The organism is Aeromonas sp. 2MA4 (assembly GCF_029237305.1).
Taxonomy (GTDB): Bacteria; Pseudomonadota; Gammaproteobacteria; order Enterobacterales; family Aeromonadaceae; genus Aeromonas; species Aeromonas salmonicida.
On record NZ_JAACFY010000011.1, the window covers coordinates 1 to 55,624 of the forward strand.

Here is a 55,624-nt window from a genome sequence, read left to right on the forward strand (position 1 = left end):
ACCAAGAGAACGGGGCGAGCCTCGATAGCGGTGTTATGGGAGGGCTGGTTTAGGTTACAGACCCTCCTTGAAGGCTATGAACTGGCACTGTCTCTTGAGCATCAACAGATGTGATCAAGAGACAGCCGATGGGTGCCCTTGTTGTTTCCGCCATCCTCTCGTGTCTCCCCTGCTCACTGCCCCACATACAAGCAAAGGCCCGGACTTCGGCCGAACAATCTGGTGCTGCTGCACCACAACAACGCAGCAGCCACACCTTGGCCCCAGACCATAAAACAGCTGTAACCATATGAATAAAAATGACTAAATAGCCATATAACTGGATGGCATATCCCTTGCAATTTGCCTCTTCAGAGACTTTCACCATTGAACGTCATATTGGAGAAGCGTATGCAGCAACAGGATTGTGCGAAACCGGAACTGAAACGAACCCTGGGGGCTTTTCACCTGTGGGGGATCGCCGTGGGACTGGTCATTTCGGGGGAATACTTTGGCTGGAGCTACGGCTGGGCACAAGCAGGTACCATGGGCTTTCTGGTCACCTCCCTGCTGGTGGCCACCATGTACACCGCCTTTATCTTCAGTTTTACCGAGCTGACCACCTCAATTCCCCATGCAGGAGGCCCCTTTGCCTATGCCTACCGTGCCTTTGGTCCGGTCGGAGGATATATCGCAGGCTTTGCCACCCTGGTGGAATTTGTGTTCGCGCCGCCCGCCATCGCCATGGCGATCGGGGCCTACCTCAACGTCCAGTTTCCGGCCATAGACCCCAAGTGGGTGGCGGTGAGCGCCTATCTCATCTTCATGACCCTCAATCTGGTCGGAGTCGGTATCGCCGCTACCTTCGAGTTGCTGGTCACCCTGCTCGCCATTTTCGAGCTGCTGGTCTTCATGGGAGTAGTAAGCCCGGGTTTCAGCGCCAGCAACTTCATGCTCAACGGCTGGGCAGGCCAGCAGGAATTCAGCCTCGGCGCTCTCCCCGGTATCTTTGCCGCCATCCCGTTCGCCATCTGGTTCTTCCTCGCCATTGAAGGCGCCGCCATGGCGGCCGAAGAGGCCAAGGAGCCGAAGAAGACAATTCCGAAAGCCTTCATCGGTGGCATCCTGACCCTGGTCATGCTGGCCATGGGGGTCATGGTGTTCGCAGGCGGCGTCGGAGACTGGCGCCAGCTTGCCAACATCAATGATCCCCTGCCCCAGGCGATGAAGATGATAGTGGGCGAGAGCAGCGGCTGGCTGCACATGCTGGTCTGGCTGGGGCTGTTCGGCCTAATCGCCTCCTTCCACGGCATCATAATGGGCTACTCACGCCAGATCTTTGCCCTGGCCCGGGCCGGTTATCTGCCCGGAGCCCTGGCCTCGGTCAACCGCCGCTTCCAGACCCCCCACTGGGCCATTCTGGCCGGTGGCGTTGTGGGGATCCTGGCGATCTTCTCCGACTCGCTGATCGTCATAGGCGGGCTATCCCTCACCGCCAACATAGTCACAATGGCGGTGTTTGGCGCCATTGTGATGTACATCATCTCGATGGCGGCCCTGTTCAAGCTGCGCCGCAGCGAACCGGCACTGGAGCGTCCATTCAGAGCCCCTCTCTATCCTTTTGCTCCGGCTCTCGCCTTGGGACTGGCAGTACTCTGTCTGGTCGCTATGGTCTATTACAACGGCTTGCTGGCGCTGATCTTTGGCGCCCTTATGCTGGCGGGCTATGCCTACTTCCGTCTGACCCATGATGAAGGGATTGCCGCCAGTGACGGTGAGCTGGTCAAGGCAAGCTGAACCAGGTCCTCTGTGCCCATCAGGAGCAAGGCCACGCGCTGGCCTTGTTTCCCCACCCTGCATCGACGAGAGAGCCCTATGTATCGCACCCAACTGTCACACCACGTCTATCAGTTTCCCGACCTTCGCACCCTGATGGCCAAGGCGACCCCTGCCCGCTCCGGTGACTATCTGGCCGGCGTGGCCGCCCACAGCGCCGAGGAACGTATGGCGGCCAGGATGGCGCTGGCAGACCTTCCGCTCAAAACCTTCCTCAATGAAGCGCTGATCCCTTACGAACAGGATGAGGTAACCCGCCTCATCATGGACAACCACGATCACGCCGCCTTCGCCCCCATCAGCCACTTGACGGTAGGGGATTTTCGCAACTGGCTGCTGTCTGAGACGGCCAACAGCCAGACCCTGGCACGCATAGCCCCCGGCATCACACCCGAGATGGCAGCCGCGGTCAGCAAGCTGATGCGCAATCAGGATCTGATCCTGGCCGCCAAGAAGTGCCGGGTCGTCACTGCCTTTCGCAACACCATAGGGTTGCCCGGCCACCTCAGCGTGCGGCTGCAACCCAACCATCCCACCGATGATCCTCAAGGGATAGCGGCAGCCATGCTGGACGGTCTGCTGTACGGCGCGGGAGATGCGGTGGTCGGCATCAATCCCGCCAGTGACAACTTGCCCGTACTGGCCAGCCTGAACCAGATGCTCGACGAAGTGATCCAGCGTTTCGCCATTCCGACCCAATCCTGCATCTTGACCCATGTCACCAACACCTTGCAGCTCATAGAGCGCAATGTGCCGGTAGACTTGGTGTTCCAGTCCATCGCAGGTACAGAGGCTGCCAACCGAGGATTTGGTATCGATCTGGCCCTATTGCAAGAGGCGTATGACGCTGCCCTCAGCCTGGGGCGTGGCACCCTTGGCAACAACGTCATGTATTTCGAGACGGGCCAGGGCAGTTGCCTCTCGGCCAATGCCCACCACGGACTGGATCAGCAGACCTGCGAGGCCAGAGCCTACGGGGTAGCTCGCCACTTCAAGCCGTTGCTGTGCAATACCGTGGTCGGTTTCATCGGACCGGAATACCTCTATGACGGCAAGCAGATCATCCGCGCCGGACTGGAAGATCACTTCTGCGGCAAACTGCTGGGGGTGCCGCTCGGCTGTGACGTCTGCTACACCAACCACGCAGAAGCGGATCAGGATGACATGGACACCCTGCTCACCTTGCTGGGCAACGCTGGCCTCACCTTCCTCATCGGCGTTCCCGGGGCGGACGACATCATGCTCAACTACCAGAGCACCTCGTTTCATGACGCTCTCTATATTCGCGAGCTGCTCGGCCTCAAGCACGCACCGGAATTTGCAGACTGGCTGGTGCGGATGCAACTCACCAACCCTGGCGGCCAACTGCTCGATGCCAGCCTGCGCCACCCTCTGTTAACGGCTTTTGGCCAAAGCGGCAAGGTGGCCTGATGAGCAAGGATCCCCATGACATGAGTGACATAGTTCACCTCAATCCCTGGCTGGAACTCAAACGCTACACCTCGGCCCGCATAGCGCTGGGGCGCACCGGGGTCAGCCTGCCCACAGAGGCACTGCTGGCGTTTGGTCTGGCCCATGCACAGGCTAGAGATGCGGTGCACCAGCCCCTGGAAGTGGCCGCCCTGACCAAAGCGCTGCACGCCACAGGACACAAAGTCCTGACGGTGCACAGCGCCGCCACCAGCCGGAAAGAGTATTTGCGTCGCCCGGATCTGGGCCGACGGCTGAACGATGCCAGCCGCCTCCTGCTGAGCCAGCTCCCGCAAACAGAGGCCGAGCTCGCCCCCCTGGAGTATCAGACCCGGCAGGCTGAAGCCGATCTCGTCATCATGCTGGGTGATGGACTCTCCTCCACCGCCCTGCATCAGAATGCCCTGCCCTTTATCGAGGCACTGCAACCCCATCTCAGGCGCCTTGGGTTGGCCTGTGCCCCTCTGGTGATCGCCAGCCAGGCCAGAGTGGCACTGGGAGATGAGGTAGGGGAACTGCTAAGGGCCCGGGCCGTACTGGTGATGATTGGCGAGCGCCCCGGCCTCTCCTCCCCCGACAGTCTGGGGCTCTACCTGACCTGGCAACCCAGAGTCGGATGCATGGATTCACAGCGCAACTGCATCTCCAACGTACGTCCCGCCGGGCTCGATTTCCCCCAGGCGGCTCACAAGCTGGCCTGGTTGCTGGAGCAGGCCTTCAACCGCCGCTTGACCGGGGTTGCCCTCAAGGATGAGAGCGGCGAGCTGGCCAGCCTGATCGAACACGACTCCCCGCTTCCCCCTTGCCGTCCAGCATGACAACGGGGCGGCCAGCCCGGTCCGCCCCATCACCAATTCCAAACTGAACCACTTGAATCTGCAATGAAAACTGGGCATCGTCTCGCCTGCCCCCGCCAAGAAGCCAAGGGGCGCGCCTCTCCCCCTCAGGACAATTGCTTGATACACAAGAGGAACGGATGAAGATTGCCATTCTGGATGACTATCAGGATCAGGTTCGTCACCTGCCCTGCTTTGCCTTGCTGGCGGGTCATGACGTTACCATCCTCAACCAGAGCGAACCCGGTACAGCGCGCCTCGCCGCCATGTTGGAGGGAGTAGAAGCACTGGTGCTGATCCGCGAGCGTACTCGTATCGATGAACAGCTGCTGATGCGGCTTCCCACCCTCAAACTCATCAGCCAGACCGGCAAAATCAGCCAGCATATCGACCCGGCACTGTGCCAGCGGTATGGAGTCGCAGTTGCCGAAGGGGTAGGCAGCCCTATTGCTCCCGCCGAACTCTGCTGGGCACTTATAATGGCAGCCTCCCGCCATATTCCGGCTTACACTCGCGAGTTGACCAAGGGCCAGTGGCAGCAATCGGGCTCACTCGGCCTGGGACGCACCCTGTACGGTCTGACGCTCGGTATCTGGGGCTACGGCAAGATAGGTCAGCGCATTGCCCGTTACGGCAATGCATTCGGTATGTCTGTGCTGGTATGGGGTAGCGAATCTTCTCGTCAGCGGGCGACACAGGATGGATTCGACGCCGCCCCCAACAAGACAGCGTTTTTCCAACGTGCCGATGTCTTGTCCCTGCATCTGCGGCTCAACGAGCTCACTCGAGCCTGCGTCACCCGTGCCGACCTGGCTCGAATGAAGGCAGACTCTTTGCTGGTCAATACCAGCCGGGCCGAGCTCATTGAATCTGGCGCACTCCATGCGGTGCTCAGTGCAAATCCCACCCAGCGAGCGGCACTGGATGTGTTCGATAGCGAGCCCGCCAACCTGGATAACGAACCTCTCCTGGCTTTGCCCAACGTGCTGGCCACACCGCATCTGGGCTATGTGGAGCAAAACAGCTATGAGCTCTACTTTCGCAAGGCATTTGAAAACGTGCTGGCCTTTGCCGAGGGCAGGCCACAACACCTGGTGATGCCGGCTCTGGGCTGAGGCTCACTCTTATCCCGCTGACAAAGCAGTAATATATGCCTCTGTCAGTGCGCTTGCTGCAGGTGGACAGGTCTGCACTGGAGGTGCTGCGCTTGCCACCCAAATCGCCTCATGCCAACCATAGAGCAGGAATCCCCATGACCGAATATCAGAAGATGATCAGTAGCCAGCCCTATAACTGCATGGCGCCGGAGCTGGATGTCCTGCGCCGTGAGACGGCGCGCCGCTATCGCGGCTTCAATCGGGCGGAAGAGGAGGATGAACAGCTGGCGCTGTTGCAGGAGATAATCGGCGAGCTGGCGGAGAACGCCTTTATCTGCCCGCCGTTTTACTGCACCTATGGCCGTCATATCAGCCTGGGGGCGGGATCATACGTCAACATGGGGGCCACGTTTCTGGACAACGCACCGATCCGCATCGGCGCCAACGTCATGATAGGGCCGAACGTGCAGATCTACACAGCTGCCCACGCGCTGGCCGCCGATGAGCGCATCCAGGGGGTGGAGACGGCGCTGCCGGTGACCATAGAAGACAAAGTCTGGATTGGCGGCGGCGCCATACTGCTGCCCGGTGTCACCATCGGGCGGGAAGCCATCGTCGGCGCGGGGGCCGTCGTCACCAAAGACGTGCCTGCCGGCGCCCGGGTAGTGGGCAACCCGGCGCGGATCCTGCCTGGCAAAGCGGGGCGCTGACCCATTCCCGCCGCAGGGACCGTCGAGCGGGGCCCACTTCACCTACCAGCAGTGCAGCAACGGCAGGCGTGCTGCAGTCAAAAGGATCCCATAAAAATAAAGCCCAATGTCATGAAGACGTTGGGCTGTAAAAAGGTGCTACGGAATTGCGACTCTCATCGCAGAAAATTAGAAGGGGTCACCTTCTAAACTGGCACAGGGATATTAACGAGGCGCAAACGTTTTACATAGCGTAATCAACCAGGATTGAGAACAGCCTCTCACTATTTAAAAAATTCCCTGCCAAGCCCCGTCACCCTCTTGGCAAGTATTTATTTCTCAGTACAGCCTCAGGCTCGTGAACGCACGAGATAAAAAAGCCCTGAAAAGTCAGGGCTTTGGCTGAAATTCAAGCAGCTTAGAAGCGGCGAACAAACTCGCCTGGCGGCAGTTCGCGCAACTTGCGCGCCTCCAGCATGGGGGTGCCGAGGTAGAGAAAGCCCACCAGTTGATCCTCCGGTGCCAGTGCCAGCCCCTTGTTGATCAACTCATCGAAGATGAACCAGCCGGATCGCCAGATGCCGTTGAAGCCCTGGGCTTGCGCCGCCATCTGCATCGCCATCAGGGCGCAACCGGCGGAGAGCTCCTGCTCCAGTTTCGGCACCTTGGGGTGACGCTGATAACGAGTAGCGACCGCGACCACCAGCGGCGCACGCAGCGGCGCCTCCTGGCACTTTTTGATGCTCTCTTCATCTTCGCCACGGGCATGGGCCGCCTCGGCCAGCAGAGCCCCCAGCCGCTCACGCCCCTCCCCTTCAAACAGGATGAACTGCCAGGGAGTCAGGGTACCGTGATCCGGCGCGCGCAAGCCCGCCTTGAGGATATTGTCGAGCACCTCACCGCTGGGGGCGGGTGTGGTCAGGCGGCCACAGGAGTGGCGGTTGAGCAGCAAAGTGAGGGCATCCATGGGCAAATCCTTGTCAGGGGCTGTGATGGCGCTACCTTAGCACAGCGCACAATGAAGAAAACCCCTGAGCCTCAGGGGTTTATCGCAATATCAGACCGATAGCTGGCCAGGGCGGAGCAACTAGATAACGGCGGCCAGCTCGGCCCCCTGGCGGATCGCCCGCTTGGCATCCAGCTCGGCGGCCACGTCGGCGCCACCTATGATGTGTACCGGCTTGCCTGCCGCCTGCAAACCAGCCTGCAGCTCCTTGAGGGGCTCCTGGCCAGCACAGATGATCACCTGATCCACCGGCAGGCACTGTTTGGCTTCACCTATCTGGATATGCAAGCCTTCATCGTCGATGCCAAGGTACTGGACGCCGGAAAGCATCTGTACCTTGCGGTTCTTGAGCACGGTTCTGTGGATCCAGCCGGTGGTCTTGCCCAGACCGTCACCCACCTTGCTCTCCTTGCGCTGGAGCAGCCAGATCTGGCGTTCGGGGGCGTCGATCTCCGGCGTGATCAGGCCACCGCGCTCGCCAAGCTGCTTGTCGATGCCCCACTCCTTGAGCCAGTGATCGCGATGTCCGTCTGTACCGCTATCAGCCTTCTTCTCCACAAGGTATTCGGCCACATCGAAGCCGATGCCACCGGCACCGATCACCGCCACCTTCTGGCCGACCGGTTTGTGATCCCGCAGCACGTCGATGTAATTGAGCACCTTGGGATGCTCTATGCCTGGTATGTTCGGGGTACGCGGGCGTATGCCGGTGGCGAGGATCACTTCGTCAAAGCCGCCGCCGAGCAAACTCTCGGCGCTCTGGCGCTGGCCGAGGTAGAGCTCGACGCCGCACTTCTCCAGCCGTCTGGCAAAATAACGAAGAGTCTCGTGAAACTCCTCCTTGCCCGGGATCTGCTTGGCAAAGTTGAACTGACCACCAATCTCGCTCGCCTGATCGAACAGGCTCACCTGATGGCCGCGCTCGGCGGCGTAACAGGCGAACGCCAGCCCGGCCGGACCCGCCCCCACCACCGCCAGCTTCTTGGGCTGGGGCACGCGGCCAAACGTCAGCTCGGTCTCGAAACAGGCGCGGGGATTGACCAGGCAGGAGGCGCGTTTTTGCTTGAACACGTGATCCAGGCAGGCCTGGTTGCAGGCGATGCAGGTGTTGATCTCGTCCGCCCGGTTCTCGGCGGCCTTGATGACAAATTCAGGGTCAGCCAGGAAGGGACGCGCCATGGAGACCATATCCGCTTCTCCCTGGGCTAATATGCGCTCGGCCACTTCCGGGGTATTGATCCGGTTGGTGGTGATGAGCGGCACTGTGAGGTGCTTTTTCAGCTCGGCGGTCACCCAGCTGAAGGCACCGCGCGGCACGCTGGTGGCTATGGTGGGAATGCGCGCCTCGTGCCAGCCGATGCCGGTGTTGATCAGGGTCACGCCGACCTGCTCCAGCGCCTTGCCAAGGGCTACCACCTCCTCCAGCGTCGAACCCTGCTCCACCAGATCCAGCATGGAGAGGCGGAAGATGATGATGAAATCCGTGCCGACCCGCTCGCGGATGGCCCGCACTATCTCCACCGGAAAACGCATCCGGTTTTCATTGCTGCCACCCCAGCCATCGGTGCGTTTGTTGGTGCGCTCGCAGATGAACTGGTTGATGAGATAGCCTTCCGACCCCATCACTTCGACGCCGTCGTAACCGGCCGCCCTGGCCAGCTGTGCGGTGGAGGCAAAGTCACGAATGGTACCGCGGATTTGCCGCTCGCTCATGGCGCGCGGCTTGAAGGGGGATATCGGCGCCTTGAGGGCGCTCGGCGCCAGACTGAAGGGATGGTAGGCATAGCGGCCGGCATGGAGGATCTGCAGCGCTATCTTGCCCCCCTCCTGATGCACCGCCTGAGTCACCTTCTTGTGCTTGGCGACTTGCCAGGGGAAGCTCAGCTGTGAGCCGTGGGGCACCAGCCGCCCACGCAGATTGGGGGCTATGCCACCAGTGACGATGAGGCCGACACCGCCACGGGCGCGCTCGGCATAGAAGGCGGCCAGCTTGTCAAAGCCACCCTTCTCCTCTTCAAGGCCGGTATGCATGGAACCCATCAGTACCCGGTTCTTCAACTGGGTAAACCCGAGGTCAAGGGGCGTCAGCAACGTAGGATAAAGGCTCACAATGCCTCCAGTTAATTTTTTGTTATCAAATTGCAGCTAGAGTAAAGAATCAAAAATGCTTTTTCAAACAAATGTTTGGACATTTTTTCGGCGAACAGGCGTATCCCGAAGCAAGAGAAGGCGTTCGCACCATGATCGGACCGAAGCGGAAATGGCAATTCACCGGCCAACTGGTTAATAATGACCCTTCTCTACCCATTAACAGGGCGATAACGCGACTATGTCTATTTTCAAAGGTCTGGGTTGGCTGTTTCGCAGTCTCTGGCGCCTGCTCAACTTCACCCGGCTGATGCTGGTCAATCTGCTGTTTCTCATTCTGGTGCTGGTCATCATCTTTAGCTTCAGCCAAAAAGAGGCACCACAGGCGCCCATCGAAGGGGCCCTGACTCTCAATCTCAACGGCGTGCTGGTGGAACAGCGCTCCCAGACAGATCCCACAGTGCAGTTGCTGCGACAGATGGATAACAGCGACGACCAACCGAGCGAGATCGTCCTCTCCGATCTGCTTTGGGCCATTCGCAGCGCAAAAGATGACGATCGCATCAAGGCGCTGGTGATCAAGCCACAAGGGCTGCAGGGCACCAGCTTGTCCAAGCTGCAGGAAGTGGCTGGCGCCATCGACTCCTTCCGGGAGAGTGGCAAACCTGTCATCGCCATGGCCGACTACTACAACCAGGGTCAGTATCTGCTGGCCGCTCACGCCGATCATGTGCTGCTCAACCAGAGCGGCGCCGTGCTGATCGAGGGGCTCGGCGTCTACCAGACCTACTTCAAGTCGGCGCTGGAGAAGCTCAACATCACCCCTCACGTGTTCAAGGTCGGTACCTACAAATCCTTCGTCGAACCCTACACCCGGGACGAGATGTCCCCGGAGAGCAAGGAGGCGAACCAGCGCTGGCTGGATCAGCTGTGGCAATCCTATGTAGCGGACGTGGCCGAGCAGCGGGAGATAGAGCCCGAGGCAGTGGCTCCGGGCAAAGATCGTTTCCTCGAGCTGCTGCGCAAGGCCGGCGGCAACGCTGCCAGCTACGCCCTCGACAACGGTCTGGTGGATCAGCTCGCCACCCGTGACGAGATGACCCAGGCAGTCATCAAGGAAGTGGGTGAAAGCAAGGATCACGGCTGGAAAGGGGTTGGCCTGAAAGAGTACCTGGCGGCGGCACCCGAGCAATATCCCCAGAGTGGCAAGGATGAGGTGGGCCTCATTGTCGCCAGCGGCGCCATCATGGATGGCGTGCAGTCGGCCGGTACCATAGGTGGCGACAGCCTGTCGGAGCTGCTGGCCGATGCCCGCCGTGACGACAAGGTGAAAGCCGTGGTGCTGCGGGTCGACAGCCCAGGTGGCAGCGCCTTCGCCGCCGAGCAGATCCGCGCCGAACTGCTGGCGCTGAAACAGTCCGGCAAACCGGTGGTGATCTCCATGGGGAGCTACGCTGCCTCGGGTGGCTACTGGATCTCCGCCGATGCGGACAAGATCTTCGCCTCCCCTACCACCCTCACCGGCTCCATAGGGGTGTTCGGCATGTTCGCCACCATCGACAAGGCGCTCTCCCAATACGGGGTGCACACGGATGGGGTGGGCACCACGGATTACGTTGGAGTCGGCCTGACCCGCGCCCTGCCTGATCACGTCGGGCAAGCCATTCAGCTGAGTGTGGAAGATACCTATCAGCGCTTCGTCGGTCTGGTGAGCAAGGGCCGTGGCCTGAGCCCGCAAGAGGCGGAAAAAGCCGCCGAAGGCCGGGTCTGGACCGGCCAGGATGCCAAGGCGCTGGGTCTGGTGGATGAATTCGGTAATCAGGAGGACGCCATCAAGGCGGCGGCCACCCTTGCCAACCTCAAGGAGTGGCAGGTCACTCCCATAGAAAAAGAGGAGTCAGCCAAAGACAAGTTCCTGCGCCAGCTGTTCGACAGCAGCGCCCAGGCGCTGGCCCCGCACCTGCAAAGCTGGTTGCCGGCCGGATTTGGCAAGGCGTTGGTGGAGGTGAACCGCGGCCTGGATCCGCTGACCCGCTTCAACGACCCCCAAGGCACCTATGCCTTCTGCCCTGTATGTGTGCAGTAATCGGACACTCGCAATAAAAAAAACGCCTTCGGGCGTTTTTTTTGCATCTGGCTCAAGGGACCTGATTCACACCAGCAGGCCGGACTCGCGCCAATGATGCAACTCGGCTAGTACCCGGGTCTCCCGCGCCGTCCACTGGGGACAAGGACCCGCCAGCTGGGTCTTGTTGGTTTGCAGCGCATCATCCAGCTCGAACCAGCCAGGGGTGAAACCTAGCCGTACCTCGTAGGGCTGGGGGCGAGGTTCACTCCACCCTTCACCGACCCGACACAGGTAATAGAAAGAGCGGATGCAATAGGCGTCATAGTCGGCATCCCGGGCGGCGCGGTACTCCCGCGTCTGGCCGAGCAGGGCGCCGACCTCCACCAGCTCGGCACCACACTCTTCCCGCAGCTCACGAGCCAGGGCAGTGCCGTGGCACTCCCCTTCTTCAATGCCGCCACCGGGAAACATGAGATCGCCGTTGACCCGGGAGTGCACCAACAACAGCCGGTCGCCACGCAGGACTATGGCCCTGACTGTCACGCGCTCCAGCCGGCGGCCATCAATGGCCACCTGGCCGTGCTTCAGCTGGATGTCGAAGGGATGAGGCCAGTCACTGGCCAGTTGTTTTATCTGGTTCATCAGGGATCAGGGACGATAAGTCCCGCTTTTTAGCTGCTCGACTATGGTGGCGGCCTGACTGTCCCAGGCCTCCTGATCTGCCTTGCTCAACGCATGATAAAGGCCCAAACGCTTGGCCGAAACGTCGGGCGTATCCTGAAATGACTCGCTCACCTTGCCCCACAGATACGCCAGACCATACTCCTTCTGGCCCATGTAGAGGGTGCTCAGAGAGGTGAGGATCCGGCTGTTGACCTTGTCCCCTTCTCCATAGAGGGAGAGGGCATGGTGCATGAGAGTGATGGCTTTCTGTGGGGCACTCTTGGCATACATGCCCCCCAGTGCCAGCTGCAGCTCGGGCTCTTTGAGTACTGGCTGCCCCTCCAGCGCCATGAATTGCTCACGGGCCTGCTCGTTGGTGTTGTTGGTCCAGTGCCAGAGCAGCAGGTAGGGATCCTGCGAGTTGCGGGTCGCCGCATCGAGCTCGGTAAGCTGATCACCGGCCGCCAGCATGCCTTCCACTCTGGGGCTCTTCTGCTCCCTCGCCGTCTTGTACTCTATGTTGGTCGACCGCTCCGCACACTTGAGATAACGCTCCAGATTGCGCATCAGCTCGTACTTGCGCCTGTCCGTCCCCTCTTCTTGCAGATAGAAGCGGCTGCGGATGATGTCGGTCCGCTCGTAGCGGCACCAGCCATCGTCCACCAGGTCCTGACACAGCTCGGGATGATTGGCACAGATGTTGTGGATCCTGTCATCGTTGCAGGCCATCAGAGTCAGGCCGCAGGAGAGGCCGAGCAGTACGGAACGCAGTGGAAAAGGGGTCATAGTTCACATCTGATTGGTAACAATGGGAGCCTTGTGCAGCCACCTCTGGCTAGCAAACCGGCTACATATCCATTACAATGCGCGCGCCGTATAAGGCCGCGATTGCAGAATGATATAACGAAATATACACCCCTACACTGATCTGCATTCGACGAATTTCTATTTGCCCCAACAACGTGAAATAAAGGATCTGGTTAATGACCCACGAGCACTACTTGCAGGCGTGGCAGGAGAGCCAGGAGCTCGCCGAAGCCATGCAACCCTTGATAGGTCGCCTCTACCGACAACAAGGGATCGAGATCACCCTCTACGGCCGCCCGCTGCAAAACGCCTCCACCATCGACATCCTCAAAGCCCACAGGGTCGTCCGCCGTCATCAAGGCACCCCGCTTCCGATCCAGCAAAGCTTCCCCCTGCTCCAGGCCATCCTGGCCTTGAACCCCACCGCCGCCGAGATCGATCTTGGCAAGCTGGCCGTCGGCTACTGGCAGGATCACCAGGACGAAGCAGGCATTGACGATTACCTGCGTGCCAAGTTGGCCCCAGCACTGGGGCGGTGTGACATCCCGCAACCGACGGACGTGGTGCTCTACGGTTTTGGTCGTATCGGCCGCCTGCTGGCCCGCCTGCTCATAGAGCGTACCGGCGCCGCCAACTCACTGCGTCTGCGAGCCATAGTGGTGCGTGGTGGCCGTGAGGGAGATCTGGAGAAACGCGCCAGTCTGCTGCGCCGTGACTCGGTACATGGCCCCTTCAACGGTTCCATCGAGGTGGACAGTGATCGCAGTGCCATCATCGCCAACGGCACCTTCATTCAGGTGATCTACGCCAACAGCCCGAGCGACATCGACTACACGGCATACGACATTCACAATGCACTCATCGTCGACAACACGGGTGTCTGGCGCGACGAAGCCGGTTTGAGCGAACACTTGAAGGCGCGCGGTGCCGCCCGTGTGCTACTGACGGCACCGGGCAAGGGCGACATGAAGAACGTGGTATTCGGGGTCAACCATGAAGTGATCGGGCCGGATGACAAGATCATCTCTGCCGCCTCTTGTACCACCAACGCCATCACACCTGTGCTCAAGGTGATGCAGGACAAGTACGGCATCCGCCACGGCCACGTGGAGACGGTCCACTCCTACACCAACGATCAGAACCTGATAGACAACTATCACAAGGGCGAGCGCCGCGGTCGCAGCGCAGCCCTCAACATGGTAATGACCAGCACGGGGGCAGCCAAGGCGGTGGCCAAGGCACTGCCGGAGCTCAAAGGCAAGCTGACCGGCAACGCCATTCGAGTGCCAACCCCCAACGTGTCGCTGGCCATCATCAACCTCTCCCTGGAGCAAAGCACAGACAGAGAGAGCCTCAATGCCTATCTGCAGCAGATGGCGCTAAGCTCGGCCCTGCATCGCCAGATCGATTTTAGCGCCAGTACAGAGCTGGTCTCCTCCGACATGGTGGGTTCACGCTTCGCAGGCATAGTGGATTCCCAGGCCACCATCGCCGAGGGGGATCACTGCGTCCTCTACGTATGGTATGACAACGAGTTCGGGTACAGTTGTCAGGTAGTGCGGGTGATGGAGCAGATGGCTGGCGTAGTCCGCCAGGATCTGCCTGCATAGACCGATAGGGTCTACCTGCATAGCCCGCCAGGATCTGCCCGTCTAAGAACCTGGGTTCATGGCTCAATTTTCAAGGAGAAGCCGGATGTCGTTTCAACAGGGTGAGTTTCAACAGGCCATCAGACAGATGCCCAAAGAAGTGTACGAGCGGCTCAAGACAGCGGTCGAGCTGGGCAAATGGCCCGATGGCAACCCCCTGAGCGACGAGCAGAAGGCCACCTCCCTGCAGGCCGTGATGGCCTGGCAGGCGATGCACCTCGACAATCCCGAGCACATGAACATAGGCCGGGACGGCGAGATAGTGATGAAGAGCAAGAGCGAGCTCAAGCGTCAGTATCGTGACGAGGAAGAGATAGTGCGGATCGAGATCAGTCACTGAGCCTTGCCGCCAGTCGCGAGCCTGTTCGCATGACATAGCAAAGAGGGGAGCCATAGTGGCTCCCCTCTTTTTTCCTCTCCCCCCTCATGATGAGGAGGCCAGAAGCTGTTCACGACCTGTCGCGAGAAGGCGTCAGCAAGGTGAAGAGCAGCGCAGGAACCGGAGTGTATAGGCATACATGAGCCCTCTTGTTCACAAACAAGCGAGCAGCACATGAGCCTTGATCACGGCTTCGCAGCAAGATCGTAGACAGTTTCTCAGGGCGTCAGCTCGCCGCGCAGGGACTGTTGCATCAGCTCGCGGATGCGGGGTGCAGGCAAGTCTAGGCTCAGCAGGAAGTGCAGCTTGGTGAGCGCCGCCTCGGCAGTCATGTCAAACCCCGAGATAACCCCGGCACGGGAGAGCGCATTGCCGGTGGCATAGCCCCCCATGTTGACCTTGCCGTGCAGGCACTGACTCAAGTTGACTATGATGACGCCGCGGGCAGATGCCTCGGAGAGCAGCGCCAGCATGGCCGGATTCTGCGGCGCATTGCCCACGCCAAACGAGAGCAGGATCAGCGCCTTCACCGGCTGCTGCAATATGTTGGCGATCACCTCGCTGGAGATGCCCGGATAAAGGGTCACCACGCCGATGGGCTGCGGGGTAATGTCGTGCAGCACCAGCGGACGATCGGACGGCTCCCCCAGCTCACCCGCTTCCAGCGAGATGGCGATACCGGCATTGAGCAGTGGCGGATAGTTGGGGGAGTCGAAGGCGTGGAAGCCATCAGCGTGCACCTTCTTGCTGCGGTTGCCACGATAGAGCTGGTTGTTGAAAAACAGCGTCACCTCGTGGATCGGGTAGTTGGCAGCGATATAGAGGGCATTGAGCAGGTTCTGCTGACCATCGGAGCGCAGCTCGGCGAGCGGGATCTGGGAGCCGGTGATGATGACCGGCTTGTGCAGATCTTCGAGCATGAAGGAGAGCGCCGAGGCGGTGAACGACATAGTGTCTGTGCCGTGCAGGATCACGAAACCGTCGTATTTCTCATAATTGTCTTTAATATCCTCAGCGATCCGCTGCCAGTCCGCAGGCGTCATGTCGGAGGAGTCGATAAGGGGGTCATATTCGTGGATATGGTAATCCGGCATCTCGGGTCGATGAAACTCGGGCATCCGCGCCAGACAGTCTTCCATAAAGCCCGCCATCGGCACATAACCGTGGTCGGAACGCTGCATCCCTATGGTACCGCCTGTGTAGGCAATGTAGATGGACTTCTTCACACCCTCTCCTCTTGATGGACCGGAAACTGGCAAATTAATAAAGGAATAAACCGACGACGTCACACCTGACCGGTTTCCTCTTGTGGGCTGGAAACCGGCGAATTATAGAGACTGGCGCCCCAAATGACAGCCGCGAAATAGCAGATCCCGCCCATAATATGACGCCCATCCCAACAGTGTTAAATGTTGCAACAAACACACACCAAGGCTACTTATATGACAAATATGGATTTAAGTGGTGTTTTTTGCTACTATCCGGCGGATTTTTCGTAAATCTCATCTGGATGCCTGATCAATTCAGGCCCGCATCGATCCCATTTCTGCATGGGACCGGGGCTTGCAGCCCCTTCTTTGTTGGCACCTGAGCCACCCTGATTTTTATCCCGGCTGAATCTCTGAGTCTTCATCAGCGAAAGACACAGCCAATCAACATGGGAGTACTGAATGTTACAACTTGATTCCTACGCCACCCTGGTCGCAGCCACTCTGGTGTTGCTGTTCGGCCGTGTGCTGGTGACCCGCGTCGGGTTGCTGCGCACCTTCAACATCCCCAAACCGGTTGCCGGCGGCCTGGTGGTCGCCCTGGTGTTGTTGTTGCTGCGCTCCACCCTGCAGGTGGAACTGCAATTTGATACCAGCCTGCAAACTCCGCTGATGCTGGCCTTCTTCGCCTCCATCGGTCTCTCCGCCGATCTTGCCAGCCTCAAGCGCGGCGGCAAGGCGGTGATCACCTTCCTGATGGTGGTGACCGGCCTGCTGCTGGTGCAAAACAGCCTGGGGGTGGGTCTGGCGACCCTGCTCGGTCTGGACCCGCACATGGGACTGCTGGCCGGTTCCATTACCCTCTCCGGCGGCCACGGTACCGGTGCGGCCTGGAGCGCCACCTTCTCCGAGAAGTACGGGGTGCAATCCGCCGCCGAGCTTGCCATCGCCTGTGCCACCTTCGGCCTGGTACTGGGGGGCCTGATCGGTGGCCCGGTAGCACGCTATCTGGTGAAAAAAGTGCAGGTGCCCGGCGAGGAGCACAACAAGGACGATGCACCACGGGGCTTCGAGATGCCCGACATGGAACGCCCGCTCACCACCTTCAGCCTGATCGAGACCCTGGCACTGATCGCCATCAGCCTGAAAGGGGGCGAAATGCTCTCCGCCTACCTCAAGGGCGGCGCCTTCGAGCTGCCGGTCTTCGTCTGCGTGCTGTTTGTCGGCGTGCTGCTGCGCAACCTGCTGACCCTGCTGAACTGGCACGAAGTGAGCGATCGGGAAGTCTCTTTGCTCGGCAACGTCAGCCTGTCGCTGTTCCTGGCCATGGCGCTGATGAGCCTGAAGCTGTGGGATCTGGCGAGTCTGGCTCTGCCCATCTTCATTTTGCTGGTCGCCCAGACGCTGGCGATGGCACTCTACGCCATCTTCGTCACCTTCAGGGTCATGGGCAGCAACTATGACGCGGCCGTGCTGGCGGCAGGCCACTGCGGCTTCGGCCTGGGGGCCACCCCGACCGCCATTGCCAACATGCAGGCCATTACCCAGCGCTTCGGCCCGTCCCACCTGGCGTTTCTGGTGGTGCCCATGGTGGGTGCCTTCTTCATCGACATCATCAACGCCATGGTGATCAAGTTGTTTATGGCCATGCCTTTCCTGTAAGCACGCCACAACCTGTCTAGTCCTGAAATAGGTTTACACATTTTCGGCTAGCATTTCTCCACTCAGAACCCCCGATGTACTGCATCGGGGGTTCTGTATTTCAACGCATGATGCGGTCGCTCCACGTTGTAGATATCCACCGCCTCACGCACCATCTCCCGCGCTTGCGCCAGGTCCTGTGGGCTTTGCAACAACAACTCTCCTTTCAAAATCCCGTTCACCCGCTCCGCCAACGCATTCTGGTAGCAGTCATACCCATCGGTCATCGAACATCTCACCCCGTACCGTTCATGCAATGACTGATACAAGCCCGAGCAATACTGCACGCCGCGGTCCGAGTGATGGATAAGCCCCTCGCCGCCACGCCGTTGCTTCAGTGCTTTCTTGAACGCCATCGCCACCGACTCTGCGTGCATCCCTTCGTGCACGTGATGGCCCACTATCTTGCGTGAGTAAGCATCCGTCACCAGGCTCAGGTACAGCGGCCCACTCCTGGCTGGCAGATAGGTGATGTCGGCGACCCAGACTTGCTCCGGGGCCACCGGTGTGATCTGCTCCGGCCCCGCCTTGAGCAAGTTGGGATGACGGTAGAAACGGTGAAAACTGTGGGTGGTCTTGTGATACGCCCGCCTGGGCGGCACCAGCAGGCGGTGCTCGGCCAATATCCGAAACAGCCTGTCCCGCCCGACCTTGAGCCACACATCATCCTGACCCTGGAGCAGATAATGCAGCTTGCGGGTGCCGACCCGCGGTTGTCGCAGCCGTACCTGACGCACGAAGCGCACCACCTGCAGCCCCTGAGCATGGCGCACGTCGGCAACCCGATTGCGCTTGTAGTAAGCCTGACGGCTTATTCCCAGAAACAGGCAAGCCCTGACGATGGTCAGCCTCTCGACTTGCCGCTGCGAGAGGACTTGCCGGGTCGCTTTTTTACGATGGAGACACCGTAGTCATGCTTCAGTACATCGACGACGGCCTCAAAGAACTGGGCCTTCTGGCTCATCAGCGCCAACTGCTGCTCGAGCTCTTTGATACGCTGTTCGGGCGTCTGGTTGTCGGGGTCAGGCATGGTGATGCTCCTGCCGGCGCGCACAGAAGCCCCCTGGCTCCAATCTTGCCGACCATGTTTACGCAACCATACCAGAACGGTGGAGCGGCCCTGAACGCCATAACGCGCCTGAGCCTGTTTGTAGGTGAGCTCGCCTTTTTCAATCTGCTCGACCAGCGCCAGTTTAAAAGTCAGCGAGTAATCACGCTGTGTCCGTTTCACACCTTGTCCCATCGGGCTCTCCGTTTATGTGGGGGAAAGGTGTAAACCATATTCAGGACGGGACAACCACAAAATAAAAGCCCCGCACTCGGCCGAGTGCGGGGCTTTTTCATTTCAGTCCGGACAGGCTGCAACCCTGAGTCTTACAGGATAAAGGTCGACACCTGCTGGTTCAGGTCGGTAGCACGACCCTTGAGGCGATGGGCCTGATCCAGATCGCGCATGGCGGCGGCAGTGATCTCGTCACTCACATCCTTGATGGCGGTGGTGTTCTGGGTGATCTCGCCAGTCACCTGGGTCTGCTCCTCGGCGGCGGTGGCGATCTGACCCGCCATGTCGGAGATAAGCGAGACGGCCTGGGTGATCTCTTCCAGCGCGGCAGCGGCGGCATCGGCGTCTTTCACGCTGTTGTCGGCCAGGCCCTGGCTGGTCTGCATCAGGCTGACCGCACGGGCAGTGGTCTGTTGCAGCGTCTCGATAGTGGACTGGATCTCCTGGGTGGAATCCTGGGTACGACGGGACAGCACCCTTACTTCGTCCGCCACCACGGCGAAACCACGACCCTGTTCACCGGCACGAGCCGCTTCGATGGCCGCGTTCAACGCCAGCAGGTTGGTCTGCTCGGCAATGCCCTGAATGGTGGAGAGGATGCCGGAAATGGCCTGGGCGTGACGGCTCAACTCGCCGATCACTGCGGTCGCCTGCCCCACCTCTTCGGCCAGACCGTTGATGGACTGGCGGGTCTGGTTCACCAGCATCTTGCCCTGTTCACTGCTCTGGGCGGATTGCTGGGCAGCAGCGGCCGTGTTCTCGGCGTTGCCGGCGATCTCCATGGTGGCGCTCGCCATCTCGGTGACGGCAGTGGCAACCATGGTCACTTCCTGTTGCTGGCGCTGCAGCTCGTCCACCGAGGCCTGGTTGGTCACCAGACTGCGCTCGGCATCGGCGTTCAGCTCGTTGGCCAGCTTGCGGATGTTGGCGATCAGCTGATGCTGACTGCCGACGAAACGGTTGAAGCTGTTGGCCAGCTGGCCCACTTCGTCGTTGGCGTCGATCTTGATGCGCTGGGTCAAATCACCGTTACCGTCGGCGATGCGGGCCAGGGCCTGGGAGACTTTGGTGAGCGGGCCGAGCAACAGGCTGACCAGCCAGGAGATGGCGAGAATGCTGCCCACCAGCACCAGCAGGGCCAGACCAAGCTGGGTCATCAGCAAGGAGGAGAGCGGCGCCTCCAGGGTAGCCTTGTCCAGCACCAGCACCAATTCCCAGTCGGTATCCGGGATGTCTACTGCCATCAGCAGCTTGTCACGGCCTTCGCTGTCAAAGTAGGCAGGGATCAGGGTATTGCCAGCCTTGCTCTGATCGATGAGGGCATTGGTCAGATCGTTGTCGATCTCGGTGGCCGGCTTCATCGCCTTGGCCGCGTCCTTGTACGCGATGACGGTACCATCCTTGTGCATCATGATGGCAAAACCGTCGGCGGGCAGCTTCATCTTGGTGATGTCTTCTACCAGGGATGCGATGGAGAGGTCACCACCGACCACGCCGCCCTGAGCGGGTTGGGCCAGCGTCACCACCATGATGTTGTAGGCGACGTCCAGATAGGGCTTGGTCACAATGAGGCCGCCCTTGCTCATGGCTTCCTGATACCAGCCACGGGAGCGCGGATCATAACCGCTACGGTTGATGGAAGGATCCGAGTCGTTCATCTTGCCATTGCCCTCACCGAAGTAGGTGAGCTGGAAGCGACCCGACACTTGCGCCTGTTGCAGGGCATTGAGGGGGTCTGCACTGGCCTTGTTACCAAGGGCCTGGATCACGTCGCGACGGGCAGAGAGCCAGTCACTGACGCTGGCTGCCTGCTGGCTGCCCAATCGTTGCACCTGTTCCTGACTGCCTTGCAGCAACAGGGACTTCTGGCTGGTATAGCTCTGCCAGGAGAGCAGCAGGATCACCAATGACAAGGCGATCACCACCGACAAGAGTATCTTCTGCTTGAGTGATAGGTTTTTCATCATGATTTCTTCTTATGAGGTCAGGAACCGGATTTCCCAAAAGAGTGCACAGCACTGCGTAGTTATTAGCGACCCGGCAGGCGAAAACTGAACCTGCAAATGAGTCTGCGGACGATATTTTCCACCGAGTTGGGGAAAACTGCACCAGAAATTGACTACCGGATGCGCACAAGAAGAGGCGACCCTGTTTATTCCTTCCACAATTGGCTAGAATATCCCGTTTTTAAATCACATCGACCCCGAGAGTTTTCACGATGTTTGAAGTCAATCCTGTATTAAACAAACTTAAGGAGCTGTCTGAGAGGACAGAGCTTCTTAGGGGGTACCTTTGACTATGACGCCAAGAAAGAGCGTCTAGAAGAGGTCAACGCCGAGCTGGAACAGCCGGACGTATGGAATGAGCCCGAGCGCGCACAGGCGCTGGGCAAGGAGCGCGTCTCCCTGGAGAACGTGGTCGGCACCATTGACACCCTGACCCAGGGTGCCGAAGACGTCGAGATGCTGGTGAGCCTGGCGGTGGAAGGGGAAGACGAAGATACCTTCAACGAAGCCGTGGCCGAAGCCGATGTACTTGAAACCAAGCTGGTGGATCTGGAATTCCGTCGCATGTTCTCCGGTCAGCACGACGGCTCCGATTGCTACATCGACATCCAGTCCGGCTCAGGTGGTACCGAAGCCCAGGATTGGGCCAACATGGTGCTGCGCATGTACCTGCGCTGGGGCGATGCCCACGGTTACAAGCCGGAACTTATCGAGCTCTCTGACGGCGACGTGGCCGGCATCAAGTCCGCCACCGTCAAGTTCACCGGCGAGTATGCCTTCGGCTGGTTGCGTACCGAAACCGGCGTCCACCGTCTGGTTCGCAAGTCACCGTTCGACTCGGGTGGCCGTCGCCACACCTCATTCTGTTCCGTATTCGTCTATCCCGAGATCGATGATGACATCGACATCGAGATCAACCCGGCCGACCTGCGGATCGACGTCTACCGCGCTTCCGGCGCCGGTGGTCAGCACGTCAACCGGACCGAGTCCGCGGTACGTATCACCCACATCCCGACCGGTGTCGTGGTACAGTGCCAGAACGATCGTTCCCAGCACAAAAACAAAGATCAGTGTATGAAGCAGCTGAAAGCCAAGCTCTACGAGCTGGAAATTCAGAAGCAGAACGCTGAGAAGCAAGCCCTCGAAGAGACCAAGTCCGATATCGGCTGGGGCAGCCAGATCCGTTCCTATGTGCTGGATGATGCACGCATCAAGGATCTGCGCACTGGCGTCGAAACCCGCAATACCCAAGCGGTACTCGACGGCGACCTGGACAAGTTTATCGAAGCTAGCCTGAAATCAGGCCTGTAAAAACAGAACAGCAGGAATCACCATGTCTGAACAAACCACAACTCCGGAAGTCGACCACACTCTCGAACTGAACAACGAGATGACGGAGCGTCGTTCCAAGCTGGCCGCCTTGCGCGCCCAGGGCAACCCCTTCCCCAACGACTTCCGTCGTGACAGCCTCTCTGGCGATCTGCATGCCGAATTTGGCGACAAGAGCGCCGAAGAGCTGGTGGCCTTGGGTAAACAGGTGAAGATTGCCGGTCGCATCATGACCCGCCGGATCATGGGCAAGGCGTCTTTCGCCACCCTGCAGGACATGGCTGGCAAGATCCAGATCTACGTGACCCGTGACGATCTGCCGGAAGGCTTCTACAACGAGCAGTTCAAGAAGTGGGATCTGGGTGACATAGTCGGCGTGGAAGGGACCCTGTTCCGTACCAACACAGGCGAACTCTCGGTACACGTCTCCACCATCCGCCTGCTGACCAAGGCACTGCGTCCGCTGCCCGAGAAGCACAAGGGCCTGACCGACCAGGAAGCACGCTGCCGCCAGCGTTACCTGGATCTGATCGCCAACGAAGAGTCCCGCAAGACCTTCATGATCCGCACCAAAGTGGTTGCCGGCATCCGCAAGTTCTTCAACGACAAGCGCTTCATGGAAGTGGAAACCCCCATGATGCAGGTCATCCCGGGTGGTGCCTCCGCGCGTCCGTTCGTCACTCACCACAATGCGCTGGACATCGACATGTACCTGCGTATCGCCCCCGAGCTTTACCTGAAGCGTCTGGTGGTCGGTGGTTTCGAGCGCGTGTACGAGATCAACCGCAACTTCCGTAACGAAGGTATCTCGGTGCGTCACAACCCCGAGTTCACCATGATCGAGTTCTACATGGCCTATGCCGACTACATCGATCTGATGGACCTGACCGAGGAGCTGCTGCGCACCCTGGCCCAGGACATTCTGGGTGACACCAAGATCCGTTACGCCAAAGAGGGCGAAGAGGGTCTGACCATCGATTTCGGTCAGCCGTTCCAGCGCCTCACCATGGTGGACTCCATCCTGAAGTTCAACCCGGATGTGACCCCGGCGGATCTGGCTACCCTGGAGAGCGCCAAGGCGGTTGCCAAGCGTCTGCACATCGAGCTGATGAAGGGCTGGGAGCTGGGCCACGTGATCACCGCCATCTTCGAAGAGACGGTAGAGCACATGCTGCTGCAACCCACCTTTATCACCGAGTACCCGGCCGCCGTTTCTCCGCTGGCGCGCCGCAACGACGTGAACCCGGACGTGACAGACCGCTTCGAATTCTTCATCGGTGGCCGCGAGCTGGCCAACGGCTTCTCCGAGCTGAACGATGCGGAAGACCAGGCCAAGCGCTTCCAGGATCAGGTGAACCAGAAAGAAGCCGGTGACGACGAAGCCATGTTCTACGACGCCGACTTCGTGACCGCGCTGGAACACGGCCTGCCGCCCACTGCCGGTCAGGGCATTGGTATCGACCGTCTGGTGATGCTGTTCACCAACAGCCACACTATCCGTGACGTCATCCTGTTCCCGGCCCTGCGCCCGCAACAGAAATAAGCTCAGAGTGCAGGCCAGGCCTGTGACTCGATGGCAACGAAACGCCCCGCAACTGCGGGGCGTTTTTTATGGCGAACATTATGGCGACCATAGAGGGGCACACGCTTGTACCTTACAGGGTGGATGGCAGCAGCCACTCCCCCTGCCAGAGGGTCAACGCCTGACCCGACATCAACACGCGATCCCCCTGCAGGACAAGCTTAAGCTCCCCACAGCGCGCCGAGATCTGGCGAGCCCGCAGCTCTCCCTTGCCCAGTCCCTCGGCCCAGAAGGGCACCAGAGCGCAGTGGTTGGAACCGGTGACGGGATCCTCATCCACCCCGACCCAGGGAGCGAAATAGCGGGAGACGAAGTCATCGCCCGCACGGCTGGACGGGGCCGTCACCATCAGCCCCCGCCCAGGCAGGGCACGCAGGGCATGAAAATCCGGTACTAGCCCCCTCACCTCCTCTTCGCTTTCAAGCTCCAGCAGGAACTTGGCCGTGACCACAGAGATCCACCTCGACCTGAGGGGTAAACCAGCGTAGCTGATAGCACGCCGCCCCTGCCGGTGTGAGAAAGGCGGTCTCCGACAGGTTGAACTCGGCCGCCATGGCCTGCAGTCGCGCATCTGGCTGGGCCGGCCCCAGCACCACTACGGCCGGGTTGCCGCCAAAGGGCTGCTGGCTGAAGGCATTGACATGAAACAGTCTGATAGTCGGCATTCGTTTTTCCTGTGACGTCACGACGGGGCTCATTCTTCGCCGTTTATACCATGAAACAGGGCGCAGCCCGAGCAGGCTCAAGACAGGATCCCTTGGGGTTTTAATGCATTAATAGAATAAAAAAGACATTTTTATTCTTTGTTGTTATCCATCACACCCCTTAACCTGACCAAAAATCAGACCATGGAAGACGCGTGTGATGCAATTGAAGGACTCCCTGACCAATCTGGCCCCCCTCTCTGATGAACAACAACGTCAGCTGAACCAGGCATTATCAACCCTCAATACCCAACAACTGGTCTGGGTGAGCGGCTATCTCTACGGTCTCTCCCAATCCGCCAGCCAGCCAGTGGCGGCAACGGGTGCAGTGACAGCACCCGGCGGCAGCCTGACCATTCTCTACGGATCCCAGACCGGCAATGCCAAAGGCGTGGCCAGTGCCATCCAGGCGCAAGCCCAAGCCCGCGGCTTGCCGGTGACCCTCACCTCCATGGCAGATTACAAACCCAAACAGCTAAAGAAAGAGACCCACCTGCTGGTGGTAGTGAGCACTTACGGGGAGGGTGAACCACCGGAGAGCGCGGTCGATCTGTTCGAGCAGCTCAAGAAGGGCAAGGTTGGCAAACTCGAGGGGCTCAAGTTCGCCGTGCTGGGGCTGGGTGACAGCTCATACGAATTTTTCTGCCAGACAGGTCAGGACTTTGACAGCCTGCTGACCAAGGCGGGCGCCGATCGCATTCATGAGCTTGCCAGCCTGGATGTGGACTATCAGGAAGCAGCCAAGGCCTGGGGTGAGCAGGCGGTCAATGCCATTGCTGCCACGCTTTCTGCCGGGGTTGCCACCAGTAGCGTGGCGGGGGCGGTACAAGCGGCTGTCGGTCACAGTCAGTACGACAAGGCTAATCCCTTCCCGGCCCGCCTGTCGGTGAATCAGAAGATCACCGGCCGCGATTCCACCAAGGATATCCGCCATATCGAGATCAGCCTCGAAGAGTCAGGGCTGACCTATCAGCCTGGGGATGCCCTCGGGGTCTGGTTCGACAACGACGCCGACCTGGTGGGGGAAGTACTGGCCCTGGCCGGACGCAGTGGTGACGAAGCCACCGCCCACGGCAGCCTGCGCGAGGTGCTCACCCGCAATCTGGAACTGACCCGGTTGCACGGCGGCTTTATCACGGGGTTGGCAGAGATCTCGGATAACGCAGCGCTCAAAGACCTGGCCGGTGACAAGGCCCAGGTCAATGCCCTGGTCGCCTGTGCCCAGGTGGTGGATGTGCTCAAACGCTTCCCGACCGAACTCAGCCCGGAGCAGTTGACTGGCCTGCTGCGCCCCCTCACCCCTCGCCTCTACTCCATCGCCTCCGCCCAGAGCGAAGTGGAAGAGGAGGTGCATCTCACCGTTGGCGTGGTGCGCTACCCGCAAGAAGATGGCACTGTGCGCAGTGGCGCCGCCTCCTCCTATCTGGCGGACAGGCTGGCCGAAGATGCCGAGGTACGGGTGTTTGTGGAGCACAACGACAACTTCCGCCTGCCGGCCAATCCCGATACCCCCGTCATCATGGTGGGACCGGGCACCGGCATAGCCCCGTTCCGCGCCTTTATGCAGGAGCGCGAGACTCAAGGGGCCGAGGGCAAGAACTGGCTCTTCTTCGGCAATCCCCACTTCACCCAGGACTTTCTCTATCAGCTGGAGTGGCAGCGCTATGTGAAATCGGGCCTGCTGTCGAAGATCTCGCTGGCCTTCAGCCGGGATCAGGCCAACAAGATTTATGTGCAGGACAGACTGCGTGAAGCGGGTCTTGAGCTCTACCAGTGGCTGGAAGCAGGTGCTCACTTCTATGTGTGCGGCGATGCCAACCACATGGCGAAAGATGTGCAGGAAGCCCTGCTGGATGTGATTGCAGAACACGGTCACAAGAGCCGTGAGGAAGCAGAAGAGTATTTGAGCGAATTGCGTCGTGCCAAACGTTATCAAAGGGATGTCTATTGATGAGCAAACAAGTGATTCCGGGACCGGTCGAAGGACCGCTGGCCGACAACGAGCGCCTCAAGCGCGAGAGCAACTTTCTGCGCGGCACCATAGAGCAGGATCTGCAAGACCCGCTCACCGGCGGCTTCAACGGCGACAACTTCCAGCTGATCCGCTTCCACGGCATGTATCAGCAGGATGACAGAGACATACGCCCGGAGCGTACTGCCCAGAAGCTGGAGCCCCTGCACAACGTCATGCTGCGCGCCCGTCTGCCGGGCGGCATCATCACCCCGGCCCAATGGCAGGTGATCGACAAGTTCGCCGAGGAGCACAGCCTGTATGGCAGCATCCGCCTGACCACCCGTCAGACCTTCCAGTTCCACGGAGTATTGAAGCGCGACATCAAGCTGATGCACCAGACCCTCAACAGCACCGGCATAGATTCCATCGCCACCGCAGGCGACGTTAACCGCAACGTGCTCTGCACCAGCAATCCGGTGGAGTCCGAGCTGCATCAGGAAGCCTACGAGTGGGCCACAAAAATCTCCGAGCACCTGCTGCCCAAGACCCGAGCCTATGTCGAGATCTGGCTGGATGGCGAGAAGCTGGGTGGGGACGAGGAGCCGATCCTGGGTTCCAACTACCTGCCGCGCAAATTCAAGACCACAGTGGTGATCCCGCCCCACAACGACGTGGATATCCACGCCAACGATCTCAACTTCGTGGCGATTGCCGAAGGCGGCAAGCTGGTGGGCTTCAACGTGCTGGTGGGCGGGGGGCTCGCCATGACTCACGGCGACACCAGCACCTACCCGCGCAAGGCGAGTGATTTTGGCTTTATTCCCCTCTCCCACGTATTGGAGGTGGCGGCCGCCGTGGTCAGCACCCAGCGTGACTGGGGCAACCGGGTCAACCGCAAGAACGCCAAGACCAAGTACACACTCGAACGTGTTGGAGTCGAGGCCTTCAAGGCCGAGGTGGAGAACCGCGCAGGTATCCCCTTCGCCGAGAGTCGCCCCTATGAATTCACCAGCCGTGGCGATCGCTTCGGCTGGGTCGAAGGGATCGATGGCAAGCACCACCTGACCCTCTTTATCGAGAATGGCCGTTTGCTGGACTTACCCAATAAGCCGCTCAAGACCGGCATGCTGGAAATCGCCAAGATCCACCAGGGGGATTTCCGCCTGACCGCCAACCAGAACCTCATCATCGCCGGCGTCCCTGCTGGCGAGAAGGCGCGCATTGAAGCCCTGGCGCGTCAATACGGCCTGCTGGATGACGGCGTGAGCGAGCAGCGCAAGCAATCCATGGCCTGCGTGGCCCTGCCCACCTGCCCGCTGGCGATGGCCGAGGCCGAGCGTATGCTGCCGGCGTTTGTCACCGACATCGAAGGCTTGCTCACCAAACACGGGCTGGCGGATGACGCCATCATCTTCCGGGTCACCGGCTGCCCCAATGGCTGCGGCCGCGCCATGCTGGCGGAAGTGGGTCTGGTGGGCAAGGCACCGGGCCGCTACAACCTGCACCTGGGTGGCAATCTGGAAGGGACACGCATCCCGCGCCTCTATCAGGAGAACATCACTGAGCCGCAGATCCTGGCCGAGCTGGATCGACTGATCGGCCGCTGGGCTGCCGAACGCACTGCGGCGGAGTGCTTCGGTGACTTCGTGATCCGCACTGGTGTGGTGGCCCCCGTTATCGATTCCGCGAGGGACTTCTATGCCGCTTGATGTCACTGAAAATGGCCGTCTTGACCTGCAAGCCCTGCTGACCCTCGGCCGTGAAGAGCAGACCGAGGCGCTGGCCCCCCTCAACCGGGAGCTGGACACCATGAGCGCCCCCGAGCGGGTGCGCTGGGCGCTGGCGAACCTGCCGGGGGAACATGTGCTGTCATCCAGCTTCGGCATCCAGGCCGCGCTGATGCTGCACCTGGTGAGCAGTGAGCGCAACGACGTACCCGTGGTACTCACCGATACCGGCTATCTCTTCCCCGAGACCTACCGCTTTATCGATGAGCTGACCGAACGGCTGGCGCTCAATCTGAAGATATACAGGGCAGAACTGTCACCAGCCTGGCAGGAGGCGCGTTTCGGCCTGCTGTGGGAGCAGGGGGTGGAGGGGATCACCCGCTACAACCAGCTCAACAAGGTGGAGCCCATGGACCGCGCCCTGAGCGAGCTGGGGGCCCAGACCTGGTTTTCCGGCCTGCGCCGCGAGCAGGCGGGCAGCCGTGGCAAGCTGCCAGTGCTGGCAATCCAGCGCGGGCGCTTCAAGTTCCTGCCTGTCATCGACTGGAGCAACAAGGACGTCTTCTACTACTTCAAGGAGTTCGACCTGCCCTACCACCCACTGTGGGAGCAAGGCTACCTCTCGGTCGGCGACGTGCACACCACCACCAAGTGGGAGCCGGGCATGAGCGAGGAGCAGACCCGCTTCTTCGGCCTCAAGCGCGAGTGCGGCCTGCACGAAGAGAGCGGCGAGCACGACGGCTCAGGTATCTGATCCCTCTTCAGGGTTCTGACAATAAAAAAGCGCCCGGCAACTGCTGGGCGCTTTTATGGGTGATATTCAGCGCGTGAAGGCGCGCCCTGATAGCGTGGCACCTTCTTGCGCCCTGATTATCCGCTTACTTGGCGGCGCGAGCCTGAGTCAACCAGTCGTTGACCAGGGCTTCGTGTCCCTTGATCCAGGCATTAGCATGACGCTCAATATCTGCCGGCTTGTTCTGCCCCTGCTTCATCAAACCGTTTTGCACGTTGATGTCATTGATGGGCAGCTTCATTTCAGCAAACAGCTTGGCGGCAGCAGGGTTTTCCTCGGCGAACGCCTTGTTGGCAACTATGTGCATGGTATTCATCTCAAAACCATAGTTTTTGCCATTCGCTAACTTGGTGTCACCCTTACGCCCCTCTGGCAAAGCGGTATAAGGCACTTCCAGCCATACCACATCCTTGCCCGGCACCAGCTCGCCGCTTACCCAGTAAGGCGTCCAGGTGTAGTAAAACACCGGTTTGTGTTCCTTGTAACGAGTGATGGTGTCGGCAATGATGGCCGAGTAATTCCCCTGTTGATGAGTCACAGTCTGATCCAGACCGTAAGTCTTGAGCTGATGATTGATCACCATCTCGCAGCCCCAGCCCGGGTTGCAACCAGCCAGGTCAGCCTTGCCATCACCATCACTGTCAAACAGCGCAGCGAGCTTGGGATCCTTCAACTGGGCTATGTTGGTGATGCCGTATTTGTCGGCAGTGACCTTGTCGATGAGATAGCCCTGGGCCGCGCCGGTTACATAAGTTCCCTTCCGGTAGAACTTGGCATCATCCCCGGCCTTCTCATACTTGTCTTTGTGGAGCGGATTCCAGTTGAACGTGAGAAAGGTCGCATCGCCGCTGGCGACCGAGGCATAACCCACATTGTAATCCGCCTCTTTGGCAGATTTGACGTCATAGCCCAGCTCACCCAGCAGCTTGCTCACCAGCAGGGTCTGAAACGCCTCCTCCGGCACAGTGCTCTGGATGGGTTGAACTGTCACGCCGGCCATGGCGGCCGTGCTCAGCAACAGAGTACCCAGCGTCAATCCCTTGGTGATGGTTTTCATACATTTTCTCCTTTAGTGTGAGTCTTGTTGCGCTGCCCGAACGGTGCGAGCAGCAAGGCAATCGGGCCATGCTGATACCAGCGGCCGACATGCCCGGAATTGGACTGACCCATCGCCTGAGTCATACGATCCAGTACTATGGCAAGCAGGACTATGCCAAGCCCCCCCACCGAAGCCATCCCCATGTCGAGACGACCGATACCGCGCAATACCATCTGCCCCAGGCCACCCACGGCTATCATGGACGCAATGACCACCATGGAGAGGGAGAGCATCAGCGACTGATTGACCCCGGCCATGATGGTGGGCATGGCAAGCGGCAGTTGCACCTTGAACAACAGTTGGGAGGGACTGGCACCAAATGAGTGACCTGCTTCAACAAGGTCCTCAGGTACCTGACGAATACCCAAAATGGTCAACCTGATCATCGGCGGCAGCGCGAAAATAATGGTGACGACGACCCCGGGCACATTACCAATACCGAACAACATAACGATGGGAATGAGGTAGACGAAAGCCGGGGTAGTTTGCATGGCATCCAGCAGCGGCCGGGTCCAGGCTGTTGCCTTTTCGCTACGAGCCAGCAAAATGCCCACCGGCAGCCCGATCAAAATGCAGAAGAAGAGCGAGGTCAGTACCAGCGACAGGGTCACCATGGCATCAGACCAGGCACCAATGAGACCTATACCAATCAGCGAGACCAGTGTTCCCAACGCCATTCGCCCACTGACCAGTTGCCAGGCCACCAGAGTCAAGAGACCAACCATGATGGAAGAAGGAATACTCTGCAGCGCGCTGGTCAGCGCATTTAGCGTCACTTCGACCGGAGCCCGGATGATCTGGAACAGGGGGCGGAAGTTGCTCACCAACGCGCCAATACCCTGTTCAACCCAACGGTCGAGTGGTACCCAGGCATGCTGGAAAGGATCCAAAGGGTCAAAAGCGGGCTCTTCCGCCTTCGAGACGATCTCGGTCTGCCAGTCATTGCTGGCTACCGCAGTCTCGGTTGTACTGCCCCAAGGATCTGCTGCTGCATCCGTTACCTCGCTGCTGACCACACTATCCTGAGCATTGGCGGTTACCTCTTCAGCCCAGGCCGGATTGCTTGCCAGCAGCAGGGCCGCCAGACAGAGAGAAATTAGTTGCTTCATGCCGGTGTACTCCTGTCCAGGGTGTTGAGTAGATTCGCCTTTGAGATAAGACCCAGATAGGTTCCATCCTCCTCAATGACCGGCACCTGACAAGGTGCAGCCGCCACCAGACTGATCAACTCATGCAGCGGGGTATCCGCTAATAACGGCGTCACTTCATCCAGTAAGGCCTGTTCAAGACTCCCCTTGCTGGCCACTGTGCGCGCAAGAGACGCGAGGGATACCACGCCGACAAAATGACGACTGCGATCCACCACATAACCAAATTCGCGATCCTGCTCCTTGAGTTGACGCAGGGCATTAGCCGGGCCATCCGTGGTGTGCTTCTTGATAAGCGGCATCTGCTTGCGGCTGACGATATCGCGGGCACTGAACACATTGGCCAGATCCACGCCGCGAAAGAAGGCACGCACATAATCGTTGGCCGGTTGGCTCAGGATCTCGTCGGGTGTCCCGATCTGGATCACCTGACCGTCCTGCATGATGGCGATGCGATCACCGATGCGCATCGCTTCATCCAGATCGTGGGAGATAAAGACGATGGTGCGCTGATGGCTGGCCTGCAGCTTGAGCAGTTCATCCTGCATCTCGGTGCGGATCAGCGGATCCAGCGCGGAGAAAGCCTCATCCATCAACAGTATGTCGGGGTCATTGGCCAGTGCGCGGGCCAGACCAACCCTTTGCTTCATGCCACCGGAGAGGGCATCGGGGAAGGAGTCCACCCACTGGCCCAGACCCACCTGATTGAGTGCCTGGCGGGCACTTTCCTGGCGTTCGAGAAGCGGCACACCGGCCAGCTCCAGACCAAAGGCGGCATTTTCCAGCACGCTCAGATGAGGCATGAGGGCAAAAGATTGGAACACCATACTGATCTTCTTGCGCCTTACCTGACGCAGCTCGCTGTCCGAGATGGCGGCGATGTCCTCACCGTCGATCAACACCTGACCACGGGTCGGCTCGATAAGACGGTTGAAGAGACGCACCAGGGTAGATTTGCCCGAACCGGACAAGCCCATTACCACAAAGATTTCTCCCTCGTGGATGGCGAGATCCACCCCATGCACACCCAGGGTTTGACCCGTCTTTTTCAAAATGCTGGCGCGGTCGTGCCCTTTCTCCAGCAATTTGAAGACTTTCTCCGGCTGTTCTCCGAAGATTTTATAGAGTGATTTGACTTCGAGTTTGACTGTCATACTGTCCTATTTTTATTGTCGGCATCTTGATAATTAACCCGCCGAACGCTAACCAATTACTTACTACACTAAGCAACTTACACCAAAAACGAAAGAACCATAAGAGTCCACATAAAAAAATGAAAACATAAGATATTGATTTTAATCATTTATTTTTGACAATAAAAACCCACAAATCGACAAGCATGACCCATACCAGCATACTTTTTTGATTAGATAACTAATATATTAATCGCCCTTGTTAGGGCAAAATCCAATGGAGTCGGGCTGTTATGGTGCGATTCTCGGATGCAGTGATCCCCTCGCAGGAAAAACCTGCAAAATCATTACAACCCTAATGATTTGATTGGGGAGAAAAGAGACAGAAAGAGGAGGAAGAGCCAAGTGCAGCCCTGATAGATGGGATGTCTCTCGGGCTGCCCAGTTGCAGCAAGGAAAAAGGCCCCTTGTGCAGCACAGGGGGCCTTTCATTTTCAACGGTGATCCAGAGCTATCAGCGCCGCTGCCAGGTTTCGAAGCAGTAGGGATGAGGATTCTTCTCGTCGGGCTCATGGGGTTCGCGCTCAACGCAATGCCACTCGTCCTCCTCGAAGGCGGGGAAGCGGGTATCCCCGGCCACCGCCAAATCGATTCTGGTCAGATAGAGGCTGTCGGCCCGTGGCAGCAGCTGGCCATAGAGATGACCACCGCCGATCACCATCAGCTCGTCCACATTCCCGGCGCTTGCCAGCAGCGCCAACGCGGCCTCGACAGAATCGACTACCTCCACACCGTCGGCCTGGTAATCGGGATTGCGGCTGATCACCAGATTGCGCCGCCCTGGCAGCGGCCGACCAATGGATTCAAAGGTCTTGCGCCCCATCAACACAGGCTTGCCCAGGGTCACCCGCTTGAAGTGGGCCAGATCCGCCGGCAGGTGCCAGGGCATCTGGTTATCCAGGCCTATCACGCGATCGTGCGCCATGGCGGCAATCATGGAAATCTTCATGGGGTCAGCCTCTCACTGCGTCTGTCAAATAATGGGCCGGTTACGGTACACGACCAGGGAGGGGATCGCCAAACCGAAACTGAGAGCCCCCACGATAAACAGTGCCTTGAGGCCGTTCTCCACCGCGCTCTGGATAAGCTCCATGGTCACCCCCGAGATATTGAGCTCCACCACGGCGATCATGGTCTTGAACGCATAGCTGCCGGGGATCATGGGAATGATGGAGGCGACGCTGAACACGGGCCGTGGCGCCAGCAGGCGACGGGACCAGTAGACACAGACAAAGCCGACCGTGGTCGCCGCCGCCAGGGTCGCCCACTCGATGGGCATGCCGTAATGGATGAGCAGGGTACGCAAGCTGTGGGCCAGGGCACCGCCCATGGCGCAGTACTTCAACATGCGCGGCGGCACGTTGAACAACATGGCAAACCCTACCGCCGGAATGGAAGACCAGAAGGCATCCTTGGCCAGTAGCCAGAGCAGATCCATCATACCTTCCCCCCCCAGATACCGGTCACCGACATGGCCAGAATGATGCCGAGGTTGATCCGCGCGCTGATGGTCAGCAGGTCAAGTCCGTTCCTGCTGGCCAATACAGAGTAAAAGTCCTTCATACCTTCCACCCCCAGATACCGGTCACCGACATGACCAGAATGATGCCGATGTTGATCCGCGCGCTGATGGTCAGCAGGTCAAGTCCGTTCCTGCTGGCCAATACAGAGTCAAAGTCCTTCATACCTTCCACCCCCAGATACCAGTGACCGACATGGCCAGAATGATGCCAATGGCGGCACTGATGGTAAGCAGGGTTGCCGTACCCCAGCGCGCAAGCCCCATGTTGAAGTAACCCTTCACCATGTCGGAAACAGCATTGATGAGCGGGAAACCCGGCACCAGCAAGAGCACGCTGGCTGCCATGGCGAGATAGGGCTGGGCGCCCCAGTTGAAGAAGGTGGCGCTGGAAGAGAGCAAGGTGGCGATAAAACCGGTCACGGCAAAGTTGATGAGCGGGCTGTGGTGATGACGGGCGATCAGCTGGCGCACCCGCATCGCTACGGCAGCGGAGAGACAGGTCACCATGAAGATGGGCCAGTCACCTCCAAACAACAGGCTGAAGGCGCCGCAGGAGAGCCCCACCATGGGGACCACCAGCCAGGGGTGGTAATGAAACGGCACTATGCCATCGAGCCGCAGACGCACCTCTCGTGCCCCTATCAGCTCCTTTTCCGCCATGATGCAGATACGCTGGATTTCGCACACCACCTGCATGTTGATACCGTGTTCCCGCACCCGGCGGGTAGTGGTGACACAACTGCCCTGATAGAGGCTGGTGAGCACTATGGCACTGGAGGAGATGGCCATCTCGACGCTCTCCAGCCCAAGCGCCATGCCCAGCCGGACCGTGGTCTGCTCTATGATGCGGCTCTCCGCCCCGAACTGGGCCAGCATCTGACCCGCCTTGACGATGATGCGGGTGATCTCTGTCTGTTGCTCCCGCGACAGCACCCGCCTTGGTGTGATACTTCTCATAATCCCTTCGAGTCGTAGCAAATTTAAAGTATCGCCATATTAGCCTAACTGTCGGCGCCATTCATCCACACCGATCACGGCAATAATCAATTTTTAATAAAACAGCTTACGCCACTAAAATACATCAAATGGATTACAAATAACTCCAGATAAATTAACGTCACCAAGCGAGCCTCACCTGGTAACGAATATAATATCTAAAATAATATTTAGCTGAATTATTAATGAAGGGCGTTATTTCTTCTTGTGGTAATAATCAAAGAAAGAAACAACATTATTTTCCCTATAGACGGGCGCCTGATCGGCATAGAGATTGGCATTGAGCTGGATCATCTCGCTGCGCATGGAATAAAAGGAGTCGTGCATCATGGCCGCAATACGAATACAGCTGTCCATGTTGTTCTTGGCCAATTTCCGCTGGCAGTCGATGCGAAACTGCAGGCCGCGCAGCCGCTGTTGCTGCTCTGGGCTGACCCGGTCGATCAAGCCCTCTATCTGCTGGCGCAGCAACTCGTCGAGCCGCTCGGGCTCAGCCACAGCCAACCGTCTCAAGGTATCAAAATCAGGCAACTCCATATGCCCTCCCGCGGCCAGCCGCTGCATGGTGATACTCAAACAACAACGATCAGCTCATAATTCAACCAACCGTATAAGAAGTTATATAAGACGATTACCCGCCTGGTTCAATCCATACAGTCTTCTTTCGAACCCGATTGCGCCAAAAAATGACGGCAGCGGCAAGCTGCCACTGGCTTATTCGTTATGGATCAACCGATTATTCCTGAATATTTTCACTGGACCTGTTTATACATTTTTATGGCGACGACACCCTAGCCTTATGTCTTATTGAAAGGGAACCTGCAATATTGCTTTTCATTCGGCACTCAATGTTGAGCACCACACTCGCCGATACCTGGCCTCGTTTAACATATCTCACTGATTATGTTATTTTATTTGCCACTTATTCAGCGCAACCAAGAGCAGACCATGAGCAAGGCAAAAATCGGCATCGTCACCGTCAGCGATCGCGCCAGTGCAGGCATCTACGAAGACCTCTCCGGCAAGGCCATCATAGAGACGCTGGGCGCGTATCTGACCTCTGAATGGGAACCCGCCTATCAGGTGATCCCGGATGAACAGGATCAGATTGAAGCAACCCTGATCCGGCTGGCAGACGAGGAGCAGTGCTGCCTCATTGTCACCACGGGCGGTACCGGCCCGGCCAAACGGGATGTGACCCCGGAGGCCACGGAGGCGGTGTGCGATCGCATGATGCCGGGCTTTGGCGAGCTGATGCGGGCCGAGTCCCTCAAGTTCGTGCCAACCGCCATTTTGTCGCGCCAGACCGCCGGCCTGCGCGGCAGTTCGCTCATCGTCAACCTGCCGGGCAAGCCCAAGTCCATCCGTGAGTGCCTGGATGCGGTCTTCCCCGCCATCCCCTACTGCATCGACCTCATGGATGGGCCCTACCTCGAGTGCGATGAAGCAGTGATCAAGCCGTTTCGCCCCAAGAAATAGGTAAATGGACGGGGGATGTGAACCCCCGTCCATCTCTTATTTGCGGCCGTATACCTTGACCCCGGCCTTGCTCCCCTCCGAATTGCCATAGACCTCGATCCGCTTGATGCATAGGCGGCTGCCGAGGGATTTCCAGTCCGACTCCTGATCCGCTTTCAGATCCTTGTCAAAAGTGAGGGTCTTGCTGCTGTCGTTGCCATAAAACACCTTGACCCGGTCAAGGGTCAATTCCCGTCCTGCCTTGACCATGATGGACTTGGCAGGTCGGCAGACGATGATAGGAATAATGGCGGCATGGTCGCCCACTCCCAGCAAGAGAGTCTTGCCCAGCCGAAATTCATCATCGGCCATGGCCGGCGCAGGCAGCGCCAATAAAAGGGTGGACAGCAAGAGCGCATTGAAGCCGCGGCGCAGGTGGGGTTGAACAGAGAAAACAGCAGATGGAACAGACATTATGCCTCCCTAAAAATGGGAGGCATCTTAATTCATCAAGACCAAACCCAGGCTGTACAGGCGCCCTGCCCGCAGGCAAGGCGCATGGCTTCAGGACCAGCGTTTGAAGATGAGGGAGGTGTTGATGCCGCCGAAGGCGAAGTTGTTGGACATCAGATAGTCCACCGCCAACGCGCGACCGTTGCCCACCACATGATCCAGCGGGGCACAGGCCGGATCCGGCTCGGTCAGATTGATGGTGGGGGCAAACCAGCCCTCCTGCATCATCTCCAGCGACAGCCATGCCTCAACGGCACCGCAGGCCCCCAGGGTATGACCGAAGAAGCTCTTGAGCGACGAGATAGGCGTCTTGTCGCCAAAGATGGCGGCGGTGGCGTGGCTCTCGGCAATGTCGCCCCGCTCGGTGGCCGTGCCGTGGGCGCTGATGTAGCCGATGTCGGCCGGTAGCAGCCCTGCCTGGGCCAGCGCCATCTCCATGCAGAGCTGCATGGTCTCCTGCTGGGGCTGGGTCACATGGGCAGCGTCGCAGTTGGTGGCAAACCCCACCAGCTCGGCGATGATGGTGGCTCCACGCGCCTGCGCATGTTCCAGCTCCTCCAGCACCAGGGTGCCCGCCCCCTCGCCTATCACCAGCCCGTCCCGCTGCCGATCGAACGGCCGCGGCGCCAGCTCTGGGTTGTCGTTCATCTGGCTGGTGGCAAACAGGGTATCGAACACCACGGCTTCAGACGGGCAGAGCTCCTCCGCCCCGCCGGCCACCATCAGGGTCTGATAGCCGTGCTTGATGGACTCGTAGGCGTAGCCAATCCCCTGGCTGCCGGAGGTGCAGGCGCTGGAGGTGGGGATCACCCGCCCGCGCAGGCCGAAGAAGAGGCCGGTATTGACCGCCGCCGTGTGCGGCATCATCTGCACATAGGTGGTGGCCGTGATGCTGGAGGTGCTCTTGTCGTTGAGCATGACCCCGAAGGCGCGGATGGGATCCGTGCTGCCAGTGGAGGAGCCATAGGCGATGCCGGTGCGACCGCCGGTCAGCACAGGGTGGTCGATAAGCCCAGCCCGCGCCAGCGCCAGCTCGGTGGCCACGGTCGCCAGCTGGGAGACTCGCCCCATGGCCCGGGTCTTCTTGCGTGGATAGTGGGCAGGCAGCACAAAGTCGGTAATGGGCGCCGCCAGCCGGGTGTTGAGCCCCTCGTAGATGGCCCACTCTGGCATGGTCACCACCGCATTGCGCCCCGCCTGCAACTTTGCCCGCACACTTGGCCAGTCCTGGCCGAACGCCGTCACCCCGGCCATGCCGGTTACTACTACCCGCTTCATACCATACCGCCATTCACAGAGATGATCTGGCGAGCCACAGAGACAGCACCAGTTGGAGTCGACATCGGGCAGGAGAGCCATTGCATCAGTGTCATACCATGCCCCCGTTGATGGAGATAACCTGCCGGGTCACGTAGGCAGCGATATCCGACATCAGGTAGGAGACCAGCCCCGCCACCTCGTCGGCCTGCCCCATCCGCTTGAGCGGGATCAGCTTCATTGCCTCCTCTTTCACCTCGGCATCGACCATACCGGTATCGATGAGGCCAGGTGCCACGCAGTTTACCGTGATCTTGCGCTTGGCCAGCTCCAGCGCCAGCGCCTTGGTGGCCCCCATGATGCCGGCTTTGGCGGCACTGTAGTTGACCTGGCCACGGTTGCCCATCAGGCCGGAAACCGAGGAGATGGTCACTATGCGGCCGCCCCGGCGCAGGCCAATCATCGGCATGACGCAGGGCTTGAGCAGGTTGTAGAAACCATCCAGATTGGTGTGCAACACCCCGTCCCAATCCTCGTCCGTGAGGGCGGGGAAGGCGGCGTCACGTATGATGCCGGCGTTGCAGACCACGCCGTAATAGGCGCCATGCTCGGCCATGTCGGCTTCCAGCAGCTCGCGGCAGCCCTGACGATCGGCGATGTCGAACTGGATCAGGCGCCCCTGTCCACCTGCGGCTTGCAGGCTCGCCAGGGTGGCCTCGGCACCTGCGCGGTCGCCGTGATAGTGCACGACGACGAAAAAACCGTCGGCAGCCAGCTTGAGGGCGATGGCGCGGCCTATCCCCTTGCTGGCGCCCGTGACCAATACGGTAGAGATCATGAAGCTTCCTTACGCTAACAAATCGGATGATTCACCGGGTGCGGGCTGATAGGTCGAGAGGCGCGCAGTAGCACACTCCTTCCCATCTTGCAGGATCCGGCATTCGAAACTGGCCATGCCGCCGTCTTGCAACAGGCAGCTGGCCTCTATGGTGAGCAGGGCCCCCGCCGCAAAGCGGGCGGGCTGGCAGCGATATTTGCGGGTGCCGAGCAGCATGCCGATGCGCACCGGCTCGCCGCGCAACCGCCCCTGCATGCCGGCCCAGGCGGCTATGGTCTGGGCCATCAGCTCTATGCCTGCCCAGGCGGGCAAATTGCCCTCGCCATCGAGCAACAAGGCGTGTCGGGGGCCGACCCGGGTCTCGCAGCGCACCTGGCTCGCATCCACGGTGCAGATGTGGTCAAGCAGCAGCATGGGGGCCTGATGGGGCAACAGGGCCTCGATGGCGGGCAGCGGTATGCGCTCATTCATGAGGGTGATCTCCCGAACAGCAGGCTGACGTTGTTGCCACCGAAGGCAAAGGAGTTGGAGAGGACCCGGGGTGCCGCCAGCCGAGTGGCGCCACTCACCAGCCGGATGGGTGCCAGCGCTGGGTCCGTCGTCGTCACCCGCTGGGTAGGTAGCGGCAGGGCCCGCTCCAGCAGCAGGCAGGCGAGCGCAGCTTCAATGGCACCGGCAGCGCCCAGGGTATGGCCGGTGAGCGGCTTGGTGGAGCTGCAGGGCACCTTGTCCCCGAACAGGCGATGCACGGCCTGGCTCTCCATGGCGTCATTGAGGCGGGTGGCCGTGCCGTGCAGGTTGATGTAACCCACCTGGTCAGGCGCTATACCGGCCTGAGCCAGCGCCATCTGCATGGCCACCTCGGCCCCCACGCCGTCCGGATGAGGGGCCGAGATATGCCAGGCATCGGACGACTCGCCCCCCCCCAGCAAGGCCAGCGACGCGGGTTGTTTGCTCAGCAAAAACAGCGCGGCCCCCTCGCCTATGTTGATGCCCTGTCGACCGTTGTCGAATGGCTGGCAGAGGGTGCCACTCAAGGACTCCAGGCTGTCAAAACCGTTGATAGTCAAGCCACACAGGCTGTCGGCGCCACCGACGATCACCGCATCCACCAGTCCGGCCGCCAGCATCCGCTGACCGCTGATGAAGGCGCGGGCGCTGGAAGAGCAGGCGGTGGAGAGGGTGTAGGCAGGCCCAAAGATGTCGAGATAACGGGCCAGAAATTCGGACGGGGAGCCCAGCTCCTGCTGGCGATAGTCAAAGGCCGGGGGAATTGCCTCCCCCCGCTGGGCGGCGGCGACCGCCAGCTCGGCCTCGCCGATCCCGGCTGTGCTGGTGCCGAGCACCAGGCCTACCCGCGCAGGGCCAAACTCCGCCAACGCCTTGTCCAGGGCCGGGCGGATCTGCGCCAGCGCCGCCAGCAGCAGGCGATTGTTGCGCGAGGCATAAGGGGCCAACGCCGCCGGTATCTCGGGCAGAGCGCCCTCGACCCGCCCCACAGGGGTCAGGCGACCATCCAGCAAGGTCTGGTTGTGGCGGGTGAGCGGCGTGCTCCTCTCTGCCTGCCAGGCCAGCAGGGCCTCGGCGCTGGCATCCCTGCCCTCCCCCAATGCCGAAATGAGGCCGTAAGCCGCGATATAACAACTCATTGGGACAGGGTCTCCAGCTGCAAACGGTAGTGAAACACATGCTGTTGCAGGCTGACCGGCTCCCGTACGCCGCCCTTGTCCTGGTACCCGATCTCGGTGACCAGGGCGCCATCGGGAGAGCGCAGCCGGCGCGTCAGCCCCTGGTCCCGCAGCGTCCAGCCCGGCGGCAGCTGCGACTGCCAGCTGGCCAGCGGCCAGTAGCAGAGCATGACGTCCGCCAGCACCTGGGTCACGGGCGGCATGCCGGTGGCGAGCAGCGGGCTCAGCTGCTGAGTCGCTATGCCCTGCTGGTCGTAACGCACCCGAAACAGCCGGATCCCGGTCGGGGTCAGGCCGACCAGGGTCAACTGGCGGCCATCGGCCTCCAGCACAGTCATCAGCTGATGGGCACCCTCACCCACTGTGGCCGTCAGCAACTGCTGGCGATAGAAGGGGGTGGCAAGCACAGGGGCCGGCAGCGCCATGACGGTCCCCTTGTCGAGATAGGCGGTGGGGGCAGGCTGGCTGCTGCAGCCCCCCAGCAAAAAGATGAGTAATACAAACAGTGATCTTATTGTCATGTTGGCTCCCGGCTATCCTGCCCTGGCAACTTGGGCTCCCGCACCGCGCCATCCGGTTGCACGCGGTCCAGCACCAGAGGCGACAACAGGAAGGCAGTAAAGATACCGCCGCTCAACACCAGACCAAAGCCCGCTATGGCGGGGGTGTGACTCAGCGCCAGCAAGCCGAACGCCAGCTGGGTGGTGAGGTTCGCCAGCAGGATGGCGAGCAGGGTGGAACTCTGCCGCGCCAGCTGGTTGCCACAGTGGGCAAAGAAGAGACCGTAGTCGATGCCGATGCCGAAGATGAGGCTAAGCGCCAGCACACCAAACAGGGTGAGCGGCTGGCCGCAGGCGGCGAGCAGCGCCAGCCCCATGGCGAGCGCAATCAGGTTGACCAGCAGCACCCGGGACGCCCTGGCTGCCCCCATCCGCCGCCAGAGCAGCAGGGCCACCAGGCCGATGGCCAGCAGCAGCAGTTCGGCCAGCTTGATCCGGTAGTGGGCAAACAACTGGCTCCACTCGCTGCGCTGATCCTGCCAGTAGATACCCTGCTCGGCAGCTGCCAGCGCCGTCAGAGCAACCTCGTCCTGCACCCCGACCAGCGGTACCCAGATGGCGACGCGGCCATCCTCCAGCGAGTGCCACAACAGACGGCTCCCCTCGCTGACCGGGCTGGCCAGCCAGGCTGCCGGGGTCAACCAGTCAGGCTGACGGGCGGGCCCTTGCCCCCCTGCTGGTATTGGCACCCCGGCCTCTTGCAATCGGGTCACCACCCGGGGCAACAGGGCCCGAATGGCGGCCGCATCCTGCTGCTGGCGCGCCAGCGAGGGCAGCCAGCGACTGAGGGAGACAAAGTCCCGCAATGCGCCGCTATTTTTAAGCTCGGTCAGCTGATCATCCAGTCGCTCCAGCCGTTGCAGCGCCTGCTCGGCATCCGTACCCGTCACCAGAAAACCCTGCATGCCCCCCTGCTGACCGGTCAGGGCCTTGATCTGGTTCTCCTGCGCCTGCAGTTCCACCGGCAAGGGTTGCAGCCGGCGTATGTCGTCATCCACCTGCAGTTGGCTGATGCCAAGGGTCGCCAGCAGCAGGCAGAGCAGCGGCAGGCCGATGCGCACCAGGCGACGCTGCTGCCAGGCTCTGAGCCAGGCCATCAGCAGTGGCTGACTGCGCAAGGGTCGGGTCGGCAGGGGGCCCGACCAGCGCGGGAACAGGCAGAGCACAGTGATGAAGGCGCTGAACAGGCCCGCCAGTGCGCACACCGCCAGCTGTTGCAGCCCGGGGAAGGGGGCAAACCAGAGCAGGCCATAGCCGATCAGGGTGGTCAACACCGCCAGCGAGAGGCTCGGCAGCAGCCGTAGTCGGGTCTGATGCGGCGTCTCGTCGCCGCCGTGCAGCCGTCGCTCGCACAGGAAATGGATGGCGTAGTCGATGGCGATGCCGATGAGGCTGCTGCTGATCACCAGGGTGAAGAGATGGATCTCGCCAAACAGGATGAGCACAGTGCCCAACCCCCACATCAGTCCCACGCAGATGGGCAGCTGGGAGAGCAGCAGCGCCCGGGTCGAGCGAAATACGCCCCAGATAAGCAGAATGACTCCGATCATCGAGCCAAGCCCTATGGTGGAAATGTCCTGCTGGGCCAGGTTGCTGGCGTGCTGGCTGTAGAAAAGGGTGCCCCGGCGCAGCAGCTCGGCACCGGGATAGGCTTCGGCCAGCCGGAGCTCGGCGTTGTCGAGCACCCTCAGCAACCCCTTATTGCGCTGGATATCGAAGGCGGAGAGATCCAGCTCGGCCCGCACCATGAACCAGTCGCGACCCGCCTTGTCCCGGCTGACCAGCCAGCCCTCCTTGAGTTGCATGGGGCCGCGGGCCTCTGCCAGCACTCCGGCCCGGGTCAGCAACAGCGGATCACTCTGCCACTCGGTGCGGGAAACGCCGCCAAAGGGCGAGTAGATTTGGCCAAGCACCCACTGGCTCCAGCCCTCGGCGCCAGCCGCCAGCCGGGCCCGGCCCGCTTCATCCAGCCGCTGCCAGGCGAGACGGTGCAGATAGCCCTGCCAGGCGGGGGCCAGTTCGGGCTGATAGCCCTTGATATGGGAGAAGGCCGCTATCTGGTCGAGCTCTTTTACCCACAGCTCGGCCGCCGCCTGCCCGTTCTGTCCGGCAGGCAGGCTCAGCATCCAGACCAGCTGGCGATCGAGCTGTTGCAGCAAGCCCTGCTGCAACGCTGGATCCAGATCGCTGCGGGATTCGTGGGGCAGCAGATCCATCAGGCTGGTGTTGATGCGGCTGTGAGGCAGCTGCCAGACCAGCACGGCCACCAGCAGCAGGCAGACGCCGATCCAGATAGTGCCAAGCCGGCGCCAGATGGTTTCAGATTGCAGCAAGGTCGATTCTCCCTGCCAAACCAAGGGCAGTGGCAAGGTACAATGCGGGGCTAGTGGGCAGCAAAGCGGGCCTGCTCCTCAGGGGTCAGTGGCAGGGTTCGCTCCTGCCAGGCGCTGAAACGGATGCGGGTGCTGTCACCCTGCTTGTCGGCAATGACCAGCTCATCCAGCTGCCCTTGCCCGCTCAGGGTGAGACTGGCGAACACCTTGTCCAGCGGCGTCAGGGTCGGCACCAGCAGCAGCTGCCAGCCCGCCTCCGTGCTCTGAAAATCGATCTTGAAGTAGCGGCTCAGGGTCACCTCGTCCGAGCCGAACAGCGCCAGCAGCATCTGGCTGAATTCAAGCAACTGGGGACTGTCGATGACGGTGGCGGGCTGACCCGCCATCTGCTGCACCATGCGTTGCGGCGTCAGGGTCAGAGTCAGGGCAAAAGGCTTCTGCTGCTGCCACCAGAGACCCAGGTCGCGCACCAGCAGCAGCTCGCCGGAGGCCTTGAGCGGCTGGCTCAGCCCCGCCACCTGCTTCTCCTGCTCGAAATGGGCCTGTCTGACCGGACTCAGGGTCAGCAACTGCTGCACCTGGTCACGGCTTAGTGGAGCCGCCTGCAGCGGCAACGCCAGCAGCAGGGTCAGCCCGACCATCACGCGGTTCAGAAGAGGCTTCACTGGCTCACCCCCAGCTTGTCCAGCAGCACCTGGGGCGAGGCCAGGCACATCTCGCCGCTCTCCTTGCTCACCGCCACCTGGATGCTGTAGCCCTTGCTGGTGCGGGTGCCGCTCGCGGCATCGCTCAGCAGGTAGTCGATCTTCAACCGGTTCTGGTACTCGGTCAGGGTGGCGCGCACCCGCACCCTCTGTCCGAAGCGCAGCGGTGCCAGGTACTTCATCCGGGTATCTATGATGGGCCAGAGGTAGCCGGAGGCCTCCATCTGCGGGTAGTTGTAATCGATAAGGTCGAGCAGGGCGCAGCGGGCCAGCTCTACGTAGCGAAAGTAGTGACCGTGCCAGGCGACCGCCATCATGTCCACGTCGTGAAACGGTATGGTCACTTCCACTTCGGCGCTGATCTGCCAGGGTTCATTCTGCATGGGTTGTCTCATAGGGAGTGCCCCTGCCAGACCAATGCAGCCATCATGTCCACATCGTGAAACGGTATGGTCACTTCCACTTCAGTGCTGATCTGCCAGGGTTCAGGCGCAATCCGGGTACGGCTCATAACGAAGATTCCTGATAGAGGGGGTAGTGACGCAGGCGAATGCGGGCGATCAGCGCCCTGAGCTCCTGCTCCAGCGCCCTGTCTTCCAGCAGAGGCGCAAACTCGGCCCGCACCTGCTGCACCATATGGGCCAAGGCCGGGCTGAGCGGGCGGGTGAAGGGCGTGGGCTGGGCCAAGCGCAGCTCGACCCCCTGCACCGCCGCCAGCAGGCAGGCGGCCCCAACCTGCTCGGTCAGGGTCAACACCCGCAGGGCATCGCGCGCCGCTATGGTGCCCATGCTCACCTTGTCCTGGTTGTGGCACTCGGTGGAGCGGGAGAAGACGCTGGCGGGCATGGTCTGCTTGAGCGCCTCCGCGGTCCAGGCCGAGACGCCGATCTGCACCGCCTTGAAACCGTGGTTGATCATCTGCCGCCCGGCCGGCGCCCCCGAGAGGTTGCTCGGCAGGCCGCCGTTGAACTTGGTGTCCACCAGCTGGGCCAGCTGGCGATCCAGCAAGTCCGCCAGATTGGCGATGGCCGTCTTCATGCTGTCCATGGCCATGGCGATGTGGCCGCCGTAGAAGTGGCCACCGTGCATCACGTGCTCCCCCTCCCCGTCGATCAGCGGGTTATCGTTGGCGCTGTTGAGCTCGTTTTCGATGAGCTGGCGCCACCAGGGCAGGCTGTCGGCCACCACACCTATGACGTGGGGGGCACAGCGCAATGAGTATCTGTCCTGCAGCCGGTCGCTGTGGCGCGGCAGCTCGCCGGCCACCAGATCCGACCTCAGCCAGGCCGCTATCCCCCGCATGCCGGGGTGGGGCTTGGCGGCAAACAACCGCTCGTCGAAGTGGAAGGCGTTGCCCCCCATGGCGACGCTCACCAGCGCCGTGATCCGGGTAGCCAGTTGCATCAGGTAGTCGGCGCGGGCGTAGGCGAGACAGGCCAGCGCCGTCATTACCGAGGTACCGTTCATCAGCGCCAGTCCCTCCTTGGGTCTCAGGGTCAGGGGGATGATCCCCAGCTCCCGATAGACCTCGGCGGCGGGACGCAGCGCGCCATCGTGATGGAGCTCGCGCTCCCCCACCAGCACGGCGGCGACATAGGATAGCGGCGTCAGATCGCCGCTGGCACCGACGGAGCCCTCTTGTGGAATGCGCGGTATGAGATCCAGCTCCAGCAACCAGCAGAGCCTCTCGAGCAAACCCGGGCTGACGCCGGAGACTCCCTGCGCCAAGGAGCAGAGCCGGGTCGCCAGCACGGCGCGACCGGCATCCAGGTCAAGATCCTCCCCCAGCCCGCAGCCGTGGAAGCGGGTAAGGTGCAGCGGCAGCTCGGGCACCAGCTCGGCGGGCACGGGTCGGGTCACCGAATCCCCGTAGCCTGTGGTCACCCCGTAGATGACCCCCTCCTCGGCCAGCAGTCGGTCGAGAAAATCGGCGCCCCGCTGGATGCGGGCCATAAAGGCGGGATCCCGGTTCAATGCCGGGCGGGCACGACGCTCTGCCAGCGCCACCACATCTTCGATGGTCAACGGCTCGGCACCGAAGGTGACGCACTTCATCTCACTCTTGTTCATCAGTCAGCTGCCAGAAATCAAAAAAGTTGAACCAGTCCAGCGGGGCGCGCAGGCAGTGATGCTGCAGGCGATCGGCATAGGCCTGCACCCGGGACGCGAGTATCTGTTGTCGTCCCTGGCGCGGCAGACTGAGGCTGTCGGCAAAGGGCTCGAAATGCACCCGAAAGCGCCCCTGCTCCTTGAGGCCGAACATCAGGTAAACCGGACAACCCAGCACACTGGCCAGGGCAAAGGGACCGAGGGGAAAGGGGGCCGGCGCACCGAGGAAATCGGCCCAGACCACCCGCTTCTCCCGGGTCACAGAGGTGCGATCGCCGACGATCACCACCCATTCCCCCTGATCCAGCTTCTCTTTGAGCAGGATGGCGGTATCGGCCCCCATCTCCTGCACCTGAATGAGGTTGAGCCGTGAATCTGGGTTGATCTGCTTGAGCAGGGCGTTGAAACGGGCAGCGTGACGGGTGAAGACCAGCGCATTGATGCGCACCTCCCCCTTGCGACTGCCAAGGGCCCGGCACAGCTCGAGGTCACCGAGGTGAGAGCCCAGCAGCAGCAAGCCCTTGCCGCTGTTGATGGCCGCCTCGTAGTGATCCCTCCCCACCAGCTCGACCTGATCCTCGGCTATGTCCCCGCGCCAGCCGGCCAGCTTGTCGAGCGCAGACTCACCAAAGCGCAGGAAGTGGCGAAAGCTCGATCTAGGCTCAGGGGGGAGCCGTATGCCCTGAGTCCGGGAAAAGGCCTCAAGCCGGGCCAGATAGGCTTGGGATGCCTGACGCTGGGCGCGACCGGTCAGCCAGAAGTAGCCGATGACGGGGTAGAGCAGCAGGGAGAAGCCCCGCCGCCCGAGCAGGCGATAGCTGGCCAGCATGATCTGCATGCCAAACAATGAGCCGCGCTCCGGGGTGCGCGACCAGTGGGTCCGGCGCTCGCGCCACAGCCGGGTCGCCCATGACCAGAGGCGGCGAGGCCCGCTCGCCAGGCGCAACAGCAGATCCAACAACAGGCGGCACACCAGCCGGGTGTGCATCCAGGATATGTCGCGGTTGTCGCGCCAGAGCTGGAAATGGGAGCTGCCATCGGCGGGATAGATGACCCGGGTCGGCACGAAACGCACTGCCACCCCGGCCCAGTGCAGGCGCACCATCACCTCGGTGTCAAAATCCATCCGCCTGCCGAGTGCCACCTGTTCGAGCAGCGCGCAGCTGGCCGCCAGCGGATAGACCCGAAAGCCGCACATGCTGTCTTTGATGGCAAACGACAGCGTCTCGATCCAGACCCAGACATGGGTGATATAGCGGCCATAGAGGCGCCCTCTGGGCACGGAATCGTCGTAGACAGGGCGCCCCGAGATAAGCGCATCGGGATCCCGGTGCGCCTCGGCCAGCAGGGCCGGAATGTCTGCCAGATCTTGCTGGCCATCGGCATCCACCTGCAGGGCGTGGCTGAAACCGAGGCCATGGGCGTGGCGCAGCCCCGTCATCACGGCGCCGCCCTTGCCCTGGTTGTGCGAATGGCGCAGCAGGGTGACCCAGGGGTGGCGGGCGGCCAGCCCATCCAGCACGGCGGCGGCGACGGGTTCGCTGCCATCGTCGATCAGCAGGCAGGGCAGCTCATATTCGGCCAGCCGATCCAGCACGGCGGCCAGGGGGCCGGCATGGTTGTAACAGGGGATCAGGATGCAGGGTGTCATGGGATGAAGCGCACCCGTCCGCTGCTCGCCAGCGCATCCCCCAGCGCGTAGCTGAAAACGAGCTGATCCTTTTGTGGCTGCCACTGCAGGCTCAGGCTGCACTCGGCCCCCGGCCGCAGCGGGCGCTGGAACTTGAGCTGATCCAGCCCGTGAAACGGCAACTCCAGGTTGAGTCGGCTGGTGGCATAGTGCATGACCCAGTGGATCTGGGTGACCCCTGGCAGCAGGGGCGCCCCGGGAAAGTGGCCCGCAAACCAGGGCAGCTCCGGATCGAGCCGCAGGTGCAGGCGCACGCCATCGGCCAGCGTCTCGCAGTCCAGCACTGTCGGCAGCGAGTTCATCGGCAGCGTGTCAGCAGAGAGGCTCATCGAACAGCTCCTTGAGTTGTGGCCAGGGGCGTTTTCCCTGGGCGTTGACGGGCATGCTCTCGACCCGGCGCAGGCTGCGCGGCAGGGCGACCGGTTCGAGCCAGGGGCGCAGTTGCTGGCGCAGGGCCAGCAGGAAGCGACCCTGACCCAGCTCGGTCCAGCGGGCAGCCCCCACCTCGCTCAGCACCAGCACGGCGCCGAGGATCTGACGCTGGCCCTGATGCAGAGGCAGCACGGCGGCCAAATCCACCTCCGGCAGGGCTTGCAGGCGCGCCTCCACCTCGTCGAGGGAGATGCGCTTTTCCTCCAGCTTGATCACCCTGTCCTGGCGTCCCAGCAGCTCGAATCCGGCCCCCGTCATCAGGATGCGATCGGCGCAGGCCAGCCAGCCGTCCTCTGCCAGGAAGGGGGAGCACAGCAGCAAGCCCTGATCCGAGCCGACCCGCACCTCGACCCCGGGCAGCGTCGTCCAGGGGGTCTGCGCCTGATTGCGCTGGCGCCAGCCGATGCCGCCGGTCTCGCTACTGCCGAAAATTTCCACCGGCAGCTGGCCGAGCAGGGCCCGAGCCTGATGTGCATCCCCGGGTTGCAGGGGACCGCCGGAGGAGACGATAAGGCGGCAGCCAGCGGCGGGAATGGCCGGATCGAGCCGGCTGAGAAAAGCGGGGGAAGCGATCAGCACCCAGGGGGCGGTTTGCACCGCCAGCTGCTCCGGATAGTCGATGCTGCGGCGATCGAACGGACGACCGAGGGCCAGAGGCAGCAGGATGCGAAACAGCAGGCCGTAGATGTGCTGGTGACTGACGCTGGCCAGCACCCGGGTGTCGGCCAGGGCCTGGCCCCAGAGCGCCATCTGCACCCGCAGCTCGGCCTCCAGCTGGGGCCAGGCTTTGGGGATCGCCTTGGGCTCGCCGGTGGAGCCCGAGCTGAACAGGGTCAGGTCGAGACGTTCGGGTGTCAGGTCGGCGCGCTCGGCATCCCGCTCTTCATGGCAATCGGCCAGCGGCAGCCGCAGCTGGGGCACATCAAGCCCATCGACTGGCAACTCGCCATCAGTGAGCAGGCCGTCAAACTGATCCCGCAGCGCCAGCAGCCCGGCCACCCGTTGATGGCCCGGCAAGATGGCTTGATGACCGCCGAGGGCGCAGGCGAGCAACGCTTGCGCAAACAGCAGGCTGTCATCGAAACAGAGCGCCCAGCGCGCGCGCGACGACCCGGGGCGAGCATGGCGTGCCATGGCCCGGGCCAGTTGCTGGCTGCCAAGGCGCAGCTCGGCCAGGGTCACCTCGCCGCCTTGACCGAACGCCACCAGCTGGTCGTCGTCCCGCTGCCAGAGCGTTTGCAGCAGGGTCATGGGGCCAGCCTCTTCATCAGTCGCCGGCGTACCAGATACTCTCCCGCCATCAAAGTGCCCATCAACCCATAGCTGATGAGGCCGTTGTAGAGGCTCCAGAGCGCCAGATCGCCGTACCAGATGGTGAAGGCCGCCAGGGCGCCATTGACCACGAAGAAGCCGCACCAGATCTGGGTCACCCGCCGGGTGTAGCCGATGGCGACATCCGGCAAACGGGGATCCTGCAAGCGGGCCAGCCGCTCCACCAGACTCATGGGGCGGGTCAGGCTCCAGCCAAACAGGCAGAGCAGCGCCAGGCTCACTGCCAGCGGGTAATAGAGCAACCAGTGGCGGGCAGAGAACAGCGCCGACAGCAGGGTCAGCCCCAGACCGATGCAGGCCAGCAGGCGACCCAGCCAGAGCCACTCAGGCAGGGGACCAAACCGGACCCGCCCCTTGAGCAGACCCGGCAGCAGCCGCAAGGAGAAGATGACCAGCAGACCCACCAGCAGCGGAGTCTGGCTGGTGTGAGTCAGCCCCCAGTACACCGCCAGCGGGTAGAGCAGGAGGGCACCACCGGCCAGCCAGGAGAGCCAGCGAGTCATGATCTGGCACGCATCCGCATCAGGCGCCGGCGAGCAGACGCTCGACCGCATCCACAACGTCATTGACGCTGCGCACCGACTTGAACTCTTCCGGCTTTATCTTCTTGCCGGTCAGCTTTTGCAGGTGCACCACCAGATCGATGGCATCTATGCTGTCGAGCTCGAGATCCTGATAGAGGCGTGCCTCGGGAGTGATGGCCTCTTCATCGACTTCGAACAGATCGACGAGGGCGGTTTTGATCTGGGCAAAGATGTCGTCACGGGTCATGGCTCAGGCCTCCCCTTTCGACTGGGCCTGCACCAGGGCGACCAGGGCGGCGACTGAGGCAAAGTGACGACGGGTATTCTCATCCTCGGCGGAGAGCACAATGCCGTAGCGGCCCTTGATGGCAAGGCCCAGCTCCAGCGCATCGATAGAGTCCAGTCCCAGGCCATCACCGAACAGCGGGGCCTGGCTGTCTATATCTTCAGGGGTCAGTCCCTCGAGGTTGAGACTGTCGATGATGAGTTGTTTGATCTCTAGGTGCAGGTCTTGCATAACTGTTCCATACGCTGTCATTGGGGCCCTGTTTGCAGGGTCCGGGTGAGAAAACGGGTCAACTGGCGCGCGGCCAGCGCACTGCTCTGTCCGGTGGCGACCACCTCGTCTGGCGCCACTTGCGGCAGGAATTCTATGATGAAGGTCGGCTTATTTTCCGGGATCTTGAACCATTTGTCCTGCTTGGTGAGAAATCGGGTGTTGCAGTGGATCCGCACCGGTTGCAGGGGCACCTGGCTGCGCACCGCCAACTGGGCAGCGCCCCGTTGCAACTTGATGGGCTCCCCCGGTGTGGTGCGGGTGCCCTCAGGGAAGATCAGCAACAGACCGCCGGCCTGGATCCGCGCCATGCACAGGGGCAGGAGGCGCTCCGCCTCTACGTTGGGAATGTAATCTGCCGCCCTGACCACGCCGCCCACGAAAGGGTTGCGCCAGAGGGATTGCTTGACGATGCAGTCACACACCGGCATCTCGGCCGCCAGCATGACGTAATCGAGCAGGCTGGGGTGATTGGCCACTACCAGGGCGCCGCGCAAGTCGACGGGCATGCCGCTCACCCGATAATCCAGCACGCCCCAGCCGCGCAGCACACCAAGAAACAGCCGAAAGCTGTGGCGTATGGTCAGCTGGGCCAGGGTACGCCGTCGCTCACCGCGCAGGCAGAGCGCCAGCAACGGAAACCAGAACAGGGTGAGCAGCAGACCGCCCACCCCGAACAGAGCGAAGCCAAGGGCCGTGCCAAGCAGGCGCCAGCACAGGTTCAGCGCCGCTGCCATGTCCACTCCTGCCGGCCATTGCAAAGGGTCAGTGCCGATTCATCCCGCAGCAGGGCCCGCCAGAAGGCCAGCGACTGAGGCAAAGTCGAAGTTGCCCCGGATCCCGGACTCACGCCACTCGCAGCTTGGCAGCACCACTGCTCACCGGCCTGCAATATCAGCCCCAGTGCATGGGGTGGCGCCTCGTCTGGCAGCCAGGGGTGATGAAAATCCGGCACAGGCCCCTCGAACGCCACCAACAGCACCTGTTGAGCACCGGCGTGCAAGGCCGCAACCGCCTCGGTAAACCCCGCCATCAATCCGCCCTCCCCCGCCGCCAGCGACGTCATGGGAATGGCGGCCTGGCCCTGGATGGAACAGAGGCCGGCGGCCGTATTGTGGACTGACATGGAAAAATCCGTGGGTGAGAGCGCCTGTCTGGCCGCCAGCGCCTGCAACAGGGTCACGGAACGAGCCAGCTCGCCGTGTCGACTGACGAAGATGGCATAATCGACGGGATGGCGGGCCAGCAGGCTCAAGCCGACCTGCACCGCCAAGCGGGAGCCCAGGCTCAGGCGACGCGCCATCATCATGGGCAACAGAGGAGTGGCAGGAAATGGTGCCGCCGCAGGCCATTGACCCCACTGCGCCCACTCCTGCCAGTCGCGTTCGTCGACCAGACCCGGTGACAGTGCCTGACTAGCTTGCAGCGAAAAAGAGAGCATATTTCAGGCAACCTGTCCTTAACATTTGGCGTGAGCGCGAAGACGGTAAAAAGCACTCACCCGCTGGGCAGTGCCTGCTCCATGGAAATTAACAATTGGAGTCATCACATTAATGCTGCGCGAATAATACCATTATTCGTCAAAAATAATAGCTGGCGCAGATTATCTATTGGCATAGTGATTGAAAATAAATGATTTGTGGTGTCTCATTGCCATGCCCTCAATATTTAATATCGTCGCAAGGAATATTATGAAAGTTATTAACAAGGTATCCCTGTTGCTGGCCTGCGCCCTGCTGGCCGCCTGCTCTACCAGCCAGCCCATTCGCAATATGGCCGCCAACCCGGTTGCCTTTACTCTGACTGAAGATCAGGTAGCCAGTGCCATTATCACGGCGGGGATCAGTAAAAGCTGGGTAATGAAAAAAGAGAAGCCAGGACTTATTCGCGGCCAAGTCAATGTGCGCCAACATCAGGCTGTGATCGATATTCCATATAGCGCTCACGACTATTCCATTAATTATGTGAGCAGCGTCAATCTGGATGATAAAGGCAAGGGCAACATTCATCGCAGTTATAACCGCTGGGTACTGGGCCTGAATCAGGCCATCCAGACCGAACTCGCCCGCGCAAACAGCCGCTGATCCGGCAGGAGCCATCCAGTGAACCACTATCAGGCAGACCCCTATAACGCGCTGGAGGCCATCAGTGCGGCCCAGAAGATCGCCTTCGGGCCCATGTTGTTCCAGGCCAGCTGGTGTCTGCGTGAAACCGGGGTGCTCGCCTTTCTCGAGACCCGTGGCCAGCAGGGTGCGCCGCTGGCACAGATAGCCAGTGCGTGCGAGCTGAGCGAATATGCCGTCAGCGTTCTGCTGGACATGGGGCTCAGCGGCGGACTCTGCTACCTGGCCGGCGAGCACTATGTGCTGGGCCGGGTCGGCAAATATCTGCAGCACGATGCCATGAGCCGGGTCAATTTCGACTTCACCCAGCACGTCTGCTATCAGCCCCTCGCCCACCTGTTCGATGCCATCCGTCAGGGCACACCGGCCGGCTTGCAGGAATTCGGCCCCTGGCAGACCCTCTACCCGCACTTGAGCGAGCTGCCGGAGCCTGCCCGCAGCAGCTGGTTTGCGTTTGATCACTTCTACTCCGACTGGGCGTTCCAGCAGGCCCAGGACAAGGTGTTCAGCTATGAACCAAGCCACCTTTACGATCTCGGCGGCAACACCGGCAAGTGGGCCATCGCTTGTGCCAAGCGGGATCCCGCCCTGCGCGTCACCATTCTGGACTTGCCCGAGCAGCTGGCACTGGCCCGCCTGAATATTGAAGAGGCGGGTCTCGGCGAGCGAGTACAGGGTCATGGGGTGGATCTGCTGCAACCGGGCCCCTTGCCCGGCGAGGCAGACATCTGGTGGATGAGCCAATTCCTCGACTGCTTCAGCCACGAACAGATAGTCGCCATCCTGAACCGGATCCGGCATTGCATGAAACCCGATGCCCGGGTCTGCATCCTGGAGCTGTTCTGGGACCGGCAGACCTTCGAAGCCGCCAGTTTCAGTCTCAACGCCACCTCCCTCTATTTCACCTGTCTGGCCAACGGCAACAGCCGCTTCTATCACTCCAAACAGATGTACCAGTGCCTGCGCGAGGCGCATTTCCACGTGGAGGAAGAGCACGAGATCCCGGGCCCGGGCCATACCCTGCTGGTTGCCCGCCCGCTGCACACGGGGCCATAATGCCCGCCGCAGATCGGATATAACGATGAAACCTGAAGGAGCACGGCATGATGCGTAACTGCATGGCACTGTTGGCACTCGGCCTGACCCTGGGCACCTTGACCAGCGGATGTGCTGACATCAAGGAGGCGGGCAGAACCGTGGGGCATACCACCCGCAACGTGACCCGCGAGATTGGCCACACCACCCGGGATGTGACCCGCGAAATTGGTCACGGTACCCGGGACACCGTCAAGAAGATAGGTGACGACCTGAACGACTGACAACAGGGGCCCAGGCCCCTGTTGTCGTTGCCGCGAGTCAGTTGCCCCACATAGCCATCAGCCGTGATTCCATGGCCTCTTCCTGTTCATCCGGCAGCTCGGTGAAAAGATCCAGTCCGGTCTGCTCCTCCACCGAATCCACAGTCACTATGTAATCCGCAAGCCGGCTGGCCGATACGTTCTGTTGCGGCAGCACGAAGGCGATCGCCTCCTGGTTGGCCACATCCATCACCACCCGGTAGTAGGCGTGGGGCACTGTCACACCATTGCCAATGGCAGCATCGGAGTTGGTGAAGATGGGGCCCGTGATCACCTGAACATCCTGATAGGCGATGGCCCACTGGCGGGTCTTCTCTTCCAGAATGCGCCAGGCCCCCTGATTGAGCGCCGGTAACTGCGGCGTCATGTTGGTCAGCAGGAAGCTCTGCTTCATGGTAGCGGCGGTGGAGCGCATGTCCGCCGCGGGCGCCTGATGACCCCTGTCGTAGCCCGACCCCTTGTAGTCCGCCAGAGTAGCGCGGAACTGCACCGGCACCTCCCTGTCTTCGGCGAAGGCATCCTTGCGCGGCACCTGACCCTGGGCGCTGGCCGCCGTCATACGGTAAGAGACCCAGTCTGCGACCTTGGTGTCATAGTTGTATCCGGCGGCATAACCGTCCCGGCACAACAGCTGACTGGATTGACTCGGGACCCCGAGCTTGACGTGATCCTTGCACTGGAAGCCTGCCGCCAGGGCCGGGAAGGTGGTGAGAGTGAATCCGATAGCCAGAACTAATTTATTGATATTATTCATTATTATGCCACTCCTTGTATTGGGCGGAGTGATTTGACACCAGGTCGGATGAGTTAGGCAATCGAACAGATTGTGAGCGTGTTGAAATTGTGAAGAGGACTGCAAATCGGTGAAATCCCCGCCGCCAGCTGGGGGATTGTCATCCCCTTGTCATTATGCTGAATACGGTACTTTGGCTGTGTTATCAGAGAGATAGGGCCATGAAAAAGCGGGGCATCAGCCCCGCCTGGATTCAGACTCACGACCCGGTCAGCTCTTGACCTGAGGCCTGGGGGTATCGGGTCGGGAGGGCGGCAGGATCGGCAGCACTATCCGGGGCTGCTCGCCGGTCAGGCTCTTGAGGTAGGCGGTCATGTCGTTGGCCTCCTGCTCGCTCAACGCCTGGCCCAGCTGGATGTCCGCCATTATCTGCACCGCCTCCTTCAGATCCCAGACTGAACCATCGTGGAAATAGGGGTAGGTCAGCTCGATATTGCGCAGGGTCGGCACCTTGAACCAGCCGATGAACTGCTTCTCGCCCGTCACGCCGCCACGGCCCTGGGCCGGGTTGTCGGTCTTGAACGGCTTGACCAGCCCCATCTTCT

At 60.8% G+C, this 55,624-nt stretch carries 54 protein-coding genes and 2 pseudogenes (1 of these 56 cut by a window edge); 18 read left to right on the forward strand and 38 right to left on the reverse strand.

Going from position 1 to position 55,624, the window contains the following annotated elements; translation table 11 throughout:
- The first annotated feature begins 390 nt into the window (after positions 1–390).
- From eat to GWQ31_RS12390, 5 genes are all read left to right on the forward strand, one after another.
- Complete coding sequence (gene eat, locus GWQ31_RS12370) at positions 391–1,776, forward strand: ethanolamine permease (protein WP_059111394.1); 1,386 nt, start codon at positions 391–393, stop codon at positions 1,774–1,776.
- A 78-nt stretch (positions 1,777–1,854) separates the two neighbouring features.
- On the forward strand, positions 1,855–3,246 hold the full coding sequence (locus GWQ31_RS12375; protein WP_219590408.1) for an ethanolamine ammonia-lyase subunit EutB: 1,392 nt from the start codon (positions 1,855–1,857) through the stop codon (positions 3,244–3,246).
- Entirely contained in the window at positions 3,246–4,103 is an 858-nt protein-coding gene (gene eutC, locus GWQ31_RS12380; protein WP_275909475.1) for an ethanolamine ammonia-lyase subunit EutC, read from the forward strand. The genes GWQ31_RS12375 and eutC overlap by 1 nt, the downstream gene beginning before the upstream one ends.
- 158 nt (positions 4,104–4,261) lie before the next feature.
- Entirely contained in the window at positions 4,262–5,236 is a 975-nt protein-coding gene (locus tag GWQ31_RS12385) for a D-2-hydroxyacid dehydrogenase family protein (RefSeq protein ID WP_275909476.1), read from the forward strand.
- Between the two features lie 137 nt (positions 5,237–5,373).
- On the forward strand, positions 5,374–5,928 hold the full coding sequence (locus tag GWQ31_RS12390) for a sugar O-acetyltransferase (protein ID WP_275909530.1): 555 nt from the start codon (positions 5,374–5,376) through the stop codon (positions 5,926–5,928).
- A gap of 397 nt (positions 5,929–6,325) precedes the next feature.
- Here GWQ31_RS12390 and GWQ31_RS12395 read toward each other — a convergent pair whose 3' ends face one another.
- The gene (locus GWQ31_RS12395; RefSeq protein WP_265462042.1) at positions 6,326–6,874 is read right to left on the reverse strand and encodes an NAD(P)H nitroreductase; all 549 of its coding nucleotides are present in this window, start codon (positions 6,872–6,874) and stop codon (positions 6,326–6,328) included.
- A gap of 120 nt (positions 6,875–6,994) precedes the next feature.
- On the reverse strand, positions 6,995–9,022 hold the full coding sequence (locus tag GWQ31_RS12400) for an NADPH-dependent 2,4-dienoyl-CoA reductase (protein WP_059111388.1): 2,028 nt from the start codon (positions 9,020–9,022) through the stop codon (positions 6,995–6,997).
- Between the two features lie 220 nt (positions 9,023–9,242).
- On the opposite strand from GWQ31_RS12400, the gene sppA reads away from it, so the two are divergent.
- Positions 9,243–11,087, forward strand: a complete 1,845-nt coding sequence (gene sppA, locus GWQ31_RS12405) for a signal peptide peptidase SppA (protein WP_275909477.1) — start codon at positions 9,243–9,245, stop codon at positions 11,085–11,087.
- Positions 11,088–11,153: 66 nt separating this feature from the next.
- On the opposite strand, the gene GWQ31_RS12410 is transcribed toward sppA, so the two are convergent.
- Both GWQ31_RS12410 and GWQ31_RS12415 read right to left on the reverse strand, forming a co-directional pair.
- Positions 11,154–11,711, reverse strand: coding sequence for an NUDIX domain-containing protein (locus GWQ31_RS12410; protein ID WP_275909478.1), 558 nt, complete (start codon positions 11,709–11,711; stop codon positions 11,154–11,156).
- Between the two features lie 6 nt (positions 11,712–11,717).
- Positions 11,718–12,518, reverse strand: coding sequence for a DUF2989 domain-containing protein (locus tag GWQ31_RS12415; RefSeq protein WP_275909479.1), 801 nt, complete (start codon positions 12,516–12,518; stop codon positions 11,718–11,720).
- Positions 12,519–12,715: 197 nt separating this feature from the next.
- On the opposite strand from GWQ31_RS12415, the gene GWQ31_RS12420 reads away from it, so the two are divergent.
- Together GWQ31_RS12420 and GWQ31_RS12425 are read left to right on the forward strand one after the other, a co-directional pair.
- Positions 12,716–14,149: a glyceraldehyde-3-phosphate dehydrogenase gene (locus GWQ31_RS12420; protein WP_058393721.1), complete on the forward strand. Its 1,434-nt coding sequence runs from the start codon at positions 12,716–12,718 to the stop codon at positions 14,147–14,149.
- An 85-nt stretch (positions 14,150–14,234) separates the two neighbouring features.
- Positions 14,235–14,528 carry a DUF1315 family protein gene (locus tag GWQ31_RS12425; protein WP_275909480.1) on the forward strand — a complete coding sequence of 98 codons (294 nt, stop codon included), beginning with the start codon at positions 14,235–14,237 and terminating at the stop codon, positions 14,526–14,528.
- Positions 14,529–14,785: 257 nt separating this feature from the next.
- On the opposite strand, the gene ansA is transcribed toward GWQ31_RS12425, so the two are convergent.
- Positions 14,786–15,793, reverse strand: a complete 1,008-nt coding sequence (gene ansA, locus GWQ31_RS12430; RefSeq protein ID WP_113719925.1) for an asparaginase — start codon at positions 15,791–15,793, stop codon at positions 14,786–14,788.
- A gap of 444 nt (positions 15,794–16,237) precedes the next feature.
- On the opposite strand from ansA, the gene gltS reads away from it, so the two are divergent.
- The gene (gene gltS, locus GWQ31_RS12435) at positions 16,238–17,437 is read left to right on the forward strand and encodes a sodium/glutamate symporter (protein ID WP_021138094.1); all 1,200 of its coding nucleotides are present in this window, start codon (positions 16,238–16,240) and stop codon (positions 17,435–17,437) included.
- Between the two features lie 62 nt (positions 17,438–17,499).
- Here gltS and GWQ31_RS12440 read toward each other — a convergent pair.
- Together GWQ31_RS12440 and GWQ31_RS12445 are read right to left on the reverse strand one after the other, a co-directional pair.
- Positions 17,500–18,719 (reverse strand): IS3 family transposase gene (locus GWQ31_RS12440; protein ID WP_275909481.1). Its coding sequence is split into 2 segments (ribosomal slippage): positions 17,500–18,371 and positions 18,371–18,719, totalling 1,221 coding nucleotides; the frame shifts between segments, so codons are not numbered across the junction.
- Between the two features lie 131 nt (positions 18,720–18,850).
- Positions 18,851–20,722, reverse strand: a complete 1,872-nt coding sequence (locus tag GWQ31_RS12445) for a methyl-accepting chemotaxis protein (RefSeq protein WP_159167562.1) — start codon at positions 20,720–20,722, stop codon at positions 18,851–18,853.
- Between the two features lie 254 nt (positions 20,723–20,976).
- On the opposite strand from GWQ31_RS12445, the gene prfB reads away from it, so the two are divergent.
- Positions 20,977–22,075 (forward strand): peptide chain release factor 2 gene (gene prfB, locus GWQ31_RS12450; protein ID WP_096118696.1). Its coding sequence is split into 2 segments (ribosomal slippage): positions 20,977–21,051 and positions 21,053–22,075, totalling 1,098 coding nucleotides; the frame shifts between segments, so codons are not numbered across the junction.
- Positions 22,076–22,097: 22 nt separating this feature from the next.
- A complete protein-coding gene (gene lysS / locus GWQ31_RS12455) occupies positions 22,098–23,636 on the forward strand; it encodes a lysine--tRNA ligase (RefSeq protein ID WP_021138091.1) in 1,539 nt (512 codons plus the stop codon).
- 112 nt (positions 23,637–23,748) lie between these two features.
- Here the strand turns inward: lysS and GWQ31_RS12460 are convergent.
- A pseudogene (locus GWQ31_RS12460) lies at positions 23,749–24,340 on the reverse strand (PhzF family phenazine biosynthesis protein).
- Positions 24,341–24,539: 199 nt separating this feature from the next.
- Here GWQ31_RS12460 and GWQ31_RS12465 point away from each other — a divergent pair.
- The 3 genes from GWQ31_RS12465 to GWQ31_RS12475 are packed head-to-tail and all read left to right on the forward strand — an operon-like array spanning position 24,540 to position 28,814.
- Positions 24,540–26,330, forward strand: coding sequence for an assimilatory sulfite reductase (NADPH) flavoprotein subunit (locus tag GWQ31_RS12465; protein WP_275909531.1), 1,791 nt, complete (start codon positions 24,540–24,542; stop codon positions 26,328–26,330).
- Positions 26,330–28,042 (forward strand): assimilatory sulfite reductase (NADPH) hemoprotein subunit, encoded by a 1,713-nt coding sequence (gene cysI, locus GWQ31_RS12470; RefSeq protein WP_275909482.1) that lies wholly within the window; start codon positions 26,330–26,332, stop codon positions 28,040–28,042. The genes GWQ31_RS12465 and cysI overlap by 1 nt, the downstream gene beginning before the upstream one ends.
- Positions 28,032–28,814 (forward strand): phosphoadenylyl-sulfate reductase, encoded by a 783-nt coding sequence (locus GWQ31_RS12475; protein WP_059168135.1) that lies wholly within the window; start codon positions 28,032–28,034, stop codon positions 28,812–28,814. Before cysI ends, GWQ31_RS12475 begins: the two co-directional genes overlap by 11 nt.
- A gap of 124 nt (positions 28,815–28,938) precedes the next feature.
- On the opposite strand, the gene proX is transcribed toward GWQ31_RS12475, so the two are convergent.
- The 9 genes from proX to GWQ31_RS12520 all read right to left on the reverse strand — a co-directional run bounded on the left by proX (position 28,939) and on the right by GWQ31_RS12520 (position 35,348).
- A complete protein-coding gene (gene proX / locus GWQ31_RS12480; RefSeq protein WP_111588427.1) occupies positions 28,939–29,910 on the reverse strand; it encodes a glycine betaine/L-proline ABC transporter substrate-binding protein ProX in 972 nt (323 codons plus the stop codon).
- A complete protein-coding gene (proW, locus tag GWQ31_RS12485; protein ID WP_234576559.1) occupies positions 29,907–31,061 on the reverse strand; it encodes a glycine betaine/L-proline ABC transporter permease ProW in 1,155 nt (384 codons plus the stop codon). The genes proX and proW overlap by 4 nt, the downstream gene beginning before the upstream one ends.
- Positions 31,058–32,254, reverse strand: coding sequence for a glycine betaine/L-proline ABC transporter ATP-binding protein ProV (proV, locus tag GWQ31_RS12490; protein WP_111588425.1), 1,197 nt, complete (start codon positions 32,252–32,254; stop codon positions 31,058–31,060). Before proV ends, proW begins: the two co-directional genes overlap by 4 nt.
- Before the next feature lie 493 nt (positions 32,255–32,747).
- The gene (gene folA, locus GWQ31_RS12495) at positions 32,748–33,242 is read right to left on the reverse strand and encodes a type 3 dihydrofolate reductase (RefSeq protein ID WP_058393715.1); all 495 of its coding nucleotides are present in this window, start codon (positions 33,240–33,242) and stop codon (positions 32,748–32,750) included.
- Positions 33,243–33,266: 24 nt separating this feature from the next.
- Positions 33,267–33,734, reverse strand: coding sequence for a threonine/serine exporter family protein (locus tag GWQ31_RS12500; protein ID WP_021138083.1), 468 nt, complete (start codon positions 33,732–33,734; stop codon positions 33,267–33,269).
- On the reverse strand, positions 33,731–33,856 hold the full coding sequence (locus GWQ31_RS12505) for a hypothetical protein (RefSeq protein ID WP_275909483.1): 126 nt from the start codon (positions 33,854–33,856) through the stop codon (positions 33,731–33,733). The genes GWQ31_RS12500 and GWQ31_RS12505 overlap by 4 nt, the downstream gene beginning before the upstream one ends.
- Positions 33,853–33,978 carry a hypothetical protein gene (locus tag GWQ31_RS12510; RefSeq protein ID WP_275909484.1) on the reverse strand — a complete coding sequence of 42 codons (126 nt, stop codon included), beginning with the start codon at positions 33,976–33,978 and terminating at the stop codon, positions 33,853–33,855. The genes GWQ31_RS12505 and GWQ31_RS12510 overlap by 4 nt, the downstream gene beginning before the upstream one ends.
- The gene (locus GWQ31_RS12515) at positions 33,975–34,772 is read right to left on the reverse strand and encodes a threonine/serine exporter family protein (RefSeq protein WP_275909485.1); all 798 of its coding nucleotides are present in this window, start codon (positions 34,770–34,772) and stop codon (positions 33,975–33,977) included. Before GWQ31_RS12515 ends, GWQ31_RS12510 begins: the two co-directional genes overlap by 4 nt.
- Positions 34,773–35,006: 234 nt before the next feature.
- Positions 35,007–35,348 (reverse strand): DUF3135 domain-containing protein, encoded by a 342-nt coding sequence (locus GWQ31_RS12520; protein ID WP_059168138.1) that lies wholly within the window; start codon positions 35,346–35,348, stop codon positions 35,007–35,009.
- Positions 35,349–35,759: 411 nt separating this feature from the next.
- On the opposite strand from GWQ31_RS12520, the gene mog reads away from it, so the two are divergent.
- Entirely contained in the window at positions 35,760–36,290 is a 531-nt protein-coding gene (mog, locus tag GWQ31_RS12525; protein WP_275909486.1) for a molybdopterin adenylyltransferase, read from the forward strand.
- 36 nt (positions 36,291–36,326) lie between these two features.
- Here mog and GWQ31_RS12530 read toward each other — a convergent pair whose 3' ends face one another.
- The 19 genes and pseudogenes from GWQ31_RS12530 to GWQ31_RS12615 all read right to left on the reverse strand — a co-directional run bounded on the left by GWQ31_RS12530 (position 36,327) and on the right by GWQ31_RS12615 (position 52,246).
- Positions 36,327–36,743: a DUF2541 family protein gene (locus tag GWQ31_RS12530; RefSeq protein WP_271774323.1), complete on the reverse strand. Its 417-nt coding sequence runs from the start codon at positions 36,741–36,743 to the stop codon at positions 36,327–36,329.
- A gap of 90 nt (positions 36,744–36,833) precedes the next feature.
- Positions 36,834–38,060 carry a beta-ketoacyl-ACP synthase gene (locus GWQ31_RS12535; protein WP_271774322.1) on the reverse strand — a complete coding sequence of 409 codons (1,227 nt, stop codon included), beginning with the start codon at positions 38,058–38,060 and terminating at the stop codon, positions 36,834–36,836.
- Between the two features lie 91 nt (positions 38,061–38,151).
- Complete coding sequence (locus GWQ31_RS12540; protein WP_265420886.1) at positions 38,152–38,877, reverse strand: 3-ketoacyl-ACP reductase FabG2; 726 nt, start codon at positions 38,875–38,877, stop codon at positions 38,152–38,154.
- Between the two features lie 9 nt (positions 38,878–38,886).
- Positions 38,887–39,348: a hotdog family protein gene (locus GWQ31_RS12545; RefSeq protein ID WP_275909487.1), complete on the reverse strand. Its 462-nt coding sequence runs from the start codon at positions 39,346–39,348 to the stop codon at positions 38,887–38,889.
- Positions 39,345–40,526, reverse strand: a complete 1,182-nt coding sequence (locus GWQ31_RS12550; RefSeq protein ID WP_275909488.1) for a beta-ketoacyl-[acyl-carrier-protein] synthase family protein — start codon at positions 40,524–40,526, stop codon at positions 39,345–39,347. The genes GWQ31_RS12545 and GWQ31_RS12550 overlap by 4 nt, the downstream gene beginning before the upstream one ends.
- Complete coding sequence (locus GWQ31_RS12555) at positions 40,523–41,080, reverse strand: DUF3261 domain-containing protein (protein WP_212538980.1); 558 nt, start codon at positions 41,078–41,080, stop codon at positions 40,523–40,525. Before GWQ31_RS12555 ends, GWQ31_RS12550 begins: the two co-directional genes overlap by 4 nt.
- Positions 41,081–41,082: 2 nt before the next feature.
- Positions 41,083–43,458, reverse strand: coding sequence for an MMPL family transporter (locus GWQ31_RS12560; protein WP_275909489.1), 2,376 nt, complete (start codon positions 43,456–43,458; stop codon positions 41,083–41,085).
- Between the two features lie 50 nt (positions 43,459–43,508).
- On the reverse strand, positions 43,509–44,099 hold the full coding sequence (locus tag GWQ31_RS12565) for an outer membrane lipoprotein carrier protein LolA (protein WP_275909532.1): 591 nt from the start codon (positions 44,097–44,099) through the stop codon (positions 43,509–43,511).
- A 20-nt stretch (positions 44,100–44,119) separates the two neighbouring features.
- A complete protein-coding gene (locus tag GWQ31_RS12570; RefSeq protein WP_099994176.1) occupies positions 44,120–44,545 on the reverse strand; it encodes a thioesterase family protein in 426 nt (141 codons plus the stop codon).
- Between the two features lie 17 nt (positions 44,546–44,562).
- Positions 44,563–44,658, reverse strand: a pseudogene (locus tag GWQ31_RS21730) (acyl-CoA thioesterase); the annotation flags it as partial.
- A gap of 11 nt (positions 44,659–44,669) precedes the next feature.
- Positions 44,670–46,232 carry an aromatic amino acid ammonia-lyase gene (locus GWQ31_RS12575; protein WP_275909490.1) on the reverse strand — a complete coding sequence of 521 codons (1,563 nt, stop codon included), beginning with the start codon at positions 46,230–46,232 and terminating at the stop codon, positions 44,670–44,672.
- Entirely contained in the window at positions 46,219–47,922 is a 1,704-nt protein-coding gene (locus GWQ31_RS12580) for a glycosyltransferase family 2 protein (RefSeq protein WP_275909491.1), read from the reverse strand. The genes GWQ31_RS12575 and GWQ31_RS12580 overlap by 14 nt, the downstream gene beginning before the upstream one ends.
- The gene (locus GWQ31_RS12585) at positions 47,919–48,290 is read right to left on the reverse strand and encodes a hydroxymyristoyl-ACP dehydratase (protein WP_275909492.1); all 372 of its coding nucleotides are present in this window, start codon (positions 48,288–48,290) and stop codon (positions 47,919–47,921) included. Before GWQ31_RS12585 ends, GWQ31_RS12580 begins: the two co-directional genes overlap by 4 nt.
- A complete protein-coding gene (locus GWQ31_RS12590) occupies positions 48,274–49,644 on the reverse strand; it encodes an AMP-binding protein (protein WP_275909493.1) in 1,371 nt (456 codons plus the stop codon). Before GWQ31_RS12590 ends, GWQ31_RS12585 begins: the two co-directional genes overlap by 17 nt.
- A complete protein-coding gene (locus GWQ31_RS12595; RefSeq protein ID WP_275909494.1) occupies positions 49,641–50,228 on the reverse strand; it encodes a hypothetical protein in 588 nt (195 codons plus the stop codon). Before GWQ31_RS12595 ends, GWQ31_RS12590 begins: the two co-directional genes overlap by 4 nt.
- A 19-nt stretch (positions 50,229–50,247) precedes the next feature.
- Positions 50,248–50,496 carry an acyl carrier protein gene (locus GWQ31_RS12600; protein ID WP_005317801.1) on the reverse strand — a complete coding sequence of 83 codons (249 nt, stop codon included), beginning with the start codon at positions 50,494–50,496 and terminating at the stop codon, positions 50,248–50,250.
- Between the two features lie 3 nt (positions 50,497–50,499).
- Positions 50,500–50,766 (reverse strand): phosphopantetheine-binding protein, encoded by a 267-nt coding sequence (locus GWQ31_RS12605; protein WP_005317803.1) that lies wholly within the window; start codon positions 50,764–50,766, stop codon positions 50,500–50,502.
- 17 nt (positions 50,767–50,783) lie between these two features.
- The gene (locus GWQ31_RS12610) at positions 50,784–51,542 is read right to left on the reverse strand and encodes a lysophospholipid acyltransferase family protein (RefSeq protein ID WP_275909495.1); all 759 of its coding nucleotides are present in this window, start codon (positions 51,540–51,542) and stop codon (positions 50,784–50,786) included.
- Positions 51,527–52,246, reverse strand: coding sequence for a beta-ketoacyl synthase chain length factor (locus GWQ31_RS12615; RefSeq protein WP_275909496.1), 720 nt, complete (start codon positions 52,244–52,246; stop codon positions 51,527–51,529). Before GWQ31_RS12615 ends, GWQ31_RS12610 begins: the two co-directional genes overlap by 16 nt.
- 181 nt (positions 52,247–52,427) lie before the next feature.
- On the opposite strand from GWQ31_RS12615, the gene GWQ31_RS12620 reads away from it, so the two are divergent.
- From GWQ31_RS12620 to GWQ31_RS12630, 3 genes are read left to right on the forward strand one after another with little or no spacing between them, the layout of a single operon-like run.
- Positions 52,428–52,889, forward strand: a complete 462-nt coding sequence (locus GWQ31_RS12620; protein WP_275909497.1) for a hypothetical protein — start codon at positions 52,428–52,430, stop codon at positions 52,887–52,889.
- An 18-nt stretch (positions 52,890–52,907) separates the two neighbouring features.
- The gene (locus GWQ31_RS12625; RefSeq protein WP_275909498.1) at positions 52,908–53,984 is read left to right on the forward strand and encodes a methyltransferase; all 1,077 of its coding nucleotides are present in this window, start codon (positions 52,908–52,910) and stop codon (positions 53,982–53,984) included.
- A 47-nt stretch (positions 53,985–54,031) separates the two neighbouring features.
- Positions 54,032–54,247 (forward strand): hypothetical protein, encoded by a 216-nt coding sequence (locus GWQ31_RS12630; protein WP_005317818.1) that lies wholly within the window; start codon positions 54,032–54,034, stop codon positions 54,245–54,247.
- Between the two features lie 37 nt (positions 54,248–54,284).
- On the opposite strand, the gene GWQ31_RS12635 is transcribed toward GWQ31_RS12630, so the two are convergent.
- Together GWQ31_RS12635 and GWQ31_RS12640 are read right to left on the reverse strand one after the other, a co-directional pair.
- On the reverse strand, positions 54,285–55,040 hold the full coding sequence (locus tag GWQ31_RS12635; RefSeq protein ID WP_275909499.1) for a DNA/RNA non-specific endonuclease: 756 nt from the start codon (positions 55,038–55,040) through the stop codon (positions 54,285–54,287).
- Between the two features lie 249 nt (positions 55,041–55,289).
- On the reverse strand, positions 55,290–55,624 hold the 3' portion of the coding sequence (locus GWQ31_RS12640; protein ID WP_275909500.1) for a cytochrome-c peroxidase. The gene runs 643 nt beyond the window's last position; the window shows 335 of its 978 coding nt (coding positions 644–978); the start codon falls outside the window, past its right edge — the gene reads right to left on this strand; the stop codon is at positions 55,290–55,292.

What these genes read in the sequence shown, in the direction of transcription:
- eat (WP_059111394.1), top strand. Translation starts at nt 391, where the DNA reads ATGCAGCAACAGGATTGTGCGAAACCGGAACTGAAACGAACCCTGGGG.
- GWQ31_RS12375 (WP_219590408.1), top strand. Translation starts at nt 1,855, where the DNA reads ATGTATCGCACCCAACTGTCACACCACGTCTATCAGTTTCCCGACCTT.
- eutC (WP_275909475.1), top strand. Translation starts at nt 3,246, where the DNA reads ATGAGCAAGGATCCCCATGACATGAGTGACATAGTTCACCTCAATCCC.
- GWQ31_RS12385 (WP_275909476.1), top strand. Translation starts at nt 4,262, where the DNA reads ATGAAGATTGCCATTCTGGATGACTATCAGGATCAGGTTCGTCACCTG.
- GWQ31_RS12390 (WP_275909530.1), top strand. Translation starts at nt 5,374, where the DNA reads ATGACCGAATATCAGAAGATGATCAGTAGCCAGCCCTATAACTGCATG.
- GWQ31_RS12395 (WP_265462042.1), bottom strand. Translation starts at nt 6,874, where the DNA reads ATGGATGCCCTCACTTTGCTGCTCAACCGCCACTCCTGTGGCCGCCTG.
- sppA (WP_275909477.1), top strand. Translation starts at nt 9,243, where the DNA reads ATGTCTATTTTCAAAGGTCTGGGTTGGCTGTTTCGCAGTCTCTGGCGC.
- GWQ31_RS12410 (WP_275909478.1), bottom strand. Translation starts at nt 11,711, where the DNA reads ATGAACCAGATAAAACAACTGGCCAGTGACTGGCCTCATCCCTTCGAC.
- GWQ31_RS12415 (WP_275909479.1), bottom strand. Translation starts at nt 12,518, where the DNA reads ATGACCCCTTTTCCACTGCGTTCCGTACTGCTCGGCCTCTCCTGCGGC.
- GWQ31_RS12420 (WP_058393721.1), top strand. Translation starts at nt 12,716, where the DNA reads ATGACCCACGAGCACTACTTGCAGGCGTGGCAGGAGAGCCAGGAGCTC.
- GWQ31_RS12425 (WP_275909480.1), top strand. Translation starts at nt 14,235, where the DNA reads ATGTCGTTTCAACAGGGTGAGTTTCAACAGGCCATCAGACAGATGCCC.
- gltS (WP_021138094.1), top strand. Translation starts at nt 16,238, where the DNA reads ATGTTACAACTTGATTCCTACGCCACCCTGGTCGCAGCCACTCTGGTG.
- GWQ31_RS12445 (WP_159167562.1), bottom strand. Translation starts at nt 20,722, where the DNA reads ATGAAAAACCTATCACTCAAGCAGAAGATACTCTTGTCGGTGGTGATC.
- lysS (WP_021138091.1), top strand. Translation starts at nt 22,098, where the DNA reads ATGTCTGAACAAACCACAACTCCGGAAGTCGACCACACTCTCGAACTG.
- GWQ31_RS12465 (WP_275909531.1), top strand. Translation starts at nt 24,540, where the DNA reads ATGCAATTGAAGGACTCCCTGACCAATCTGGCCCCCCTCTCTGATGAA.
- cysI (WP_275909482.1), top strand. Translation starts at nt 26,330, where the DNA reads ATGAGCAAACAAGTGATTCCGGGACCGGTCGAAGGACCGCTGGCCGAC.
- GWQ31_RS12475 (WP_059168135.1), top strand. Translation starts at nt 28,032, where the DNA reads ATGCCGCTTGATGTCACTGAAAATGGCCGTCTTGACCTGCAAGCCCTG.
- proX (WP_111588427.1), bottom strand. Translation starts at nt 29,910, where the DNA reads ATGAAAACCATCACCAAGGGATTGACGCTGGGTACTCTGTTGCTGAGC.
- proW (WP_234576559.1), bottom strand. Translation starts at nt 31,061, where the DNA reads ATGAAGCAACTAATTTCTCTCTGTCTGGCGGCCCTGCTGCTGGCAAGC.
- proV (WP_111588425.1), bottom strand. Translation starts at nt 32,254, where the DNA reads ATGACAGTCAAACTCGAAGTCAAATCACTCTATAAAATCTTCGGAGAA.
- folA (WP_058393715.1), bottom strand. Translation starts at nt 33,242, where the DNA reads ATGAAGATTTCCATGATTGCCGCCATGGCGCACGATCGCGTGATAGGC.
- GWQ31_RS12500 (WP_021138083.1), bottom strand. Translation starts at nt 33,734, where the DNA reads ATGATGGATCTGCTCTGGCTACTGGCCAAGGATGCCTTCTGGTCTTCC.
- GWQ31_RS12505 (WP_275909483.1), bottom strand. Translation starts at nt 33,856, where the DNA reads ATGAAGGACTTTTACTCTGTATTGGCCAGCAGGAACGGACTTGACCTG.
- GWQ31_RS12510 (WP_275909484.1), bottom strand. Translation starts at nt 33,978, where the DNA reads ATGAAGGACTTTGACTCTGTATTGGCCAGCAGGAACGGACTTGACCTG.
- GWQ31_RS12515 (WP_275909485.1), bottom strand. Translation starts at nt 34,772, where the DNA reads ATGAGAAGTATCACACCAAGGCGGGTGCTGTCGCGGGAGCAACAGACA.
- GWQ31_RS12520 (WP_059168138.1), bottom strand. Translation starts at nt 35,348, where the DNA reads ATGGAGTTGCCTGATTTTGATACCTTGAGACGGTTGGCTGTGGCTGAG.
- mog (WP_275909486.1), top strand. Translation starts at nt 35,760, where the DNA reads ATGAGCAAGGCAAAAATCGGCATCGTCACCGTCAGCGATCGCGCCAGT.
- GWQ31_RS12530 (WP_271774323.1), bottom strand. Translation starts at nt 36,743, where the DNA reads ATGTCTGTTCCATCTGCTGTTTTCTCTGTTCAACCCCACCTGCGCCGC.
- GWQ31_RS12535 (WP_271774322.1), bottom strand. Translation starts at nt 38,060, where the DNA reads ATGAAGCGGGTAGTAGTAACCGGCATGGCCGGGGTGACGGCGTTCGGC.
- GWQ31_RS12540 (WP_265420886.1), bottom strand. Translation starts at nt 38,877, where the DNA reads ATGATCTCTACCGTATTGGTCACGGGCGCCAGCAAGGGGATAGGCCGC.
- GWQ31_RS12545 (WP_275909487.1), bottom strand. Translation starts at nt 39,348, where the DNA reads ATGAATGAGCGCATACCGCTGCCCGCCATCGAGGCCCTGTTGCCCCAT.
- GWQ31_RS12550 (WP_275909488.1), bottom strand. Translation starts at nt 40,526, where the DNA reads ATGAGTTGTTATATCGCGGCTTACGGCCTCATTTCGGCATTGGGGGAG.
- GWQ31_RS12565 (WP_275909532.1), bottom strand. Translation starts at nt 44,099, where the DNA reads ATGGTCGGGCTGACCCTGCTGCTGGCGTTGCCGCTGCAGGCGGCTCCA.
- GWQ31_RS12570 (WP_099994176.1), bottom strand. Translation starts at nt 44,545, where the DNA reads ATGCAGAATGAACCCTGGCAGATCAGCGCCGAAGTGGAAGTGACCATA.
- GWQ31_RS12575 (WP_275909490.1), bottom strand. Translation starts at nt 46,232, where the DNA reads ATGAACAAGAGTGAGATGAAGTGCGTCACCTTCGGTGCCGAGCCGTTG.
- GWQ31_RS12580 (WP_275909491.1), bottom strand. Translation starts at nt 47,922, where the DNA reads ATGACACCCTGCATCCTGATCCCCTGTTACAACCATGCCGGCCCCCTG.
- GWQ31_RS12585 (WP_275909492.1), bottom strand. Translation starts at nt 48,290, where the DNA reads ATGAGCCTCTCTGCTGACACGCTGCCGATGAACTCGCTGCCGACAGTG.
- GWQ31_RS12590 (WP_275909493.1), bottom strand. Translation starts at nt 49,644, where the DNA reads ATGACCCTGCTGCAAACGCTCTGGCAGCGGGACGACGACCAGCTGGTG.
- GWQ31_RS12595 (WP_275909494.1), bottom strand. Translation starts at nt 50,228, where the DNA reads ATGACTCGCTGGCTCTCCTGGCTGGCCGGTGGTGCCCTCCTGCTCTAC.
- GWQ31_RS12600 (WP_005317801.1), bottom strand. Translation starts at nt 50,496, where the DNA reads ATGACCCGTGACGACATCTTTGCCCAGATCAAAACCGCCCTCGTCGAT.
- GWQ31_RS12605 (WP_005317803.1), bottom strand. Translation starts at nt 50,766, where the DNA reads ATGCAAGACCTGCACCTAGAGATCAAACAACTCATCATCGACAGTCTC.
- GWQ31_RS12610 (WP_275909495.1), bottom strand. Translation starts at nt 51,542, where the DNA reads ATGGCAGCGGCGCTGAACCTGTGCTGGCGCCTGCTTGGCACGGCCCTT.
- GWQ31_RS12615 (WP_275909496.1), bottom strand. Translation starts at nt 52,246, where the DNA reads ATGCTCTCTTTTTCGCTGCAAGCTAGTCAGGCACTGTCACCGGGTCTG.
- GWQ31_RS12630 (WP_005317818.1), top strand. Translation starts at nt 54,032, where the DNA reads ATGATGCGTAACTGCATGGCACTGTTGGCACTCGGCCTGACCCTGGGC.
- GWQ31_RS12635 (WP_275909499.1), bottom strand. Translation starts at nt 55,040, where the DNA reads ATGAATAATATCAATAAATTAGTTCTGGCTATCGGATTCACTCTCACC.